This window comes from Bittarella massiliensis (ex Durand et al. 2017), assembly GCF_001486165.1.
In the GTDB taxonomy this organism is placed as follows: domain Bacteria; phylum Bacillota; class Clostridia; order Oscillospirales; family Ruminococcaceae; genus Bittarella; species Bittarella massiliensis.
Genome location: NZ_LN908974.1, coordinates 1 through 57,671, shown reverse-complemented (window position 1 = coordinate 57,671; position 57,671 = coordinate 1). Strand labels below are relative to the sequence as shown.

At 64.6% G+C, this 57,671-nt stretch carries 47 protein-coding genes, 3 tRNA genes and 2 rRNA genes (1 of these 52 running past the window's edge); 34 read left to right on the top strand and 18 right to left on the bottom strand.

Annotated features, from left to right (window positions below):
* Positions 1–207 carry the 5' end (the start) of a hypothetical protein gene (locus BN3266_RS00300; protein WP_059002903.1) on the bottom strand. 420 nt of this gene lie to the left of the window's left edge, so only the first 207 of its 627 coding nucleotides appear in the window; its start codon is at positions 205–207; its stop codon lies off the left edge, out of view.
* 214 nt (positions 208–421) lie between these two features.
* On the opposite strand from BN3266_RS00300, the gene BN3266_RS00295 reads away from it, so the two are divergent.
* The 5 genes from BN3266_RS00295 (at position 422) to BN3266_RS00275 (ending at position 5,627) form a co-directional block, all read left to right on the top strand.
* Positions 422–2,464 (top strand): peptidoglycan-binding domain-containing protein, encoded by a 2,043-nt coding sequence (locus tag BN3266_RS00295; protein ID WP_059002901.1) that lies wholly within the window; start codon positions 422–424, stop codon positions 2,462–2,464.
* A gap of 60 nt (positions 2,465–2,524) precedes the next feature.
* A complete protein-coding gene (locus BN3266_RS00290) occupies positions 2,525–3,049 on the top strand; it encodes a peptidoglycan-binding domain-containing protein (RefSeq protein WP_052537685.1) in 525 nt (174 codons plus the stop codon).
* Positions 3,050–3,220: 171 nt separating this feature from the next.
* Positions 3,221–4,267 (top strand): TRM11 family SAM-dependent methyltransferase, encoded by a 1,047-nt coding sequence (locus BN3266_RS00285; RefSeq protein WP_059002898.1) that lies wholly within the window; start codon positions 3,221–3,223, stop codon positions 4,265–4,267.
* Positions 4,268–4,315: 48 nt separating this feature from the next.
* The gene (locus BN3266_RS00280) at positions 4,316–5,152 is read left to right on the top strand and encodes an MBL fold metallo-hydrolase (RefSeq protein WP_059002896.1); all 837 of its coding nucleotides are present in this window, start codon (positions 4,316–4,318) and stop codon (positions 5,150–5,152) included.
* A gap of 40 nt (positions 5,153–5,192) precedes the next feature.
* On the top strand, positions 5,193–5,627 hold the full coding sequence (locus BN3266_RS00275) for a PPC domain-containing DNA-binding protein (RefSeq protein WP_059002893.1): 435 nt from the start codon (positions 5,193–5,195) through the stop codon (positions 5,625–5,627).
* Between the two features lie 61 nt (positions 5,628–5,688).
* Here the strand turns inward: BN3266_RS00275 and BN3266_RS00270 are convergent, their stop codons facing one another.
* Positions 5,689–6,891 carry an AI-2E family transporter gene (locus BN3266_RS00270; protein WP_059002891.1) on the bottom strand — a complete coding sequence of 401 codons (1,203 nt, stop codon included), beginning with the start codon at positions 6,889–6,891 and terminating at the stop codon, positions 5,689–5,691.
* Positions 6,892–7,118: 227 nt separating this feature from the next.
* On the opposite strand from BN3266_RS00270, the gene BN3266_RS00265 reads away from it, so the two are divergent.
* Positions 7,119–8,405 carry an HlyC/CorC family transporter gene (locus BN3266_RS00265; protein WP_075109618.1) on the top strand — a complete coding sequence of 429 codons (1,287 nt, stop codon included), beginning with the start codon at positions 7,119–7,121 and terminating at the stop codon, positions 8,403–8,405.
* A 68-nt stretch (positions 8,406–8,473) separates the two neighbouring features.
* Here the strand turns inward: BN3266_RS00265 and BN3266_RS00260 are convergent, their stop codons facing one another.
* The 3 genes from BN3266_RS00260 to BN3266_RS00250 form a co-directional block, all read right to left on the bottom strand.
* Positions 8,474–9,082 (bottom strand): hypothetical protein, encoded by a 609-nt coding sequence (locus BN3266_RS00260; RefSeq protein WP_059002887.1) that lies wholly within the window; start codon positions 9,080–9,082, stop codon positions 8,474–8,476.
* Positions 9,083–9,238: 156 nt separating this feature from the next.
* Positions 9,239–10,882 (bottom strand): ABC transporter permease, encoded by a 1,644-nt coding sequence (locus tag BN3266_RS00255; protein ID WP_059002885.1) that lies wholly within the window; start codon positions 10,880–10,882, stop codon positions 9,239–9,241.
* Between the two features lie 14 nt (positions 10,883–10,896).
* Entirely contained in the window at positions 10,897–11,835 is a 939-nt protein-coding gene (locus BN3266_RS00250; RefSeq protein ID WP_059002882.1) for an ABC transporter ATP-binding protein, read from the bottom strand.
* Positions 11,836–11,890: 55 nt separating this feature from the next.
* Here BN3266_RS00250 and BN3266_RS13650 point away from each other — a divergent pair, with 55 nt between their 5' ends.
* The 13 genes from BN3266_RS13650 (at position 11,891) to BN3266_RS00190 (ending at position 21,501) form a co-directional block, all read left to right on the top strand.
* Positions 11,891–12,094 (top strand): hypothetical protein, encoded by a 204-nt coding sequence (locus BN3266_RS13650; protein ID WP_143161670.1) that lies wholly within the window; start codon positions 11,891–11,893, stop codon positions 12,092–12,094.
* A 49-nt stretch (positions 12,095–12,143) separates the two neighbouring features.
* The gene (locus tag BN3266_RS00245; protein WP_195891580.1) at positions 12,144–12,980 is read left to right on the top strand and encodes an epoxyqueuosine reductase; all 837 of its coding nucleotides are present in this window, start codon (positions 12,144–12,146) and stop codon (positions 12,978–12,980) included.
* A 78-nt stretch (positions 12,981–13,058) separates the two neighbouring features.
* Positions 13,059–14,156 carry an alanine racemase gene (locus tag BN3266_RS00240; RefSeq protein ID WP_021661094.1) on the top strand — a complete coding sequence of 366 codons (1,098 nt, stop codon included), beginning with the start codon at positions 13,059–13,061 and terminating at the stop codon, positions 14,154–14,156.
* A 268-nt stretch (positions 14,157–14,424) separates the two neighbouring features.
* On the top strand, positions 14,425–14,748 hold the full coding sequence (locus tag BN3266_RS00235; RefSeq protein ID WP_044993289.1) for a cyclic-di-AMP receptor: 324 nt from the start codon (positions 14,425–14,427) through the stop codon (positions 14,746–14,748).
* A 34-nt stretch (positions 14,749–14,782) separates the two neighbouring features.
* Positions 14,783–15,724 carry a hypothetical protein gene (locus tag BN3266_RS00230; protein ID WP_195891579.1) on the top strand — a complete coding sequence of 314 codons (942 nt, stop codon included), beginning with the start codon at positions 14,783–14,785 and terminating at the stop codon, positions 15,722–15,724.
* A gap of 7 nt (positions 15,725–15,731) precedes the next feature.
* Positions 15,732–16,604, top strand: coding sequence for a PSP1 domain-containing protein (locus BN3266_RS00225; RefSeq protein ID WP_021661088.1), 873 nt, complete (start codon positions 15,732–15,734; stop codon positions 16,602–16,604).
* 60 nt (positions 16,605–16,664) lie between these two features.
* Positions 16,665–16,835 carry a DUF362 domain-containing protein gene (locus tag BN3266_RS00220; RefSeq protein WP_021661087.1) on the top strand — a complete coding sequence of 57 codons (171 nt, stop codon included), beginning with the start codon at positions 16,665–16,667 and terminating at the stop codon, positions 16,833–16,835.
* Between the two features lie 84 nt (positions 16,836–16,919).
* Positions 16,920–17,639, top strand: a complete 720-nt coding sequence (locus BN3266_RS00215) for a tRNA1(Val) (adenine(37)-N6)-methyltransferase (RefSeq protein WP_059002876.1) — start codon at positions 16,920–16,922, stop codon at positions 17,637–17,639.
* Positions 17,640–17,652: 13 nt separating this feature from the next.
* On the top strand, positions 17,653–18,480 hold the full coding sequence (gene rsmI / locus BN3266_RS00210; protein ID WP_044993287.1) for a 16S rRNA (cytidine(1402)-2'-O)-methyltransferase: 828 nt from the start codon (positions 17,653–17,655) through the stop codon (positions 18,478–18,480).
* Positions 18,481–18,650: 170 nt separating this feature from the next.
* Positions 18,651–19,613, top strand: a complete 963-nt coding sequence (locus BN3266_RS00205) for an inorganic phosphate transporter (RefSeq protein WP_021661084.1) — start codon at positions 18,651–18,653, stop codon at positions 19,611–19,613.
* Between the two features lie 105 nt (positions 19,614–19,718).
* Positions 19,719–20,168 carry a hypothetical protein gene (locus BN3266_RS00200; protein ID WP_059002874.1) on the top strand — a complete coding sequence of 150 codons (450 nt, stop codon included), beginning with the start codon at positions 19,719–19,721 and terminating at the stop codon, positions 20,166–20,168.
* A gap of 124 nt (positions 20,169–20,292) precedes the next feature.
* Positions 20,293–20,772, top strand: a complete 480-nt coding sequence (locus tag BN3266_RS00195; protein ID WP_075109621.1) for a metallophosphoesterase family protein — start codon at positions 20,293–20,295, stop codon at positions 20,770–20,772.
* Positions 20,773–20,799: 27 nt separating this feature from the next.
* A complete protein-coding gene (locus tag BN3266_RS00190) occupies positions 20,800–21,501 on the top strand; it encodes a biotin--[acetyl-CoA-carboxylase] ligase (protein WP_075109616.1) in 702 nt (233 codons plus the stop codon).
* Positions 21,502–21,559: 58 nt separating this feature from the next.
* Here the strand turns inward: BN3266_RS00190 and BN3266_RS00185 are convergent, their stop codons facing one another.
* The 4 genes from BN3266_RS00185 to BN3266_RS00170 all read right to left on the bottom strand — a co-directional run bounded on the left by BN3266_RS00185 (position 21,560) and on the right by BN3266_RS00170 (position 25,621).
* Positions 21,560–22,216, bottom strand: coding sequence for a potassium channel family protein (locus tag BN3266_RS00185; RefSeq protein ID WP_021661079.1), 657 nt, complete (start codon positions 22,214–22,216; stop codon positions 21,560–21,562).
* Positions 22,217–22,238: 22 nt separating this feature from the next.
* The gene (locus BN3266_RS00180) at positions 22,239–22,859 is read right to left on the bottom strand and encodes a potassium channel family protein (protein ID WP_059002868.1); all 621 of its coding nucleotides are present in this window, start codon (positions 22,857–22,859) and stop codon (positions 22,239–22,241) included.
* A 412-nt stretch (positions 22,860–23,271) separates the two neighbouring features.
* Entirely contained in the window at positions 23,272–24,114 is an 843-nt protein-coding gene (locus BN3266_RS00175; protein ID WP_059002867.1) for an amidohydrolase family protein, read from the bottom strand.
* 22 nt (positions 24,115–24,136) lie between these two features.
* Positions 24,137–25,621 (bottom strand): alpha-amylase, encoded by a 1,485-nt coding sequence (locus BN3266_RS00170; protein ID WP_242861690.1) that lies wholly within the window; start codon positions 25,619–25,621, stop codon positions 24,137–24,139.
* Between the two features lie 158 nt (positions 25,622–25,779).
* Between BN3266_RS00170 and BN3266_RS00165 the strand changes: the two genes are divergently transcribed.
* Both BN3266_RS00165 and cls read left to right on the top strand, forming a co-directional pair.
* Positions 25,780–26,568: a sirohydrochlorin cobaltochelatase gene (locus tag BN3266_RS00165; RefSeq protein ID WP_059002865.1), complete on the top strand. Its 789-nt coding sequence runs from the start codon at positions 25,780–25,782 to the stop codon at positions 26,566–26,568.
* A gap of 3 nt (positions 26,569–26,571) precedes the next feature.
* Positions 26,572–28,110, top strand: coding sequence for a cardiolipin synthase (gene cls / locus BN3266_RS00160; protein WP_059002863.1), 1,539 nt, complete (start codon positions 26,572–26,574; stop codon positions 28,108–28,110).
* A gap of 72 nt (positions 28,111–28,182) precedes the next feature.
* On the opposite strand, the gene BN3266_RS00155 is transcribed toward cls, so the two are convergent.
* Together BN3266_RS00155 and BN3266_RS00150 are read right to left on the bottom strand one after the other, a co-directional pair.
* Positions 28,183–28,911, bottom strand: coding sequence for a carboxymuconolactone decarboxylase family protein (locus BN3266_RS00155; RefSeq protein WP_059002861.1), 729 nt, complete (start codon positions 28,909–28,911; stop codon positions 28,183–28,185).
* 94 nt (positions 28,912–29,005) lie between these two features.
* Positions 29,006–31,042, bottom strand: coding sequence for a right-handed parallel beta-helix repeat-containing protein (locus BN3266_RS00150; RefSeq protein ID WP_059002859.1), 2,037 nt, complete (start codon positions 31,040–31,042; stop codon positions 29,006–29,008).
* A gap of 220 nt (positions 31,043–31,262) precedes the next feature.
* Between BN3266_RS00150 and BN3266_RS00145 the strand changes: the two genes are divergently transcribed.
* Positions 31,263–31,694 carry a TFIIB-type zinc ribbon-containing protein gene (locus BN3266_RS00145; protein WP_052537718.1) on the top strand — a complete coding sequence of 144 codons (432 nt, stop codon included), beginning with the start codon at positions 31,263–31,265 and terminating at the stop codon, positions 31,692–31,694.
* A 470-nt stretch (positions 31,695–32,164) separates the two neighbouring features.
* Here the strand turns inward: BN3266_RS00145 and BN3266_RS00140 are convergent, their stop codons facing one another.
* Positions 32,165–33,031 carry a DegV family protein gene (locus BN3266_RS00140; protein WP_021661068.1) on the bottom strand — a complete coding sequence of 289 codons (867 nt, stop codon included), beginning with the start codon at positions 33,029–33,031 and terminating at the stop codon, positions 32,165–32,167.
* 1,040 nt (positions 33,032–34,071) lie between these two features.
* Between BN3266_RS00140 and BN3266_RS00135 the strand changes: the two genes are divergently transcribed.
* The 3 genes from BN3266_RS00135 to BN3266_RS00125 all read left to right on the top strand — a co-directional run bounded on the left by BN3266_RS00135 (position 34,072) and on the right by BN3266_RS00125 (position 37,715).
* Complete coding sequence (locus BN3266_RS00135) at positions 34,072–36,315, top strand: ATP-binding cassette domain-containing protein (RefSeq protein WP_059002857.1); 2,244 nt, start codon at positions 34,072–34,074, stop codon at positions 36,313–36,315.
* Between the two features lie 14 nt (positions 36,316–36,329).
* Positions 36,330–37,196: a MerR family transcriptional regulator gene (locus BN3266_RS00130; RefSeq protein ID WP_242861689.1), complete on the top strand. Its 867-nt coding sequence runs from the start codon at positions 36,330–36,332 to the stop codon at positions 37,194–37,196.
* A 177-nt stretch (positions 37,197–37,373) separates the two neighbouring features.
* The gene (locus BN3266_RS00125) at positions 37,374–37,715 is read left to right on the top strand and encodes a DsrE family protein (protein ID WP_059002855.1); all 342 of its coding nucleotides are present in this window, start codon (positions 37,374–37,376) and stop codon (positions 37,713–37,715) included.
* A gap of 77 nt (positions 37,716–37,792) precedes the next feature.
* Here BN3266_RS00125 and BN3266_RS00120 read toward each other — a convergent pair whose 3' ends face one another.
* From BN3266_RS00120 to BN3266_RS00110, 3 genes are all read right to left on the bottom strand, one after another.
* The gene (locus BN3266_RS00120) at positions 37,793–39,913 is read right to left on the bottom strand and encodes a diguanylate cyclase (RefSeq protein ID WP_059002853.1); all 2,121 of its coding nucleotides are present in this window, start codon (positions 39,911–39,913) and stop codon (positions 37,793–37,795) included.
* A 38-nt stretch (positions 39,914–39,951) separates the two neighbouring features.
* Complete coding sequence (locus tag BN3266_RS00115; protein WP_059002851.1) at positions 39,952–40,308, bottom strand: Hpt domain-containing protein; 357 nt, start codon at positions 40,306–40,308, stop codon at positions 39,952–39,954.
* An 80-nt stretch (positions 40,309–40,388) separates the two neighbouring features.
* On the bottom strand, positions 40,389–45,035 hold the full coding sequence (locus BN3266_RS00110) for a PAS domain S-box protein (protein WP_059002849.1): 4,647 nt from the start codon (positions 45,033–45,035) through the stop codon (positions 40,389–40,391).
* Between the two features lie 304 nt (positions 45,036–45,339).
* Between BN3266_RS00110 and BN3266_RS00105 the strand changes: the two genes are divergently transcribed.
* The 3 genes from BN3266_RS00105 to cysK all read left to right on the top strand — a co-directional run bounded on the left by BN3266_RS00105 (position 45,340) and on the right by cysK (position 47,466).
* Positions 45,340–45,897, top strand: coding sequence for a DUF6933 domain-containing protein (locus BN3266_RS00105; protein ID WP_059002847.1), 558 nt, complete (start codon positions 45,340–45,342; stop codon positions 45,895–45,897).
* A complete protein-coding gene (locus BN3266_RS00100; protein WP_059002845.1) occupies positions 45,881–46,303 on the top strand; it encodes an RrF2 family transcriptional regulator in 423 nt (140 codons plus the stop codon). Before BN3266_RS00105 ends, BN3266_RS00100 begins: the two co-directional genes overlap by 17 nt.
* Positions 46,304–46,518: 215 nt before the next feature.
* Positions 46,519–47,466, top strand: a complete 948-nt coding sequence (gene cysK, locus BN3266_RS00095; RefSeq protein WP_059002844.1) for a cysteine synthase A — start codon at positions 46,519–46,521, stop codon at positions 47,464–47,466.
* 103 nt (positions 47,467–47,569) lie between these two features.
* Here the strand turns inward: cysK and BN3266_RS00090 are convergent, their stop codons facing one another.
* Together BN3266_RS00090 and BN3266_RS00085 are read right to left on the bottom strand one after the other, a co-directional pair.
* Positions 47,570–49,498, bottom strand: coding sequence for a sensor domain-containing diguanylate cyclase (locus tag BN3266_RS00090; protein ID WP_075109615.1), 1,929 nt, complete (start codon positions 49,496–49,498; stop codon positions 47,570–47,572).
* A 299-nt stretch (positions 49,499–49,797) separates the two neighbouring features.
* Positions 49,798–49,874 (bottom strand) — tRNA-Arg (locus BN3266_RS00085).
* A 173-nt stretch (positions 49,875–50,047) separates the two neighbouring features.
* Between BN3266_RS00085 and BN3266_RS00080 the strand changes: the two genes are divergently transcribed.
* Both BN3266_RS00080 and BN3266_RS00075 read left to right on the top strand, forming a co-directional pair.
* Positions 50,048–51,052: a nucleoside hydrolase gene (locus BN3266_RS00080; protein ID WP_059002842.1), complete on the top strand. Its 1,005-nt coding sequence runs from the start codon at positions 50,048–50,050 to the stop codon at positions 51,050–51,052.
* Between the two features lie 19 nt (positions 51,053–51,071).
* Entirely contained in the window at positions 51,072–51,434 is a 363-nt protein-coding gene (locus BN3266_RS00075; protein WP_207644000.1) for a VOC family protein, read from the top strand.
* 55 nt (positions 51,435–51,489) lie between these two features.
* Here the strand turns inward: BN3266_RS00075 and BN3266_RS00070 are convergent, their stop codons facing one another.
* On the bottom strand, positions 51,490–52,221 hold the full coding sequence (locus tag BN3266_RS00070) for an MBL fold metallo-hydrolase (RefSeq protein ID WP_059002838.1): 732 nt from the start codon (positions 52,219–52,221) through the stop codon (positions 51,490–51,492).
* Between the two features lie 568 nt (positions 52,222–52,789).
* On the opposite strand from BN3266_RS00070, the gene BN3266_RS00065 reads away from it, so the two are divergent.
* The 4 genes from BN3266_RS00065 to BN3266_RS00050 all read left to right on the top strand — a co-directional run bounded on the left by BN3266_RS00065 (position 52,790) and on the right by BN3266_RS00050 (position 57,644).
* Positions 52,790–54,318 (top strand): 16S ribosomal RNA (locus tag BN3266_RS00065).
* A 94-nt stretch (positions 54,319–54,412) separates the two neighbouring features.
* Positions 54,413–54,488 (top strand) — tRNA-Ala (locus tag BN3266_RS00060).
* An 82-nt stretch (positions 54,489–54,570) separates the two neighbouring features.
* Positions 54,571–54,647, top strand: a tRNA-Ile gene (locus BN3266_RS00055).
* Between the two features lie 159 nt (positions 54,648–54,806).
* Positions 54,807–57,644 (top strand): 23S ribosomal RNA (locus BN3266_RS00050).
* Together the 16S and 23S rRNA genes with 2 tRNA genes alongside form the textbook arrangement of a ribosomal RNA operon.
* Positions 57,645–57,671 lie beyond the last annotated feature (27 nt).

Genomic DNA, 57,671 nt, shown 5'->3' with positions numbered 1-57,671 from the left:
CGAGACAAAAATTTGGCGGATAAACTTGCGGTGGTCGCTGCCCGAGCGGCAGAGCCGCAGCGCCAGGGAGAGGTCGTTCTCCCCCAGCTGGTAGCTCCCGTCCTCGCCGTAGCTGCTGTCGCCGCGCGCCCAGCTGTTCATGGGGTTGCGGGCGCCCCGCATGGCGTTTTCCCAGTTCATCACCGCAGTGCGTTCCAATACAATCATGGCCGTATCCTCTCCGTTTCTCCGCCGCCCTGTCTGGCTGCGCGCTTGTTTCCCCCTATTATACTGTGTTTTCCGCCCCAGCGCAAAGGCGTTTTTTGGAGGGGGGACGGCAGACACCTTTCGCGGGGCGGGGGAATAAGCTGGTGTGCGTGTGAAACCGGCGCAGGCCGCGCGCCCGCTCCCCAAACTTCCACCGCAAAAGGAGGAACCCCATTTGGCTACTGGACAACTGAGCTTTTCCGTCTCAACGGCGCAGCAGGCGCTGCCGGTGGAGGCCGTCCAGGTGGTGATCACCAAGGTGTCCGAGGGACAGGTGGTCTACGACCAGACACTGATCACCGACGAGGACGGAAACACCCCTGCCATCGACCTGGAGGCGCCCGACAAGGCCCTCTCCCTCGACCCCGGCTACGAGGGCTTTCCCTACGAGGTCTACGACGTGCAGTTTCGCAAGGAGGGCTATGTCCCCGCCGAGGTGCGGGACATCCAGATTTTCGCCGACACCCTGGCCGTGCAGGTGATCGAGATGATCCCCGACGCCACCGACAACTACACCGGCCCCCGGCAGGTGAGCACCGTCCCCCAGCACCACCTGACCTGTGAATGCCCCTGCTTCTCCACCGCTCCGGCGGAGAAAAATGTGGAAAACCGCATCCTGCAGGTGCCGGTCATCCCCACCAACATCACCGTCCACCTGGGCCGGCCCAACAACTCCTCAGCCGAAAACCTGACGGTGCCCTTCAAGTACTACATCAAAAACGTGGCCTCCAGCGAGATCTACCCCACCTGGCCGGAAAACGCCCTTCGGGCCAACATCTACTGCCAGATCTCCCTGGCCCTCAACCGGGTCTACACCGAGTGGTACCGCAGCAAGGGCTACAACTTCCAAATCACCAACTCCACCCAGTACGACCAGTACTTTGTGAAAAACCGCAACATCTTCGACAACATCAGCAAAATCGTGGATGAGATCTTCAACGTCTACATCCGCAAAAACAACCGCGAAGAGCCCTTCTACGCCGAGTACTGCGACGGCCGACAGGTCACCAACTGCCCCGGCCTCAAGCAGTGGGGCACCGTGAACCTGGCCAACCAGGGGTACAGCCCCATCCAGATCCTGCGCTACTACTACGGCAGCGGGGTGGCACTTTACGAGTCCAACAACATCCGCGACATCCCCCAGTCCTACCCCGGCACCCCGCTGCGGGTGGGCTCCACCGGCACCAACGTGGCCATCATCCAAAACCAGCTCAACCGCATCCGCCGCAACTTCCCCTCCATTCCCCTGATCAACCCGGTGGACGGGGTCTTTGGCCCCTCCACCGAGGCGGCGGTCAAGGCCTTCCAAAAGAGCTTTAAGCTCACCCAGGACGGGATCGTGGGCAAGGGAACCTGGTATGAGATCTCCTATATCTACGTGGCGGTGAAGAAGCTGGCCGAACTGGGCAGCGAGGGCGAAGATGTGGATGTGCCCGACACCCCGCCCGCCTCGGTCCTCAAAGAGGGGGATACCGGCGTCGGCGTGCAGGCCGTGCAGTATATGCTGCGGGTGGCCTCTCAGTTCTTTGCCGAGATCCCCGATGTGGATATGGACGGCGTCTTCGGGCCCATCACCAAAAACGCGGTGAAGTCCTTCCAGAGCTACTTCGGCCTCATCCCCGACGGGATCGTGGGCCACGCCACCTGGCAGCAGATGATCGACATCTATAAACAGGTGGAGCCCGACGTGCCCAACGGCGGCTGCGGCTGCAAGCCATACCCCGGCACCCCGCTGCGGCAGGGCTCCACCGGCACCAGCGTCAGCGACCTGCAGTTCTACCTCAACGCCATCGGGGTGGTCAACACCCTGATCCCCCAGCTGGCGGTGGACGGCATCTTCGGTTCCGGCACCACCCAGGCCGTGCGGGTCTTTCAGCAACTCTTCGGCCTGAGCGTGGACGGCATCGTCGGCCCCGCCACCTGGGCGGAGGTCTGCAACCAGTTTTGCAACCTGCCAGTCAAACCGCCCTGCCCGCCCTATCCCGGCGGGGTCTACCGCAGGGGCAGCACCGGCAATGCGGTGCGCAACATTCAGTTTATGCTCAACGTCATCGCCCTCAACTACCCCCAGGTGGGCCGCGTGACGGTGGACGGCATCTTCGGCGCCGCCACCGAGGCGTCGGTGCGCACCTTCCAGCAGCTCTTTGGCCTCACCGTCGACGGGGCGGTGGGCCAGGCCACCTGGACGCGCATGTGCCAGGTTTACGCCACCGTGTAGCACCCTGCCCGGCCCTCGGGCCGGCGGGCGCTCTCAATATATAACAGAGGTGAATTGACTATGTCTAGTTGTGTCTGCAAACCCTATCCCGGCTATGTGATCGGCATGGGCTCCTCCGGCAGTGTGGTCAGCAATATCCAGTACTACCTCAATGCCATCAAAACCAGCCTTCCCACCATCCCCGCAGTGACGGTGGACGGGGTCTTCGGCTCCGCCACCGAGCGCTCGGTGGCCGCCTTCCAGCGGGCCGTCGGCCTGGCTGCCGACGGCAAGGTGGGCGCTGCCACCTGGTTCGCCTTCTGCCGCAAGCTCTGCGTCGAGTCGGTCCACCCGGTGGCCAAACCCTGGCCCGGCAGCGTCTACCGCCAGGGCAGTTCCGGCAGCCCGGTGCGGGACATCCAGCTCTATTTGAGCAACATCGCCGAGAAGTTCCCCAACGTCCAGCGCGAGCAGGTAGACGGGGTCTTCGGCACCACCACCGACTACTCGGTGCGCATCTTCCAGCAGGAGTTCGGCCTCAACGTCGACGGCGCGGTCGGCCGCGATACCTGGAACAAACTCGTCGAGATCTACAACACCCTGTAAATTGCCACTTCGCCTGCCGCTAAAAGCGGGCGTGAGCCCCCAAGGCTGCGGTTTTCCGCCCCTCGGGGGCTCTTTTGCGCCCGGCCGCCGGCCATGACAGGGGGGGAAAAACGTGCTATACTGAAAGGCGAAACAAGCGGGCCGTCCCGGCCCGGCAAAAAGGAGACCGCCATGCGCTACCACCTGCTGCGAAACCCCGGCCACAACCGGGTCTATTTAAAGGAGTCCACCGCCCTCTGCCTGGGGGAACTGGCCCTTGCCGTCCGCTCGTTTGCCAGCCCCTGCAGCCCCCCCGAGCCGGAGGAGCTGGGGGGCGCCCCCGCCCTGGTGTTGGAGAGCGAGCACCCCCTCGGGGAAGGGGAGTTGGAGCGGCTCTTTGACCTCTCCTTTTGCTATGCCGTCTTTGCCGGCGAGAACGGGTCCCTGCGGGCCCTTGACCGGCCGTACGCCCCCTATTTTGGGGAGGAGATCAGCACCATCCTCAAGTACCCGGGCAAGACAAACGAGCTCTTTACCCGCTTTCTCATCAACCTGGCCGCCAGTTCCAGCGCCTTTGCCGGGCAGGCGGGGCTGACCCTGCTGGACCCGGTGGCGGGCCGGGGCACCACCCTCTTTGAGGCGCTGCGGCTGGGATACAGCGCCGCCGGGGTGGAGATCTCGCCCAAGTCGGTGCAGGAGTGCGGCGGCTATCTGAAGAAGTACCTGGAACAGGCCCGCTGCAAGCACACCCTGCAAAAAGACCGCCTCTCCGGGCCGAACCGCTCCTTTACCGCCCAGCGCCAGCGATTTGAGCTGGCGCGCAACAAGGAGGAGTACGGCGACCCTGCCGCCCGCCGCTCGGTGACCCTGATTGCCGGGGACTCGGCCTACACCGACCGCTATTTCCCCAAAAACCACTTCCACCTGTTGGTGGGCGACCTGCCCTACGGGGTGGCCCACGGCAACCAGGCCGGCGGCCGCCCGCAGGGGCGGGGAAACCCCACCCGCAACCCCAGCGAACTGCTGCAGGCCTGCCTGCCCGGCTGGCGCCGAGTGCTCAAGCCCGGCGGGGCAATGGCCCTGTCCTGGAACACCTTTGTCCTCCCCCGCCCGCAGCTGGAGGGGTTGGTGGAGGCCGCGGGGTTCACCGTGCTGCGGGACCCGCCCTACGACAGCTTCTGCCACCGGGTGGACCAGGCCATCCGCCGGGATGCTCTGGTGGCCCGCAAAGAGGGGTGAGGGGGAGGCCGAGCGGGGCCGCCCCGCCCCCAAGAGGAGGAGACGCCTGTGTCTGTCAAATTGTCCGTCCTGATCGAAAACCGAACCCTGTCCCCCCAGCTGCAGTGCGAAAACGGCTTTTCTGCCTTTGTGGAGGCAGGAGGGCACCGCATCCTCTTTGACACCGGGGACAGCGGCGCCTTTCTGCAAAACGCCCGCGCCATGGGGGTGGACCTCTCCCAGACCGAGGCGGTGGTGCTCAGCCACGCCCATTTTGACCACTCCCGGGGATTTTTGGCCTGGCGGGAGGACTGTCCGGCGCCCGAGGCGCCCCTCTACATCCACCGCTACTTCTTCACCCCCAAGTACTGGGACCAGGAGGTGTCCTACTACTATGTGGGCAACGCCTTCGGGCAGGAGTGGATCAACGAGAAGAAGGTCCCCTGCGCCATGGTCAGCCGGGCGCTCCACCCCCTCTTTGAGGGCGCGCCCATCTACCTGCTCTCGGGGTTCGAGCGGGTCTGCCCCTTTGAGCAGCCCGACCCCACCGCCCTGATGATGCTCGGCGGGGAGTACCGCACCGACGACTTCCGGGAGGAGATGGCCCTGGCCATAGACGACGGGGAGGGGCTGGTGGTCCTCTCTGGCTGCAGCCACTGCGGGCCGGTAAACATCTGCGAGAGCGCCCGCCGCCGGTTGGGCAAGCCGGTCAGGGCCTTTGTGGGGGGCACCCACCTGGTGGCCTGCGACGAGGAGCGGGCCCGGCAGACGGTCGAGTGGTTCGCCGCCAGCGGCATCTCCTTTGTGGGGGTCTGCCACTGCACCGGGGAGGAGGGGCTGGCCCGGTTTGCCGCGGGCTGCCCCCAGAGCCGGGCCCTGGCCTCGGGTTCGGTGCTCGACCTGTGAGAAGAGATGCGCGCCCTGCGCTGAAAAAGGAGGAATTTCTGTGATTTACAAACTGTATGGAGACACCTATGCCGTCCGCCTGGAGCGGGGTGAAGAGGTGGTGGCGTCCATCGCCGAACTCTGCGAAAAAGAGGGGATCCGGGCCGGCACCGTCCAGGGGCTGGGGGCTGCCGATGACGCCACCGTCGGCCTGTACAGCATTGCCGAGAAGAAGTACTACCCCACCGAGTTGAAGGGGGACATGGAGATCACCGCCCTCATCGGCAACATCTCCCGCCAGGAGGGGGCGGATGCGCCCTATCTCCACCTCCACATCACCCTGGCCAAGGCGGGCGGACAGGCGGTGGGCGGCCACCTGAACCGGGCGGTCATCAGCGCCACCAGCGAACTGTTTGTCCGCAAGCTGCCCGGGGTCATCGGCCGCTTTGCCGACCCGGAGACCGGCCTCAACCTGACCCGGTTCGACTTGGATTGACCCTCTCTCCCATTAAAAAAGCGCCGCGGCCGATGGGCCGGGCGCTCTTTTTTGTGGATTTTTAGGCGGGGCCCTCGTCCTCCTGCGGGGGGAGGGGGGCGATGGGGCCGGGGACCTTGTAGTCGTTGGGGTCCAGGGGCATCCCCTTCTCCTGCAGCCGCCCGCGGATAAAGACCTTGAAGAGGGTGTAGATGACCGAAAAGGCGGGCACCCCGACGATCATCCCCAGGGGACCCATCAGGCCGCCGCCGATGACGATGGCCACCATCACCCAGAAGGCCGAGAGGCCGGTGGACTGGCCGAGGATCTTCGGCCCCAGGAAGTTGCCGTCAAACTGCTGCAGGGCGATGACGAAAATCACGAACCAGATGCACTTGATGGGGTCGGCAATGAGGATGATGAAGGCCGAGGGCACCGCCCCGATAAAGGGCCCGAAGAAGGGGATGATGTTGGTGACCCCGACGATGACGCTTACCAGGGGGGCAAAGGGGATTTTAAGGAGAGAGGTCCCAATAAAGCAGATGAGGCCGATGATGAGGGAGTCGTTGATCTTGCCGATGAGGAAGCCGCCGAAGGTGCGGTGGCTCAAGGCGGTGACATAGACCAACTGGTCGGCGCGCTTGCGGGAGAAGAGGGAGTAGACCACCCGCTTGGTCTGGGAGCAGAACTTCTCCTTTGAAAAGAGCAGGTAGACCGAGGCCACCACCGCCACCAGGGTGTTGATGACAAAGCTGCCGATGGAGATGGAGACGCTCAACAGCTGGGGGAGGGTGGACTTCAAGAAGTCCAGCGCCTGGGACCAGAGCCCCTCCCAGGACTGAAAGAGGTCGGTGATTTTGGAGGGGTCGATGTCGTAGCGCACCAGGGTGTCGCGGACAAAGGTCTCGATGGCGGCGAGGCCGTCGCCGCTCTGGTTGATGAGGGTGCGCACGCTCTCCACGATCTGGGGGATGATAAAGGAGATGAAGAGGGTCACCAGGGCCAGCCCCAGCAGGTAGACGATGGCCACCGCCACCGCCCGGCGGACGTTTTTCTTTTCGATCTTCTGCAGCCAGCGGCGCTCGATCAAATTGAGGGGGGAGGAGGCGATGTAGGCGATGGCAAAGGCCGCGATGAAGGGGGAGATCAGGGAGATCAGCGCCCGAAAGAGGGAGGCGATCTCCTTGAAGTTGGCAAAGAAGGCAAAGAGCAGCACGCCGGAGAGCACCACCAACATGTTGGGCAGCGCCCGGTAGAAGATGTGATAGGCCCGTTTTTTGTTCATGTGTCGGCCGCCTTTCTCGTGGATTTCCCCGGGCAGCGGGCCCGGGGAAGAAGGTCTCTTTTAGTATAAAGGATGGGGCGGCAAAAAACCATCGCATTTTTATGAAGAATTGCCGCCGCCTTTTATTTGGGTGCACTCTCTGCCCTTGCCATCCGGCCTCATTTTTGATATGATACCTCTAACTCAAAACCGATACACAGACAGCAAGCGAAAAGGAGCGTGCAATTTTGGAAGAGGGCAGTATATGGCTCTACATCATCTCGCTGGCGGCGCTGGTGGCGCTGTCGGCCTACTTCTCCGCCTCGGAGACCGCGTTTTCCACCGTCAACCGCATCCGCCTGAAAAAACTCGCCAGAGAGGGGAACAAAAAGGCCTCGCGGGCGCTGAAGATCGCCGACCGGTTTGACAGCGCCATCTCCACCATCCTCATCGGCAACAACATCGTCAACATCGCCGCGGCCTCCATCGGCACCCTGCTCTTCACCGGGCTGATGGGCCCCAGCGGCGCCGGTGTCTCCACCCTGGTGATGACGGTGGTGGTCCTCATCTTCGGCGAGGTGATGCCCAAATCGGTGGCCAACGAGTACTCCGAGAGCTTCGCCATGTTTTCCGCCAGCGCCCTCTCGGTGCTGATGAAGGTCTTTTCCCCCTTTGTCTGGTGCTTTGCCAAGCTGAAAAAGGCCCTATCCAAAAAGCTGGCCGGCCCCATGGGGGAGGCGGCCAGCCAACCCTCGGTGACCGAGGAGGAGCTGAAGGTCATCATCGACGAGATCCAGGACGAGGGGGTTTTGGAGGAGCAGGAGAGCGACCTGGTGCAGAGCGCCTTGGAATTTGATGAGATCTGCGTCAACGAGGTGCTCACCCCCCGGGTGGATGTGGTGGGGGTGGAGCTGGGCGACAGCATCGAGTCCATCCGCGACCTCTTCTTTGCCGAGCGGTACTCCCGCCTGCCGGTGTACGAGAAGAACATCGACAACATCGTGGGCATCCTCAACCAGCAGGAGTTCATCATGCGCCTGGTCAAGGGCCAGCGCTTCCAGGTGGCCGACATCCTGCAGCGGGCCCTCTACGTTCCCCCCACCAAAAAGATTTCGGTGCTACTGGGCGAACTGCAGCGGGAGAAGCTGCACATGGCGGTGGTTACCGACCAGTACGGCGGCACCCTGGGCATCGTCACCATCGAGGACCTGCTGGAAGAGCTGGTGGGCGACATCTGGGACGAGCACGAGGAGATCACCTATGCCGTCATCCCCTTGGGGGAGCACACCTACGAGGTGGACGGCGACCTGAACGTCTACGACATGCTGGATAAACTGGGCTTTGACAGCAGCCGCTTCGACTTTGAGTCGGGCAGCGTCAGCGGTTGGGTGCTGGAGCGGTTGGAGCACATCCCTACACAGGGGGAGCAGTTCTCCTTTGAAAATCTCGACGTCACCGTCACCCAGCTGGACGAACAGCGCATCAACAAGATCACCGTTCACGTCAACCCCCTCCCCGAGGGGGAAGAGGAGTAGCGGTCGAATAAAAGGAAGAGAGCCGGGGGCCAATCGGCCCCCGGCTCTCTCTCTTTTTTTGCCCCCTGTCAGCGGGTGGGGTAGGTGGTGTAGATCTCCAGGCTCTCGATGCTGCCGTCCATCCCGAAGGAGAACTGGTAGGTGAAGCTGCCGTCCTGCAGGGCCAGGGAGCCGCCCTGGTCCCGCACCACCTCCATCTCCGAGAGGGTCTGGCGCACGTCCTCAGCGGCCAGGCCCTGAAAGTCCAGCCCGTTGATGAGCAGTTTGCCGGGCAGCGGTTCGCCGCCCACCGCCAGCTGCCAGTAGACCGAGCAGAGGGTGCAGGCCTCGGTGGCCTGGGTGCTGCCGGTGGTGTTGCAGAGGCCCCACCCGGCGTACTCCACCAGCTGGCCGTCCTCCCCGGCGCGGGCCAGGTAGTACAGGTCGCTGCTGAAGGTGTAGGGGGGGATGGTCTCATCCTCAAAGCCCAGCCGCTCCACCTTCTCAAAACCGGCGTCCAACACCTCTTGCAGGGTGGTCTGGCTGAGTGTCAGGGTGTAGCCGTCCAGCTCGATTTGGGGCGGGGTGCCCTCCAGGGCGGGGGGCTCTCCGCCCTTGCCGCAGCCGGTAAAGGCCCCCAGGACCAGCGCCGCCGCCAGTGCCAGCGGCAAAAACCGGCTGTTCAGTGATCTCTTCAAAGCCATTCGCTCCTTTTTGCGGGGTAAAATCGGGTCCCGGCCGCAGCCGGGAGAATACCAGTATAGCATTTCCCCCGCCCGGCGGGAAGGGGGGTCTCTTTAGGGGGACGGGGAAAGGGGACCCGCACTCGGCAGGTCCCCTTTTTTATACGCCGGTCAGTTGGTCACGTCCCGTTTGGCAAAGGCCCACAGCCCCAGCAGGTAGAAGAGGGCGACAAAGGCCATCATCATGATCCCGCCGTAGAGGGGATCCAGTTGGAACCCGTAGTTTTGCAGCAGCATCTTGTTCTGGTAGGCGGCGTTTGGCCCCATCAAACTGCCCATGTCCATGTAGGGCACCGGGGTGAAGCGCACAAAGTAGAGCCGCAGGGCCAGGCAGAGCTGAAAGACCAGGGAGTACCCCATGTTGGCGGCGATGGGCAGGGCCACCGACACGGCGGTGTTGCGGGTGAGGGCCGACAGGCAGAAGGCCAGGCTCCCGGTGAAGAGGATGCCGATGAAGGCGTAGGCCATCCGCGGCAGGCAGTAGGCCCAGAAGTTGTAGCTCACCACCCGGCCGCCGGCAAAGGCCAACACCGGGGAGGCAAAGCCCCCAAAGCCCAGTTGGAGACCGGAGGAGAGCACCATGGCCAGGAACATGGCCAGGTAGAGGCCGGCGCTCACCAGCACCATGGTCAGGTACTTGCCCAGGTAGACCTTCCAGCGGCGCACCGGCCGGGTCAGCAGCAGGCGGATGGAGCCGGAGGAGAACTCCCGGGCGATGGAGCTGCCCCCCAGGATGACCGCCACGATGGACACCAGCATCCCCAGGTTGAGGATGTTCATGGCCGCGGTGCGGGGGTCCTTTTGCGACTGGTAGAGGGGCGGGACCCCGTTGTCCAGCCCGTACTGGAGCACCTGGTTTTCCTCGGCGGACTCCTGGGCGGCCTTCTCCAGGTTCTCCAGGTACTGCTGATAGCTCATGTTGGCGGCAAACTGCCCGCCTTTTTGGGAGGAGAGGAACTGCTGTTCATCCAGGGGGATCTCGTACTGCAGAGAGAGGTTTTGCTCCATCTGCTGCAAGCTGGCGGAGCGGTAGTCGTCCTCGCCGTAGCCGATCTTGTGGTCCACCCGGTACTGGTAGAGGGCGACCCGGGCCCGCTGCATCTCGGCGGTCTTTTTGGCCGCCTCCGCCTCGCGGGCCAGAAATTCGTCTTTGGGGTCTGCCTTGGCGGCCGCCTCGGCCGCTTTTTGCTGGTCGAGATCGCTCTGGAGGGCGACCTGCTGGGCTTCCAGGTTGTAGCCGGCCACCTGCATGGGGTCGCCGCTGCGCAGCACGGTGAGCAGCCGCTGCACCTTGGCGCCCATCTGCCCGGCCAGGCCCTTGAGCCCCTCCCTGTCCAGTCCGGCTGCCTCGGGGGGCAGTTGCAGGTAGCTGTCGCTTCCCAGGGAGCCCTGGCTGGCCATCTCCACCGCCTTTTGGCTCTGCAGGAGGGCGCTGTACTGGTTGATGAGGTCCATCCGGTAGTCGGAGTAGCGGGTGACCCCCAGCTCCTTTTGGATCAGCAGGGCGTCCCGCTCGGCCTCAAAGTAGGCGAGCATGGACTTGTCGCCGGTCTTCTTGGCCGTGTCGATGCTCTCCTCGTTCCAGCTCAACTGCCGCTCCAGGTATTCCGAGTCGTCCCCGCCGCCCCAGCTGCGGCTGGAGAGGAAGGGGAAGGCTGCCGCCAGCGCCAGCACCAGGGCCAGGATCACCAGCAGGCTCTTTTTGGAAAATTCTTTGATGAACTCGTTGCGGACGAGTGCCGTTATCTTTTTCATCTCTCGCGTCCCCCTTATTGGATCTGGCCCTTGGAGCCGGTGGTGGTTTCCAAAAACAGCTCCTCAAGGGAGGTGCGGTGGGGGATGACCGAGTAGACCTCGACCCCGCTCTCGCAGAGCTGGCGGACAGCCGCGGCCCGCTGTTTGCGGCTGCAGCTGAGCTGTACCCCACCGGCGGTGGGGGTGATCTCCCCCTGGGGGAAGAGGGCGGCCAGCAGTTCGGCGGCCCGCTGAGGGTCGCTCACCTCCCAGAGGGTGGGCACCGACTGGTCGCTCTGCCCTGCCGAGGCGCGCTCGGCCCGCAGGTCCCGCACCGCGACGATCTGCCCGGCGTCCACGATGCAGACCCGGTCGCACATCAGCTCCATCTCGGCGAGCTGGTGGCTGGAAATGAGCACCCCCACCTCCTCCTCGTCGGCCAGCTGGCGCAGGGTGTCCCGCAGTTCCTTGATGCCCACGGGGTCCAGGCCGTTGGTGGGCTCGTCTAAAATCAACAGCTTGGGCCGGTGGAGGATGGCCTGGGCCACCCCCAGCCGCTGCCGCATCCCCAGGGAGTAGCGGCGCACCTTGTCGCCGATGCGGTTTTCCAGTTTGACCTGCCGCACCACCTCGTCGATGCGCTCCCGGCTCACCCCCTGACACATGTTGGCGTAGACTTGCAGGTTCTGCCGGCCGGTCAGGTGGCCGTACATCTCGGGGTTTTCGATGATGCCGCCCACCAGTGAGCGGGCGCGCTCGGGGTCTTTGACCCCGTCGTAGGGGCCGATCTGGATGGAGCCGCTGTCCACCTTGAGCAGCCCGAGGATCATCTTGATGGTGGTGGTCTTGCCGGCCCCGTTGGGCCCCAAAAAGCCCATGATCTCCCCGGGCATCACCGCAAAGCTGGCGTCCCGGATGATGGCTTTCTTGCCGATTTTCTTGTGGAGGTTTTGCACCTGTAAAATGGGTTCCACTTTTTCACTCTCCCGTTCCGGCCCCACACGGCAGCGCGCCGTGGGGGGCGGCAAAATGGATCTGCTGATCCCGCGCTGTGACCAGTATACCCAATCCCCCGCCGGGGGAGAAGGGGAATCAACGCAAAGTAATAACTTCTTCATCAAATGTTCAGAAACGCCCCTTTTCCCAACTTCTGTGGAAAACTGTGTGGAAAATGTGGAAAACTGGTGGGGTGGGGATTGGGTTTGCGACCATCAATGTGGAGAAAGCGGTTGAAACGGTGGAATTACCCGATGTATAATTGTGGAGAAAGGGGGGAACGGTGTTGGAAACGGCAATTTCTTGGCTTTTAGAGGAAGCCGGGCTGGAGCGGCTGCCCTGGGGCGTGCTGCCCTACCGCCCCGAACTGGTGCGCCCGGAACTGCCCTGCCGCCGGGCCTCCCTCATCCCTGAGGAGGCCGACGCTCTGGCGATCTTCGCCTTCCCCTACAAGGTGGAGGCCGCCTTTGGGGGCAACCTCTCCTGTTACGCGGCGGTGGCCGACTATCACAGGGTCTGCTTCTCCCTTCTCCAGGCGCTCTGCGACCGCCTCACCGCGCGCTGGGGGGGCGTCTCCCTCCCCTTTGTGGACGCCTCCCCCTTTGACGAGGTGGGGCTGGCTGCCGGCTGCGGCCTGGGGGTGCGGGGGGACAACGGCCTGCTCATCACCCCCCGCTGGGGCAGCTATGTCTTTTTGGGGGAGATCGTCACCACCCTCCCCCTGCCGCCCCGCAGCGGCCCCGAGGGGGGCGGCTGCCTCCACTGCGGGCGCTGCAGCCGCGCCTGCCCCGGCGGCTGTCTGGCGGGCGGCCGGGTGGAGGCGGCAAACTGCCTGTCGGCGATCAGCCAGAAAAAGGGGGAGTTGACCCCGGCGGAAGCGGCGCTGGTGAAGGAGAGCCCCCTCCTATGGGGGTGCGACCAGTGCCAGCTGTCCTGCCCCCTCAACGCCCGGGCGGAGGAGACCTTTCTCGCCCCCTTTTTGGAGGACTGCCTCCCCCGTGTGAGCCGGGAGGAGATCCGCCCCCTCTGCAAGGGGCGGGCCTTTGGCTTTCGCGGTCCCCGCCCGCTGGAGCGCAACTGGGACCTGCAGCACGGAAGGGGAGAGGGCGGACCGTCGAATTGACGGGGTTTGGGTCGGGTGGTATAATCGCCTTGAACGGAATGCGGCCCGCGGCGGGCCGACAGAAGGGGGAAACGGGCCATGACGACGCTGATGGTGCAGACCGACCGGGTGCTGCACAACCTGCACACCTTTCAAAAAGCGGTGGGGCGCGCGGCGGTGATCCCGGTGCTCTCGGGCAACGCCTACGGCGCAGGGGACACCCAGATGGCCAAGCTCCTCTTTGCCGAGGGGATCCGGCTGGTGGCCGTCTCCCGGCTGGAGGAGGCGGTGCGGGTGAAAAATGCCATCGCCGGGCTGGATGTGCTGCTGCTCACTCCCTATTCCACCGAGGCCGCGGCCGAGGAGATCGTCCGCCACGACATCGTGGCCACCGTCGGCTCCTACGACAGCGCCGTGGTCCTCTCGGGGATTGCCGGCAAGGCAGGCAAAAAGGTGCGCATCCACTTCAAGTTCGACACCGGCAACGGCCGCTTCGGCTTTTTGCCCGAAGAGGTGAGCAAGGCGGTGCAGGCCGCCAAGTACCTGGACAACCTGGTACTCACCGGGGTCTACGCACACATCTCCGGCAGCGAGTGCAAAAAGGAAAAGCAGGTGCGGCGGCAGTACGAGACCCTCAAGGAGATGCTCACCGCCTTGCGGCGGGAGGGGATCTCCTACGGGGTGGTGCACGCCGCTGGCACCCTGCCCGCCCTGCTCTACCCCTGGCTGCGGCTGGATGCGGTGCGCTGTGGCAGCGCCCTCATGGGGCGGCTGAGCGGGGTGAAGGACCGCTGGGGCTTTAAAAAGGTGGGGCGGCTGTGCAGCGAGGTCTGCGACGTGCGCTGGGTGCCCGCCGGCTACCACGTGGGCTATGGCCGCACCTACCGCACCAAGCGGCCCACCAAGATCGCCCTGGTGCCCGCCGGTCTGGCCGACGGACTCACCGCCGAAAACGCCCGCACCCTCCTCACCGGGCGGGGCTTCTTCTCGGCTCTGCGGGCGGCCATCCGCCGGGTCTCCCGCCAGAAGCGGCTCACCTGTGACGTCAAGGGCCGCCCCGCCCGCATCCTGGGCTATGTGGATTACGAGTCCACCATGGTGGATGTCACCAAGGTGGAGTGCGCGCCCGGGGACATCGTCTCCTTCGACACCGTCCCCTCCTCGGTGGACGGGTCAGTCCGCCGTTCCTACGTCTGATGAAAGCGGCCAAAAGGCCGGCAGAGAGTTCCCCTCTCTGCCGGCCTTTTTTGCGCGCAAATGGAATTTTACCCCTTTCAAGAGGAGATGGCTTCCTTCCCCGCCCCTGTCAAGGTGGGCGCGCACCGACCCGGCAAAAAGAGGGGCCGTACGGGCGAAGAATTTTTGCATTTCTGACAAAAACCTATGGCCTTTTGCAGCGGATGATGGTAGAATGGAGATACCAAAGGAAGCACCTTTTATCACCCAGTTAAAGGAGGGCCATATCGTGAAACTGATATTTGCTATCGTAAACAAAGACGATTCCAGCGCGGTCCAAAGCGCATTGACCAAGGAGAAGTTCTCGGTCACCAAACTCGCCACCACCGGCGGCTTCCTGCTGGCGGGCAACACCACCTTCATCATCGGTACAGACGACGAAAAGGTCGAGCAGGTGCTGGGCATCATCGAGGAGAACAGCAAGCGCCGCACCCAGATCGTCCCCTCTTCCATCGCCTATGGCGCGGGGCTGTCCTCTGCCTACCCCATCGAGGTGACCGTCGGCGGCGCCACCATCTTTGTGACCGATGTCTCCAGATTTGAAAAGTACTGATTTTACATCCGAATTTAAGGGCAATCCCCTGGTTTTGCAAACGCTGCGCGCCATGATCGACGCGCGGCGTTTGCCCCATGCCATGCTTTTTGAGGGCCAGCAAGGGTGCGGTACATACACCCTTGCTGTTTTGTTTGCCGCCCAGGTCCTCTGCCAGGGCCAACCGGCCGAACAGGCGGAACGGATCCGCCGCCAGGTGGAGGAGGGGAGCCACCCCGACCTGCGGGTGGTCACCTCGGGGGAGCGCAGCAGCATCTCGGTGGACGAGGTGCGCGCCATCATCGAGGACATCTACCTCCGCCCCAACGAGGGGGAGAAGAAGATCATCCTCATCGGGGGCGCGGGGGAGATGACCCCCCAGGCCCAGAACGCCCTGCTCAAGGTGCTGGAAGAGCCGCCGGAACACGCCCTCTTCCTCCTCACCGCCGAGAGCCGGCAGACCCTGCTGCCCACCGTCCTCTCCCGGGTGATTTGTTTCTCCATCCTCCCCCCCTCGCCCGAGGAGTGCATCGAGCACTTTGCCGGGCTGGGCCAGGGCGGCGGGGGGACCGCCTTTGCCGCCCACCTCTTCGGCGGGGCCATCGGCTCGGTCGCCCGCTATTTGAGCGAGGAGGAGGGGCCGGCCCTGCAGGCAAAGGTGCAGGCGGCCCTCGATCTGCTGGGGGCGCTGGCCCAGCGCCGCCTGTCGGCGGTGGCGGCCGCCCTTTACCGCCCCAAAAACCGGGACGAGATGGGCGCCCTGCTCGAAGAGCTGACCCAGCTGCTGCCCTACTGTCAGCGCTTGGCTTTGGGCAAAGTCCCCCCCTTCCCCCTGCGGATGAAGGCGGACGGGGAGATCGTTCACCTGAACACCGAGGCCCTCTACCGGGAAATCGCCCGGGGCAGGGTCTCCTTACAGCGAAACTGCAACTTGTCGCTTCTGCAGGCCAGTCTCAGCGACCGGCTGGCCCGGGCGGCACACGAAGGAGGGCAGTGATTGCAAGATGGCAGAAGTAATTGGCGTGCGTTTTAAAAACGTGGGCAAAGTATACTATTTCGACCCCGACGGGGTGCAGATGCCCAAGGGCTCCCGGGTGATCGTGGAGACCGCCCGCGGCGTCGAGTGCGGGCAGGTGGCCATGGCCAACCGACAGGTGGCCGACGGCACCATCGTCAAACCCCTGAAAAAGGTGGTGCGCGCCGCCACCCAGGAGGACCTGGACAAGCTCGAGCGCAACCGGAAAAAGGAAAAAGAGGCCTATGCGGTCTGTCTGAAAAAAATCGAGAAGTTCCACCTGGACATGAAGCTCATCGACGTGGAGTACACCTTTGACGGCAGCAAGATCCTCTTTTACTTCACCGCCGACGGCCGGGTCGACTTCCGCGAGTTGGTCAAGGACCTGGCCTCGGTCTTTCGCACCCGCATCGAGCTGCGGCAGATCGGGGTGCGCGACGAGAGCAAGATGCTGGGGGGCCTGGGGGTCTGCGGGCGGCCGTTTTGCTGCTCCACCTTCCTGGGCGAGTTCCAGCCGGTCTCCATCAAGATGGCGAAGGAACAGGGCCTTTCCCTCAACCCCACCAAGATTTCCGGCACCTGCGGGCGGCTGATGTGCTGCCTCAAGTACGAGCAGAAGGGGTATGAGGAGTTTGGCCGCCTCACCCCCCGCCCCGGCTCCCTGGTCAAGACCGCCGAGGGCCCCGGCGTGGTCACCGAGGCAAACGTCATCACCGGGCGGCTGAAGGTCAGCCTGCAGAAGGATGAAGCCGCGCCCCCCAAGGTTTTCCAGAGGGAGGACGTCACCGTCATCCGCGCCGGAAAGGCCCGGGATGGGGGCCGCCAGGGCGGCCATAAAGGCGACAAAAAAGTTGCCGAATAATTCTTGTAATTTCGCGAAAGTATGTTAGAATAGGGGTAACATGAGGGAGGTGGAATTCCAATGGCTTACAAGATCAATGACGATTGCATCAGCTGTGGCGCTTGCGAGGCGGCCTGCCCCGTAAACGCGATTTCCGAGGGCGACGGCAAGTACGTGATCGACGCAGACACCTGCATCGACTGCGGCTCCTGCGCCGGCGTCTGCCCGGTGGGCGCTCCCCAGGCGGAGTAGGAAACAGCACATCATGCATATCAGCGGGCGGCGGGCAGTGATGTCTGCCGCCCGCTTCTCTATGCCCGAAAAGGGGGCGAAAAGATGGCGAAAACACAGGGGGAAGAGGCGCTGGGCGGGGGCCTATTCCTGTCGGTGGACGGCGAACACCGCTTTGGCCTCGACGCCTTTTTGCTGGCCCGCTTTGCCGCCCCCCGCCGGGGCGACCGGGTGGCCGACCTGGGCTGTGGCTGCGGCATCGTCCCCTTTCTCCTCTGGCGGGACTTCCGCCCCGCCCGGGTGGACGGGGTCGAACTGCAGCCGGCGGCCGTTCGGCTCTTCGCCCGCTCGGTGGCCCGCTCGGGAAACCCGCCCCTCTACCCGCTGGAGGCCGACCTGCGCCGGCTGGAGGGCCTTCTCCCCGCCGGGGCCTTTGACCTGGTCACCTGCAATCCGCCCTATTTCCGGGCGGGCTCCGGTCCGGCCGGGGCCTCTGCCAGCGCCCGCCTGGCCCGGCAGGAGGGGAGTTGTACCCTGGAGGAGGTCTGCCGGAGCGCGGCCCGGCTGCTGCGCAGCGGTGGCCGGTTCTGTCTCTGTCAGCGGCCCCAGCGGCTGGCGGAGGTCCTTGCCGCCCTGCGCGGCGCGGGGTTGGAGCCCAAGCGGCTGCGGCTGGTGGGGGGCCGCCCCGGCAGCGCCCCCTGGCTCGTTTTGGCGGAGGGGCGCAAGGGGGGCCGCCCCTCCCTGCAGGTGGAGGGCTGCCTGTACACCCAGGGGGCAGACGGCGCCCCCAACCCCGCCCTAAACAGCCTTTACAAACCCCTGTGAGGAGGAGAGCAACGTGTCAAAATTATATGTGGTGGGCACCCCCATCGGCAACCTGGGAGATTTTTCGCCCCGGGCGCTGGAGGTGCTGCAAACCTGCGATTTCATCGCCGCCGAGGACACCCGGGTCACTCTCAAGCTCCTCAACCGCTTCGGGGTGAAAAAGCCGATGGTCAGCTACTACGAGCACAACATCCGCGCCCGGGGGGAGGAGATCGTGGGCCGGATCCTCGCCGGGGAGAGCTGCGCCGTGGTCACCGACGCGGGGATGCCCTGTATCTCCGACCCGGGGGAGGACCTGGTGCGCCTCTGCCGGGAGCGGGAGGTGGAGATCGAGGTGGTGCCCGGGCCCAGTGCAGTCATCGCCGCCCTGGCCGTCAGCGGGCTGCCCACCAGCCGCTTCTCCTTTGAGGGGTTTCTCTCCACCACCCGCAAAAACCGGCTGGCCCACCTGGAGGAGATCCGTCAGATGCGCCACACCCTCGTCTTTTACGAGGCGCCCCACAAACTCCTCACCACCCTGCAGGACCTGAAGGAGGGGCTGGGGGACCGCCGGGTCGCCCTCTGCCGGGAGCTGACCAAGCTCCACGAAGAGGTGGTGAGGACCACCTTCAGTGGCGCGTTGGAGCACTATGCCGACCACTCCCCCAAGGGGGAATACGTGCTGGTGGTGGAGGGATACACCCCGCCCCGCCCCGTCCAGGTCGCCCTGGAAGAGGCCGTCGCCCTGGCCCGCCGCCTGGTGGAGGAGGGACAGGCCCCCACCGCCGCCTGCAAGGAGGCCGCCCGCCAGACCGGCCACCGCAAATCGCAGATCTACACCGCCCTGCAAGAGGGGCGGTAGCGCCCCCGGCAAAGGGGGGAAAGAGCGGGCAGACAAAAGACCGTCTGCCCGCTCTCTTTGCGCCTTCTGCCTCCTCTGCCCCCGGTTCTGGCCCCGCCGGGGGCGACATATAAGTAGGGGGAGCGGCGCCGTGCCGGTGCGCCGCCGCCTTTTGGCGAGAGGGGGATGGGATGGAACTGCTCTGTTTTTTGGGGATCGCCGCCGCCGTCTTTATCAACGGCTTTACCGACGCGCCCAACGCCATGGCCACCGCGGTCTGCACCCGGGCCCTCCGCCCCGTCACCGCGGCGGCCCTGGGCGGGGTCTGCAACTTTCTGGGGGTGCTGGTGATGTACCGGCTCAATTCCAGCGTGGCCGACACCATCTCCTCCCTGGTGCGCATCCCCGCCGGGGCGGGGCAGGCGGTGGTGCTGGCCGCCCTCCTCACCATCGCCCTCTGGGGCTTTTTCGGCTGGACGCTGGGGGTCCCCACCTCCGAGAGCCACGGCCTCATCGCCGGTCTCACCGGCGGGGCCCTGGCGGTCAACTGGTCGCTGCAGTCGGTGGATCTTGCCCAGTGGGCCAAGGTGCTCAAGGGCTTTGTCATCTCGGTGGCCTTCGGCTTCATCGCCGGGTATCTGGTGGCCGCCATCCTCGCCCTGCTGGCAGACGGCCGGGGGCGCTTTCGCACCGAGCGGGCCATCGACCGGGGGCAGGTTGCCTTTCTGTGCTGCACCGCCTTCCTCCACGGCGCCCAGGACGGCCTCAAATTCCTGGGCGCCTACCGTTATGCGGTGGGGGAGATCGGCGCCCTGGCCCTGGTCACCGTCTCGGCGGTGATGACGGTGGGCACCCTGATGGGGGGATTCAAGATCATCAAAAAGGTGGGGATGGACATGGTGCGGATGGAGAAGTACCAGGGCCTCGCCTCCGATGTGGCCTCCTCGGTGGGGCTGCTCACCGCCAGCCTCACCGGGGTGCCGGTGAGCACCAGCCACATCAAGACCACCGCCATTGTCGGCGCCTGCGCCCGCCAGTCGGTGAAAAAGGTCAACGTCTCGGTGGTCATGGACATCTTCAAGGGCTGGCTCTACACCTTTCCCGTCTGCGGGGTGCTGGGCTTCTTCCTCACCAAATTTCTCATCCGGCTGTGAGCATTCCCCGTCATATCCCGCCGGCAGAGGGCATAGAGATAGAGGGTATGCGGGCGGGAAGGCGCTTCTCTGCCCGCCCAAATCGTTTTGGGAGAGGAAAAAACAATGCATCTGAAAAGTGAGAACAGGCTCTTTTCCTGCGTGGAGCAGGTGTTGGAGGAGCTGGCGGCCCTCTGCCGGGGCAAACCCGCCCCCCGGGAGGACGGGCAGGGCTACCTGATGATCCAGCGGGCGTTCATCCTGCCGGTGGACAGGGAGGACCTCTGTGCCCTCTACAGCCAGCTGCGCCAGAGCGCGGCCCTGGCCCGCGCTCTGGGGGGGCGACTGTCCCCCTTGGCCCAGCCCCTGTTGGACTGGCAGGGAGCCGCCGTGCAGGCGCTGGAATGCGCCCGCCAAAACGGCCGGGGCGGCGACATCCTCGCCCACCTGCCGAAGATGGAGCGGGACCTGGAGGCCCTCTACGCCCTGGCCGAGGGCCCGCAGGAGGCCCTGTTGGCCGCCGCGACCGCCCAGGCCACCGAGACCCTGGCCCGCATGGGGGTCAAGAAGAGCTGAGCACAGGGCGGAGCGAACACGCCCCGGTGAAAGGAAGCCTCCCTTTTCACCGGGGCGTTTTTGTGTTAGAGTAGGGGTCAGAAAGAGTGTGCCGGGCGCTGCCCGGCAGATGGGGGGCAGGGGTTTGAAGTTCATCGTCTTTTCGGACAACCACGGCAAGCTCGGCGGGATGGAGCGGGTCATCCGCAACCACCCCGAGTGCGCCGTCTACATCCACCTGGGGGACAGCGAGGGCACCTTGCAGACCCTGCGGCAAAACCACCCGCAGCTGCAGTTCTGGGCGGTGCGGGGCAACTGCGATCTCAGCAGCGAGGAGCCGGCGGAACAGACCCGGCAGGTGGAGGGACACACCCTCTTTTTTACCCACGGGCACCACTACGGGGCCAAGTTCAGCACCGACCACCTCTGGGACAAGGCCCGGCAGCTGGGGGCGGACGTAGTCCTCTTCGGCCACAGCCACACCCCCTGCCAGGAGTACAGAGAGGGGATCTATCTCCTCAACCCCGGCAGCATCGCCCACCCGAAGGAGGGGCCGCCCACCTACGGGGTGCTGGATGTGCGGGAGAGCGGCGTCCTCTTCAGCGTGGCGGAGGTGCGCGGGTGAGCCGGCTGGAGCGGGCCCCCCGGGTCTTTGCCGAACTGGGCTCCACCAACACCCACTGCAAGACCCACCTGGCCGACCTGCCCGACGGGGCGGCGGTGCTGGCGCTGCGGCCGCCGCGGCAAGAGCTGGGCCGACACCGCCGACAGCGGGATGGCCCTCTCCTTCGTCCTCAAGGGCATCGAGCTGCGGCAGGTGGCGGCCCTGCCCCTCTGCGTCGGCCTGGCGGTGTCCGAGGCGCTGGAGGAGGCCGCCGGTTGCCGGGCGGAGATCAAGTGGCCCAACGACCTGGTGGTGGGGGGAAAGAAGGTCTGTGGCATCCTCTGCGAGGGGGTCGTGGGGGAGGAGACGGCCGCCGTCTGCGGCATCGGAATCAACCTGACCCAGACGGCGGAGGACTTTGCCCGCCGGCAGCTGCCCCACGGGGGATCCCTCTTGAGCGAGTGCGGCGTCCGCCTCGCCCCCCGGGAGTTGGCCGTGCAGGTGCTGGCCCACTGCGACCGGCGCATCGAGCAGTTTTTCGCCCGGGGGCTCCCCTCCCTCCTCCCCGCCTACCGGGCCCGCAGCGCCACCCTGGATCGCACCGTGCGGGTCCTCTGGGAGGGGCGCGAGGCGGTGGGCTGGGCGGTGGACGTGGGGGAGGACGGCTCGCTCCTGGTGGAGATCGACGGGCGGGTCGTGCCGGTCTGCAGCGGCGAGGCCTCGGTGCGGGGCCTCTACGGCTACCGGTAAAAAGAGAGAGAGCGAAGCGGCTTTTGCGGCCGCTCCGCCCTCTTTTTTCATTTTTATCTCATCTGCCGAAAAGCTCGTTGATGTCGTGGAGGGAGTGGTTTTTGGCGATGACCATCACCTTGTCGCCGCTCTCCAGGGTGGTCTCGCCGCGGGGGATGAGCATCTCCTCCCCCCGGGTGATGGTGACCACCACCACGTCCTTGCTCAGGCCGATCTCGGCCAGGGTCTGCCCGGCCTTGGGGAAGTGGTCGGGGATGACGATCTCGTTGAGGGAGGCCGCCCCGGCGTTGAGGCTCATGAGCAGCTTGATCTGGGCGTTGTCCGCCTCGTGCTCGATGACCCGCACGATGTTGTTGGTGGTGCAGACTGGCACGTCCACCCCCAACTTTTTCATCACCCGCAGGTTGCGAGGGTTGTTGACCCGGGCGACCGTCTTTTTGACCCCGAACTTCATCTTCGCCAGCTGGCAGGAGATGAGGTTGTCCTCGTCCCGCCCGGAGACGCTGATGAGGGCGTCGGCCGTCCCCACGTCGGCGCTCTCCAGCGCCTCGATGGTGGTGCCGTCCCCGCAGATGATGGGGATGTCCAGGGCGTCGGCCAGGTGGGCGCAGGTGCGCTTGTCGATTTCCACCACATGGGGCCGGTGGCCGTGGTTGAGCAGTGTTTCGGCGAGATAGAGGCCAATTTTTCCCCCGCCAACGATAACGACGTTCATCTTGTTCCCTCTTCTCTCACATTCAGTCGACGATTTTTACGGCGATCAGGGTGTCCCCCGGGCGCAGGGCGATGGGGTTGCGGCAGCACAGCTCCATGGTGGTGTCGCCGTGCAAAACCCCCAGCAGCTGCAGCCCCGCCTCCAGCGACAGGCAGTCGGTCTGCCGCCCCACCTGGCCTGGTTCCACCGGCAGGTAGACGTAGGAGAGGGTGGTGGAGCCGAAGGTGGCGTACTGCCGCGCCGCGCCGGTGGTCAGCGACTGGGTGATGGCGTCCACCGTCAGGTTGGTGGGGCAGACGGTGTGCAGCCCGAAGTGGACGAACACGTCCTTGCGGGCGGGGTCGTAGATGCGGGTGATGACGGTGGGCACCGAAAAGAGCTCTCTGGCCACCTGGCCCACCATGATGTTGATGTTGTCGTCCTGGGTGACGGCGGCCAGGGCGTCGCACCCCTCGATGCCGGCGGCCTTGAGGACCTCCTCGTCAAAGGGCACCCCGGCCACGGTGATGCCGTCGAAACTGTCGCCCAGGCGCTCGAAGCGCTCCTCCACCTCGTCCACAACGGCCACGTCGTGCCCGTCGCGCTGCAGCTTTCTGGCCAGGCTCGAACCGACCTTGCCACAGCCGACCACTACGATATTCATCGCTCAAAGACCCTCTTTCTCATATTGCGCAGTCCCTGCCTTGTCTGCAAGTATCCCAATTATAGCACAGCCCTCAGGGGAAGGAAAGCGGCCTTTTTTCCCGAAAAAGGGCAATTTCTCCCCTGGACAGCGGCTTCTTTTGCCCAAGATGTGCAAAATGCGGGGACACTTCTCCTCTCTCCACATATACTGAGTCAGAGGGGCCGTCCGGCGGCCCGCCGAAGGGGGGAAGGAAAAAGTGACGATCTGGATCGGGGTGCTCTGCGCCTGGGGCGGATTTTTGGTAGGGTTTGTCTGCTGCGCGCTCTTTTGCGGCAGCAAGGAGCGGGGCCGGGGCAAGCGGTCCCGATAGAGCGGCAGACCGGGCGGCACGGTGGGGCCGCCGTCTTTTTGGCCGCCGGGGGGACAGGCCCTAGCGGGGCTGGGGATGGGTGCGGTAGTAGTCTTCCAGCCGGGAGACCGGCACCGAAAAGAGGCGGCAGAAATTCTGCCAGAAGATCTTGTCCAACGTCTCCTGGGGCAGCCGCAGGGCGTAGAGGCGATCGAGCTCGGCGGCGCAGTCCCACATGGGAAAGTCGGTGCCGAAAAAGATCTTGTCGGGGCCAAAGCGGTCGATGAGGGCCAGCGCTTCCTCCCGCCCGAGGGCGAAGAGACTGCTGGAACAGTCCACGTAGACGTTGGGCAGGCAGAGGGTCTGGGCCGCCTCCTCCCAGCGCTGGTAGCCGCCGAAGTGGGCGCCGATGCAGGTGAGCTCGGGCACCGCCCGCGCCACCCGGGCCAACTTCTCCGGGCGGGAGTAGTCGTAGCGGGCGTCCCCGGTGTGAAAGAGGACGGGCAGTCCCCGCTCGGCCAGCCGCCGGTAGACCGGCATCATCCGCTCATCGTCGATGTCAAAGCACTGAAAGTCCGAGTGGAGCTTGATCCCCCGCAGCCCCAGGGCGATGATCCGCTCGATTTCGGCATAGGGGTCCTCCATCTCCGGGTGCAGGGCCCCCAGGCCGATGAGCCGGTCGGGGTGCAGGTTTACCTTGGAGGCGACAAAGTCGTTGATGGAGGACACCTGTTCGGCCTTGGTGGCCACCGAACAGACCAGAAAGAGGGCCACGCCGCAGCGGTCGCCCTCCTCCAGCAGCTCGTGGGTCATCCCGTCAAACTGCATGTCCAGGCTGTAAAATTCCCCGATGGAAGAGGCCGCCTTGGCGGCGATTTTTCGGGGGAAGATGTGGGTGTGGGCGTCGATGATGTACTGGGGCACAGAAAAAACCTCCTTTGATTGCTCAGCGCAGGGCGCCGGGGGTCTGGGGCCGGGCCAGCCAGGTCTCCTTTTGCACCCAGACCGAGCAGGAGCCGCCGCCGACCGGCAGGGTGACCCAGCCGTCGGCCCCCACGGCGATCTCCTCCCCCCGGCCGCCCAGGCAGTCCACCAGGGTCTTGCCCGCCAGGTTCGGCCCGGCAAAGAGCCGCTTTTGCCCGCCGGGGCCGTCGGTCAGGACCGCGCAGAGGCCGGAGCCGGGGTGGCGGGGGTCGCCCTGGCGGCTCCACCCCACCACGTCCCGGTCGTCAAAGGCGTCGATCTGGGGGCCCCAGGCGCAGGTCTGCCGGGCCCAGAGGAGGGCGGAGAGGGGCTGGCCCACCGGGGCGATCCCGTCGTGGGGGATGCCGTAGTAGTCGCCGTAAAAGACACAGGGCAGCCCCTCGCTGCGCAGGAGGATGTAGGCGTAGGCCAGGGGTTTGAACCACCCGTCCACCCAGGATTCCAGCGCCTGGCCGGGCTGGGTGTCGTGGTTGTCCACAAAGGTGACCGCCAACTGGGGCGCCCGCTGCACCAGGGCGTTTTGCCCCAGGGAGCTCATGTCGAAATCCCCCCCGCTGTGGGAGGCCTGACAGAACTGTTGGTGCAGCGGCACGTCAAAGAGGGAGAGGGAGCCGCCGGTGACCCCGATGTAGTGGCAGAGGGCGTCGGCGCTCTGGTTCCAGTACTCCCCCACGGCAAAGACCGGCTTGCCGGTGAGGCGGCGCAGGGCGTGCAGCCAATCGCGGAAAAAGGTGAAGCGGATGTGCTTGGCCGCGTCGATGCGAAAGCCGTCCACCCCGGTCTCGCTTAGGTACCACAGCCCCCAGCGGGTCAGCTCCTCCACCACCTGGGGGTTGCCCAGGTCAACGTCGGCCCCCATCAGGTAGTCGTAGTTGCCGTTTTCCGAATCGACCTCGCTGTCCCATTCCTTGCCTTGAAACTTGAAGATGGCCTTTTCGCCGGTGGCGTCGTCCCAGTCGATGCCGTCAAAGTGCTCCCAGTTCCAGCAGAAGTCGGAATAGCGCCCGCCCCGGCCGGGGAAGGTGAAGGAGGTCCAGGCCGAGATGGTGCGGGTCGGACCGGTCTGGCGGTAGCGGTCCACCCAGTCGTAGGGGGTGGCGGGCACCTGTTCGGTGCCGTCGGCGCCCATGCGGTGGTCCAGCACGGCGTCGGCCCAGACGGCGATCCCCTCCCGCTGCAGGGCCTTGATTGCCGCCAGGTACTCGGCCTTGGTGCCGTACTTGGTGGCCACTGTCCCCTGCTGGTCAAACTCCCCCAGGTCGTAGAGGTCGTAGACGCCGTAGCCCACGTCCTCCCTGCCGGCAGCCCCCTTGTAGGCAGGAGGGAGCCAGAGGGCGGTGATCCCGTCGGCCGCCAGCCGGGCGGCCTCGGCCTCGGCCTGCCGCCAAAGCTGGCCGTCGGCGGGGAGATACCACTCAAAATACTGCATGGCAGTGGGGTTTTTCACAGGGCAACCTTCCTCTCTCACCGGGGCGTGCGCTCCGGGAAACAATGAAGATATCATACCCCTATTCCCCGCAAAAGGCAACCGCCCGCCCGTTGACAACCGGGCCGCCCGCCCGTACACTAGAGGCAGTGATCGGTCGAGAGAGGGGAGGGGCACAGGTGAAAAAGACCATTCTGCTGGCGGGGTTTGGCACCGCCCGCTGGGCGGATTACGCCCCCGCCGCCGGCGCGCTAGAAGGGGAGCTGGCGGCCGCCTTCCCCGGCTGGTCGGTGCGGCGGGCCTTTGCCAGCAGCCGCTTGGCGGCAGCCCTCACCGAGCAGGGGCACCCCACCCCCCACCTCCCCGCCGCCCTCGCGGAGTTGGCGGCGGAAGGGGGGGCACTGGCCGTCCTCCCCACCCACCTGGCCGCCGGGGGGGAGTACGACGACCTCGCCGCCCAGTTGTCCGCCCTGCGCCCCCGGCTGCCGGCCCTGGCGGTGGCCCGCCCCCTCCTCTCCAGCGGGGAGGACTGTACCCAGGTGGCGCAGGCCCTGCTCGAGGGGATTTTGTTGGAGGAGGGCGAGGGCCTGGTGCTGATGGCCCACGGCAGCCGTGCGGCGGGGATGGGCCCCTACCGGCCCCTGGCGGCGGCCCTGCCCCAGCGGGTGGCGCTGGGCGCCATGGTAAACGGCGGCCCCGAGGCGGCGGGGCGGCAGTTGCTGCGGGCCGGGTATCGCCGCTGCGCCCTGGCCCCCCTGCTGGGGGCCCGACAGCTGGCTCTCCCGCCTGCGGGGGATGGGGTTGGCCGTCCACCCGGTCTGCCGGGGGCTGGCCGAGCTGCCCGCCCTGCGCGCCCTCTATTGCCGCCACCTGGCAAAAGCCCTGGCCGCCGCCGGGCTCGACGCGGTTTGACAGAGATCGCCGCTGGGTGGTATGCTGGCCCTATATTCCGTGAAAAGGGGTTTTGAGAGATGAAGAAGATGGTGCGGATGCTCTTTCACCGGGTGGTGCTGGTGGGGGCGGCCATCCTCCTGCAACTGGCGCTGCTGGTGGTGATGTTGGTCCGGTTCGAGCGGTACTTCGTCTATTTTTACGCCGTCTGTTTTCTGCTCAGCCTGCTGGTGGTGCTGGCCATCATCAACGGCCGCAGCAACCCCGGCTACAAGATCGCCTGGCTCATCCCCATCCTCCTCTTCCCCATCTTCGGCGGGCTCTTCTACCTGATGTTCGGGCAAAACCACCTCTCCCGCCGGGAGAGAAAGAAGATGGCCCCCCTGCGGGAGGAGGTGCACCAGCTCCTCCCCGCTGAAAACCCGGTGCTGCGCCAGCTGGAGAGGGAGAGCCCCGAGGCGGCCAACCAGGCCAGATACATTGAAAAGCGGGCCTATGCCCCCCTCACCAAGGACAGTTACAGCGAATTCCTCCCCTCGGGCGAGAGCAAGTTCGAGCGGATGAAGGCCGAGCTGGAGCGGGCCGAGCGCTTTATCTTTTTGGAGTACTTCATCATCGAGCCGGGGGTGATGTGGGACAGCATCCTCGAGATTTTGGTGCGCAAGGCCGCCCAGGGGGTGGACGTGCGGGTGATGTACGACGACCTGGGCAGCATCATGACCCTGCCCTACCGCTATGACCGCCAGCTGGAACAGCTGGGCATCAAGAGCTGTGTCTTCAACCCCTTTGTGCCGGTGCTCAGCAGCCGCTTCAACAACCGCGACCACCGCAAGATCTGCGTCATCGACGGCCACACCGGCTTTACCGGCGGCATCAACCTGGCCGACGAGTACATCAATGCCTACGAGAAGCACGGCCGCTGGAAGGACTCGGCCATCCTCCTGCGGGGGCGGGCGGTGGACAACCTGACGGTGATGTTCCTCACCGTCTGGGATTTTACCCGGGGCGAGACCGAGGACTTTGCCCCCTACCTCTACGACGCCGAGCGGGACGGCCATCTGTCCGCCGGGGACGGCTATGTGCAGACCTTCTGCGACAGCCCCCTGGACGACGAGGCGGTGGGGGAGACGGTCTATCTAAACCTCATCAACAAGGCAAAGCGCTACGTCTACATCACCACCCCCTACCTCATCATCGACAACGAGATGGTCACCGCCCTCTGCATTGCCGCCAAGAGCGGGGTGGACGTGCGGATCATCACCCCCCACATCGCCGACAAGTGGTATGTCCACGCCGTCACCAGGGCCTACTACGAGTCGCTGGTGGAGTGCGGGGTCCGCATCTACGAGTACACCCCGGGCTTCATCCACTCCAAGACCTTTTCGGTGGACGACGAGTACGGGGTGGTGGGGACCATCAACATGGACTACCGCAGCCTCTACCTCCACTTCGAGTGCGCGGCCTGGCTCTACCGCACCCGCAGCGTCCTGCAAATCAAGGAGGAATTCCTCCGCACCCTGCTGGAGTGCCAGGAGATCACCCTGGACGACTGCCGCAACGTGCCCTGGCCCAAAAAGTTGGGGCGGGCCTGTCTGCGGGCCTTTGCCCCGCTGATGTGACAGAATGGCCCAACGGAAGAAGGAAGGCCGGACGACTCGTAGGTCGTCCGGCCTTCTCTCTTTGGCGGGCAGCTATTTTGGGGGGTCCGCCGCCTCCTGTATGCAGCGCAGGGCGTTCAGGCTGCGGGGATAACCGATATAGGGCAGGGTCGTCGAGAGGGCGGCAATCAGGGTGTGCCGCCCGGTCCCCAGCCGCAGGTTAGCGGCGATATGGCTTTTTAGCTGGGGCTCGCAGCCGCCCTGGGCGGCCAGGAAGCAGAAGGTGATCAGTTCCCGCTGGCGCAGGTCGAGCCCTGTTCGGGTGTAGTAGTCGCCAAAGCAGTTGGCCGCCAGCCAGCGGTTGATGTGGCGGCTCTCCTCCGGCCCCGAGCGCCAGAAGTCGGCCATCCCCTCGCCGAAGATGGCCACCTGGGCCGCGGTCCCGGCCTCCCGCCGGGTTTCGGCCGCGGTGGTGGACTGGCCGGGCAGGGGGAGGGGGACCCCCTCTTTGAGGAGCGCTTCATTGAGGGCGCGCAGAAAGGGGAGGGTCCGCCCCAACCCCAGATAGGCCGTGGCCTGGTAGGCGACCTCCTTCAGCTGTACCGGGGTGAGCCCGGCGTCCAGGGCGGTGGGGACGAGGGCCGCAAAGCAGTCGTGGCCCCCGCAGCCCAGAAGGGCGGCCAGCACCGCCAGCATCCGGGTGGCGCCGTCCAGCTCTCCCTGGCGGGCCGCCTCGTCAAAGGCGAAGTTTGCAAAGAGGGCGGCGAATTCCGGGTCGCGTTCCCCCAGCGAAAAGGGGTCGGAAAATTCCCTGTGAGACATGGCGTCTCCTCCTTCCGGCGGCTGTGTCGCCGCCGCTTTCACCATAGCACCTGGAGTGCGCTCCAAGTCAAGGGGAAAGGGGGAGAAGTCCCCTCTATTTTCGGCAGCCGCAATGCTGCTGCGGCCGGCGGCAGCACAGCAGGATGGCAAGCAGGGTGAAGAGGAGGACCAGCCCGCCGAGGATCAGCCAGATGCTGTCGATGCCCGGCCCCGGGGGGACGGTGGCGGCCCAGACCGCCTTGACGCCGTAGGCGTCCACCGCACCGTCCTCGGCAAACCCGCCGGTGAGGGAGGAGAGTTCCTCCCCGGTGCGGTTGAGGGGGGAGCTGTCGGGGGCCAGGGCGGTGTCCCCCGCGGTGTAGCGGTGGCCGGGGTCGTCGGCAAACCAGCCGGCAAAGGGCAGGCCCTGGCTGTCGGGGCCGTAGCTCCTGCGCAGCACCATCACCCCGTTGTCGTTCCAAGCGTCGTCCCCGCCGCTGCCCGCCGTGTTGCCGTAGAGCAGGGCCGCGTCGGACATGGTGAAGGCCATCCGCCCGACCGAAGTCTGGCTGTCGTTGGGGTTGGCAGGGGTGCGGCCCCGGGCGTTGTAGACCCCGCCCCCCAGACCGCCGGCGCTGTTCTGGTGGATGGAGCCCCCTTCAAAGTCAAACTGCACCTGCACCTTGTCGCCGGTGGGGCGGGAGGCGTAGGGCATCTCGGCGTTGTAGACGCCGCCCCCGTCGGCGGTGGCGGTGTTCTCCTCCACCCGGCCCCCTGTCATCCGCAGGACGGTGTCGTTTTGGGAGGAGGCCCGCCCGGCATTGGCGATCCCCCCGCCGTACTTGGCGCTGTTTTGCAGAATGTCGGTCCCTGCCAGCAGGGGCGGGGCGTCGGTCTCGTTGCTGCCCCAGCAGAAAAGCCCCCCGCCGTAGCAGTTTTCAGCGCTGTTTTGGCGGATGGTGCCGCCGGTGAGCTCCACCTGGCCCACCCCGCCAAAGCCGGTGGCGGTCTCGGCCGAGATGCCGCCGCCCCCGTAGAAGGTGCCGGAAGCGGTGGTCTCCGCGGTGGTCAGCACCCGGTTTTCGGCGACCAGGCCGCCGCTCATCCGCAGCAGCCCCTCCCGGCTGGAGATGCCGCCGCCCCAGTAGAGGGCGGTGTTTTTCTGCACCGCCCCCTGTTTGAGGGAGAGGATCCCCTCGGGATAGGGGGAGGTGGGGTAGTAGGTCAGATAGAGGCCGCCCCCCTCTCTGGCGGCGGTGTTCTCCTCCACCACCGCCTCGGGAGAGTCGATGACCAGGTTGCCCCCGGCCTGATAGACGCCCCCGCCGTAGCCGACTTCCGTCCCGCCGGTGGTGGCGGCGCTGTTGCCCGTGATGCGGGCGCTGCCGGTCAGGGAGAGCTGGGCCCTGCCGGCAGCGGGGTCGACGGCGCTGCCAAAGAGGGCCACTCCGCCCCCGCTGGCGGCGCTGTTGCCGGTCAGTTCGCCCCCGCTCATGGAGAAGCCCGCGTCCAACAGATAGATCCCGCCCCCGTAGTTGGCGGCGCTGTTCTGGGAGACGCTGCCCCCGCTCATGGTCAGAACGGCGCCCTGGGTCAGGGCAAGGCCGCCCCCGCCCCGGCCGGTGCAGCTGCAGTTTTGCACCACAGCCCCCTCCTGTACCGCGACGCTGGCCCCGGCCCCGGTGGCAAAGACCCCGCCGCCGCTGGCCCCGGCGCCCTGCACCAGGCTGTTTTGCAGGGTGCAGCCGCTGCCCAGGGTCAGGGTGGCCGGGGCGCCGACCTGCACCAGGGCGGCGTTCGCCGCTCCGGCCGCTCGGTTGCCGTCGATTTGCAGATTTTCCAGGGTGAGGGAGGCCCCCGGCTGCACCGCCAGCAGCCCGCCGGTGGCTCCGGCGGCCCGGGTCAGCCCGCCCCCCTGGGCCGAGAGGGTCTTTTCCCCGTTCACCGGCAGCAGCTCGGTCACCTGAATGGCTGCCGTCAGCACAATGTCGTCGCTGCCGGGGGCCGCCAGAGCGGCCTTTAACTCCTCCAAGGTGCCCACCGCCCGCGCTGCCGCCGGCAGGGGTCCCTCGGCGGCCAGGGCGGTCCCCCCCGCGCCGAGACAGAGCCCCACAGCTGCCAGAACGGCCAGGGCCCGCAGTCTTATCTTCATCGCTTCATCCCGCCTTTCCGCCGCCCCTGCCCGCAGGCCGGGCGGCCCGATGGTTCACAGTATGTAAGGCGGGGGAGAACGGTGCGCCCCCCTGCAGGCGGGGTGCGGGGGGAGAACACAGTTTGGTCACAATTTTTTCGCAGGCAGGTCAAAATTATCCCCTATACTAAACAATCAGTTGGCCGGCCTGCTGGACCGGCGAGAGAAGGGGGAAACGGCGATGCCGATGGGCGGTCTTTGGGGGCGGATCCGCCAGTTTATGGCTGGGCGGCGAGGGGTGGACGGCCTCTCTCTCTTTTTGGTGGCGGTGGGGGCCCTGCTCTCCTTTGTGGGGCAGCTGTTGGGGCAGCGCTGGGTCCTCTGGATCTGCTGGGCGCTCTGGCTCTTTGCCTTCTGGCGGATGCTCTCCAAAAACACCGAGGCCAGGGAGCGGGAGGACCGGTGGTTTCTCGGCTGGTTTTCCCCGGCGGCGAGGAGGGCGGCCCTCCATGCCGCCGAAGCCCCTCAGCGCCGCGCCGAAAAGGAGGCCCGCCGCGCCTACCGCATCTTTAAGTGCCCCGGCTGCGGACAGAAGCTGCGGGTCCCCCGCGGGCGGGGGAAGATCCAGATCCACTGTTCTCGCTGCGGCAGGGATTTTGTCAAAAAGAGCTGAGATCCAAACTGCCGCTGAAACGGGTGGGCCGTACCGGCGTTAAAAACACACGGTGCAGATGTGACCTTTTGAGGGACATCGGAATTTTGTGGCCGCAGGACACCCCATTGCCCCCGGTGAAGCGGGGCAAGGGGGCAGGGGGCAAAAAATGAAAGAGAGAGCCGGACAGACTGCCTGTCCGGCTCTCTCTTTTTTTCGGTTCAGGGAGGCTGTCACGCCAGCGGCCAAAGCCCACCCCTCCCCCGGGCCTCGGGGGAAATGGCGTCCCTTTCCCGCCGCAGCAGGGGGAATGCAGTGGCCCTGGGGGGGCTTTTGTCTCGGCAGCCTGCAAGCGCTGCCCGCCCCTCCCCGCCGCAGGGGGAGGAGGAAGATCCGGCCGCCGTTTTCAGACATCCTGCCCTGCAGGCAGGGCAGGTCCCCGACAGGGCGATCGGGCTGCTTTTCGGCCGCCTCGCCCCCGTCTTGGCGCGTTACATGTCGTCGTCCAGCAGCTGAATACCGGCGCCGATGAGGTGGGGCCCGGTGTGGGAGCCCAGGGTGCAGTCCACGATCCCCTCGAAGTGGCGCTGGTAGGCGGGCACCTTCTGCCGCAGCAGTTTGGCCGCCTTTGCCCCGTCCTCGGGCGCGTCCCCGTGGGCGGTGGCGATGTTGCAGCGCCGCCCGGCCTGGTAGCAGTCGGCCGCCAGTTGGGTCACCCGCTCGATGGACTGGGCCCGCCCCCGCACCTTGGCCACGCTGATGAGTTCCCCCGCCGGGGTGAAGGAGATGATGGGCTTGATCTGCAGCATGGTGCCGGCGATGGCGGTGATCTTGCCGATCCGCCCGCCCTTTTGCAGGTACTCCAGGGTGTCCACACAGAAAAAGACGGTGGTGTTGGCGATGAGCCGGGGGATCAGGGCGCAGATCTCGTTCCAGGTGCGCCCTTCTTCCACAAAGCGGGCCGCCTCCAACACGGTGAGACCGGTGCCCAGGCTGCCGCTGCGGGTGTCAAAGGCCGCTACCTCCAACCCGGGGAAGCCCTCGCCCATCAGCTTGACGGCCTGGTAGGTGCCGCTGAGACCGCTGGAAAAGAGGATGGCCAGCACCTTTTCGTACCCCTGTTCCCGCATCTGGGCAAAGAGGCCGAGGATGGTCTCGCCCGAGGGGAGGGAGGTCTTGGGCAGCTCCTCCGCCATCCGCCGGTAGACCTGGGCGGGGGTGATGTCCACCCCGTCGCGGAAGTGCTCCTCCCCAAAGGAGATGGTCAGGGGGAGGGTGAAAATTTGGTGTTGGGCCGCCAGTTCGGCGGGGATATCGGCGCAGGTGTCGGTGAGTATGGCAATTTTTTGGGGGTTCAAAGGAGACACATCCTTCTTTCGCCGCGCCCTGCGGCGCGGTGTAAAATCGTTTTGAGGGAGCGCGGAAAAAGGGCCGCCCAGCCTGGACAGCCGCCCGCAGCGCCGCCTCTTGGCGATACCGCGGTAAGTTATCTTATATGATAACAGGATTTTTAAAAAAATCGAGAAAAATCGTAAATTTTTTGCCCGGCGGCCCAATTATTTGCTTTTTGCCCGCTGTCGCGGCCGTTGGCCCCTGCGCGCCGGTGCGGTTGGGCCGCGGCAAAGGGCCTCGCAGCGGCGGCGAGGCGGGCGGTCAAGGGCCGACCCTGTTTGGGGACGGGTGGATCTTTGCGCTGATGCAGCGGGCGAGAAGGTGTCCCCCGTGGCTGTGGCCCCCTGTTCAGCCGGGGCGACTGCACAGTTTGGCCCGTTCCCTGTGGCAAAAGCGGCGGCCGCGCTCTGGGGTGGAGGCGGTGCGCTCTGTCGGCCCGACGATGTTTGCCAGTTGCCTGCAGCGCCCCTTGAGGGCCGAACACTTCCCGCAAAGGGCGCCGGCCGGTCGCCCGTTTCTGGGGATGAATGGTCACCCCCTTCTTCCAGGGCTTCACAAAGGAGAGTGACTGCCGCCGAGAGAGGGGGTATCGTGTGGCAGGGCGCGTCCGCCCCCACCGCTGCCGGGGGAAAAGGGCCCCTTTTGCCGGCAAATGGTGCATGGCCGGTCGGCGGGGCGGCCCTGCCGGAGGGGAGGGGGTGGCCGCAGCGCCCCTTTTTTGCCTGTTTAAAGCGGCCATCCCGGAGCATTCGGGCGGAGATAGGCGCTGCCGCTCACCGGCTGTTCCCCCCTTCTCGGAGGGGAGAAAGGCGGCCCTTCCGGGCGGGGGCTTTTCGCAGGGCGCCGCAGGGGCGTGTGCGGGGGAGGTCCGCCCTCTGCACCCCGGGGGCAGCGCCCCAAAAGGGGGGACGGTTGCCCTTGCCCTCGGGGTAAAAAATTGGTATCCTGAAGGGCGATACAGGGCCCGCTGCTGGCGGGCCGGTACGGAGAAAGGCGGAGAGGGACAATGGAGCGGGAGTACATTCACCTGGAAAATCTGCGGGAGCACAACCTGAAGGGGGTCTGTCTGGACATCCCCAAACGGGCAATCACCGTTTTTACCGGGGTGTCGGGGTCGGGCAAGTCCTCTCTGGTGTTCGACACCCTGGGGGCCGAGGCCCAGCGCCAGTTGGGGGAGACCTACTCGGCCTATGTGCAGAACCGGCTGCCCAAATTCCCCCGGCCCAAGGCCGGGGTCATCTCCCACCTCTCCCCGGCAATCGTGGTGGGGCAGAGCCGCTTGGGGGGCAGTTCCCGCTCCACCGTGGGCACCGCCACCGACTTACAGCCCCTGCTGCGCCTCCTCTTCTCCCGGGTGGGCCGCCCTCGCGCCGGGAGCGCGGGCTCCTTCTCCTTCAACGACCCCGAGGGGGCCTGTCCCGACTGCAACGGCCTGGGGGTCAAGACCGCCCTGCGGGAGGAGTTGCTGCTGGACTTCGACCGCTCCCTCAACGAGGGGGCCATCCTCTTTCCCGTCTTCCCGGCCGGTTCCTGGTACTGGAAGACCTATGTCCTCTCGGGCCTCTTCGACTGCGACAAGCCCCTGCGCGACTACACCCCCGAGGAGCTGCAGACCCTCCTCCACGGCAAGCCGGGGGCCAAGGTGGAACTGCCCTCTAAGTCGGGCCCCTTTGTCTTTGATTACGAGGGACTGGTGGAGAAGATCACCCGCCTCTTCATCCTCCGCAAGCAGGAGAACCTCTCCCAGCGGGTGAAGGAACAGATCGCCCCCTTCCTCCGCAGCAGCCCCTGCCCCACCTGCCACGGCGACCGCTACTGCCAGCGGGTGCTCGCCTGCAAGATCGACGGGCGCAACCTGGCCGACTGGTGCCGGATGGAGGTGGACGAGCTCCTCCCCCTGGTGCGCTCCCTCACCGGCGAGGTGGAGGCCCCCATCGCCGCCGCCATTGCCGAGAAGCTGCAGCAGCTGCAGGACGTGGGGCTGGGCTACCTCAACCTGGGGCGGGAGACCGCCACCCTCTCGGGCGGGGAGAGCCAGCGGGTGAAGATGGTGCGCCACCTGGGCAGCACCCTCTCCGACCTGCTCTACATCTTCGACGAGCCCAGCATCGGCCTTCACCCCCGGGACCTGCCCTTTCTCGGCCGCCTCTTTGCCGGGCTGCGCGACCGGGGGAACACCGTGCTGGTGGTGGAGCACAGCCGCGAGGTGATGGTCATGGCCGACTGGGCGGTAGACATCGGCCCCGGCGCGGGGGAACAGGGGGGCGAGGTGGTCTACCAGGGCCCCCCCAATGGCCTGGCGGGCTGCGAGAGCCGCGCCCTGCGCCGCCCCCTGCGGCTGGCACAGCCCCGCCCGCTGGGGGAGTGGCTGCCCCTGGAGGCGGGGCGGGAAAACAACCTGACCGGCTTTTCCACCGCCTTCCCCAAGGGGGCGGTCACCGCCCTCTGCGGCCCGGCGGGCTCGGGAAAGAGCACCCTGGCGCTCGCCTCCTGCCGCCAGTACCCCGAGGCGGTGCTCATCGACCAGGGGGGGATCGGCGCCTCCCCCCGCTCCACCCCCGCCACCTACACCAAGCTCTTCGACGAGATCCGCACCCTCTTCGCTGCCGCAAATGAGGTGCCCGCCGCCCGCTTCTCCTTCAACTCCAAAGGCGCCTGCCCCGACTGCAAGGGCGCGGGTTATGTCTACACCGACCTGGCCTTTTTGGAGCCGGTGCGCACCACCTGCAAGACCTGCCAGGGCCGCCGCTTTGGGGAGGAGGTGCTCGCCTACACCCTGCGAGGCAAGAACATCGCCCAGGTGCTGGAACTCTCGGTAGAGGAGGCGCTGGACTTCTTTACCGAGCCCAAGGTGATCCGCTCTCTGCGGCTGCTGCAGGAGGTGGGGTTGGGCTACCTCTCCCTGGGGCAGCCGGTGAGCACCCTCTCGGGGGGCGAGTGCCAGCGCCTCAAGCTGGCCGCCCAACTGCGCAAAAAAAGCCCCCTCTACCTCTTCGACGAGCCCACCGCCGGGCTGCACATCTCCGAGGTGGAGCGGCTGCTGGCCATCTTCCGCCGGCTGACCGGGCAGGGGAGCACGGTGCTGGTCATCGAGCACGACCTGCAGGTGGTCGCCCAGGCCGACTGGGTGCTGGAACTGGGCCCCGGCAGCGGCAGGCGGGGGGGCGAATTGGTCTTTGCCGGCACCCCCGCCCAGTTGGCCGAAGAGAAGACCGCCACCGGTCTCTGCCTGGGGCAGGCCCTCCTGTAAAAAAGGGGTTGACCTTGCCACAGTGGCAAGGTGTATGCTGGTTTCACGGTTCGAACCAGTACGACGATCGACAGGAGGATGCCATGTACACCATCGGCGAATTTTCCAGGCTGACCCGGGTCTCGGCCCGCATGCTACGCCACTACGACCAGTTGGGGCTGCTCCGCCCTGCCCGGGTGGGGGCGGACAACGGCTACCGCTACTACGAGGCGGCCCAACTGCGGGACCTGCTGGCCATCAGGAAGCTGCAGGGTTTCGGCTTTTCCCTGGCGCAGATCCCCGACCTGCTGCAGCTGTCCCCGCAGGAGCTGGCCGGCCGGGTGCGGGCGCGGTATGCCCAGGCCCTTGCCGAGCTGCGGGAGCTGCAGCACTCCCTTCGCCTGATGGAGGCGTGCATCCGCAACGCGGAGGGAACCAATATGAGCCAATCGGACAGCAAGGTCATTGTAATGGAGACGCCGGCCCAGCGGGTGCTGAGCCTGCGCCGCAAAATTTCCATCGGCGAGGTGCACCAGCTCTTTGCCGACCTCCACCGCCAGGCGGCAGAAAAGGGGCTGCGCCGCTGCGGCGTCACCCAGCTGCTCTTCCACGGGGAGGAGTTTTGCTGCGACGAGATGGACGCCGAGGCCCAGGTGGAGGTCTCGGGCGAGGCCGAAGGGGTGTCGCTGCGACCGGCCATGCGCTGTGTGGCGGCGACCTACACCGGCCCCTACGAGGGGATCCACACCGCCTATGACGCGGTCTGCAGCTACCTGGCCGCCCACCCCGAGTGGCGGGTCTGCGGCCCCTCGGTCGAGCGCTACATCCGCGACGAGGGGATGGTCTCCGACCCGGCGGAGCTGGTGAGCGCCGTCCTCTTCCCGGTGGAGCGGGCGGAGTAGCGCGACAGGCGAAAATAGGGAATGGGCGGCTCGGCGGTCTGCGCCGGGCCGCCCATTTTTGTCTTCCGCAAAAAAAGCCCCCAAAAACCAGTGTGGGCTGTGGCCGCGCCAGGGCTGTGGGGGTATACTGAAAAAAAGACCGCCCGGTGGGGCGGCGAGAGGGGAAGGGGTATCACAATGAAGGTATTGTACCACGTGGACCAGGTGGAAGCTTGGCAGTTGGCGGCGGGGAACGCCCTGAATATGGAGGAGTACTGCCGGCGGGAGGGGGTCCCCTGCCAGATGGAGATCGTGGCCAACGGCCCGGCGGTGAAGGGGTTGGTGGAACCGGCGGCGCCCTATCTCTCCGCCCTGGCGGAGCTGGCCCAGGGGGGAACGGTGGTGGCCGCCTGCCAAAACGCCCTGCGGGCCAACCAGATCGACCCCCAGCGACTGCCCGGCTTTGTGCGGGTGGTCCCCGCCGGGGTGGTGGAGATCGCCCAAAGGCAGGAGGAGGGCTTCTCCTACATCAAGCCCTGACAGGGGGGTTCGGGCAAAAGCGCCCCCACAGCGGTTCAAAGAGCTGTGGGGGCGCTTTTCTTTTTGTCTAAAGGGGGTCAGTCCTCGGTGGGGAAGAGGAGGGAGGGGCGGTACTGCTCCCCCTCCATCTCGCCGTCGTAGAGGGCAAACTGGTTTTTGCCCCGGCTCTTGGCGGTGTAGAGGGCGCGGTCGGCCCGCTGCAGCAGGGCTTTATAGCTCTGCCCGTCGGCGGGATAGCGCACGCAGCCCACGCTGGCCGAGAGGCCCAGTCCCTGCTCGCCCAACTCCTCGCGGAAGAAGTGGCAGACCTCGCCGGCCTTTTTGGCCAGCAGGGCCTCTTTGCCCAGCCCCTCCAAAAAGACGGCGAATTCGTCGCCGCCGATGCGGGCGACCATGTCGGTGGCCCGCATCTTTTGGGGCAGCTTTTCGGCGATCTCCCGCAGCAGTTGATCCCCCGCCAGGTGGCCCTTGGTGTCGTTGACCGCCTTGAAGTTGTCCAGGTCCACAAAGAGGAGGGAGAAGGGGCTGCCCGCCGGGTCGCGGATGGCCTCGGACACCCGGGTCTCCAGGGCCTGGCGGTTGTAGAGGCCGGTCAGGTAGTCGTGCATGGCCCGCTGCCGCCAGCGCGCCGACTCCCGCTTGAGCTCGTCGATGCTCGAGAGCTTGCCCATGTACCCGGTGCAGACCTGGCCGCTCTCCCCCTCCCAGAGGGAGCGCATGTAGAGTTCAAACCAGACCCGCCGCCCGCCCCGCACGGTCAGCTGCACCTCGGTGCGGTAGAGGGCGCTTTCCGGGGTGAGGGCCTTCAGCTCCCCCTCGATGCGCTGCAGGTCCTCGGGGGCGATCTGCCCGGCGCGGTGGATGTGGTCGCTGGCGTGGAGGGTGCGCAGGTTGTCGCCAAACACCTCCTGGTACTTCTCGGTGAACTCCACCGAGTCGCTCTGCCGGTCGTAGTCAAAGAGGATCTCCCCCGACATCTCCGAGAGCCAGTGGTACTTCTGCCGCTCCCTCTCCAGCAGGGCCAGGGTGCGGTCGCTGAGCCGCTGCTCCTCGGGCGGGTGGTAGCCGGCGGCCCGGCCGAGGCCGACGGGCGGCGAGTAGGGGGCCGCCCCGGTTTCGTCCTGCAGGTAGAGGGCCTGGTGCAGTTCGTCTGCACAGCGCAGAAAGAGGCCCAGAAGCAGGGGGTTAAAAGCGCCGCACTCCCCGCTGCGGATCATCTCCACTGCCACCGGGTGGGGATAGGGCTTTTTGTAGACCCGCTCGCTCACCAGGGCGTCGTAGACGTCGGCCAGGGAGACCACCTGGGACCAGAGGGGGATGTCGCCGCCGGACAGCCCGTCGGGGTAGCCCAGGCCGTCCCACCGCTCGTGGTGGTGGCGGCAGATGTCGTAGCAGTAGCGAAAGAGTTCCTGCTCCTGAAAGAAGGGGATGCTCTCGAGGATCTCACAGCCGTAGACGGTGTGATTTTTCATCTCCTCAAACTCCTCGGCGGTGAGGCGGCCGGGCTTGTTGAGGATGTAGTCGGGGATCAGGATCTTGCCGATGTCGTGCATGGCGGCGGCGCTGGCCACCATCTCGATCTCCTCGGGGCTGAGGCGGTAGGCCGGGTACTCGGCGGCCAGCAGCTGCAGGAGCATCCGGGTGGCCTGGCGGATGCGGCGCACGTGCTGGCCCGACTCGCCGCTGCGAAACTCGATGACCGAGCTGAGCATGTCGATGATGGAGGCGTTGGCGGTGCGCAGTTTTTCCGACTGGGCCTTGATGGTCTGCACCTGCTCCTCCACCAGCTGGGCCAACTGGTTGCGCCCGCGAAAGAGCTCCACCGCATTGCCCACCCGCTTGCGCACGATGGAGGGGTCGGTGATGGGCTTGCTGATGACGTCCATCACCCCGTTTTCATACCCCTGCAGGGCGATGTCGGCCGAGGTCTCGGCGGTGATGAGGAAGACGGGGATGCTCTCCAACAGCCCCTGGCGGGAAAGTTCCTCCAGCACCCCGAAGCCGTCGAGTTCGGGCATCACCAGATCCAGCAGCAGGGCGGCCAGCCGGTCTTGCTGGCGGGCGACGACCTCTAGGGCCCGGCGGCCGTTCTCCGCCTCTTCGATCCGGTATTCCCGGTAGAAGATCTCCCGCAGGATGGCGCGGTTGAGCTCGGAGTCATCGACGATCAACAGGGTGTCGCGGCAGGGTGTCTGCACAGGCGATCCCTCCTCTTCAGGCAAATTTGGAGGCAGTTTTAGCAGTCGCAGCGGGCGATGGCCGCCAGGACTTCGCGGTGGCGGGCGCGCACCTCGGCCAGCAGGGGGGAGAGGGCCGCCCCCTCCGCCCCCTGGCGCAGGGCGGTGACCAGTTCGGCGGCGGCCTGCGCCAGTTCGGCAAACCCCAGGTTGGCGGCGACCCCTTTCAGGGTGTGGGCAAAGCGCTCGGCTGCCGGCCAGTCCCCCGCGGCCGCCGCCTCTTCGAGAAGGGACATATTTTCGTCCTGGGGAAATTTGAGGGCGAATTTCCGGTAGAGGGCGAGATTGCCCATGAACCGGCGCAGAGTCTGTTCCTCGTCCGCCACCACGGGGCGCAGGGCCTCCATCAACTCCATTTGAGCCACTTCCTTTTGCCGCCGGCGTCTGGACGGCGGCAGTTTGTCATCATTATACACCTGATTGTGGTGGGTTTCATCTATTTCTTTTTCTTTTGCTCTTCCTGCCCGGGGTGGGGCCGCAGGGCGCGAAAGAGGGCGCCAAAGAGGACGGGCGGGTCCACCGGTTTGGTCAGGTAGTCGCTCATCCCCGCCAATCTGGCCCGCTCCACCTCTTCTCGAAAGGCGTTGGCGGTCATGGCGATGATGGGGACGGTGGCCGCATCCGGCCGGGGCAGGGCGCGAATGCGCTCGGTGGCCTCCAACCCGTCCATCACCGGCATGCGGATGTCCATCAGCACCGCCCGGTAAAAGCCGGGCTCGCTCTGGGAAAAGCGGTCCACCGCCTCGGCCCCGTCGGCGGCGGTATCCACCTTCAGCCCCCGGCTGTGCAGCAGGGCCAGGGCGATCTCCCGGTTGATCTCGTTGTCCTCCACCAGGAGGAGGCGCTCCCCGGCGAAGGCCGGCTCCTCCTCGCGGAGGGGGCGGGTGTCTTTTCTGCGGGGGGTTGCCGGCGCCAGGGGCAGGGTGACGGTGAAGGTGGTGCCCTGTCCCAGTTCGCTCTCCACCGAGATCTGGCCGTCCATCAGGTGGGTCAGGTTGCGGGCGATGGTCAGCCCCAGACCGCTGCTCTCCAGGTTGCGTCCGCCGCCCGAGGTCTCCTGTTCAAAGGGCTCGTACATCCGCTTGAGAAAGGCCTTGGACATCCCCTGTCCGCTGTCGGCCACCCGAAAGCAAACCGCCGCTTTGCCGCCGGGCCCCTCGACCGGGGCGGCCTCCAGGGAGATGTCGCCCCCCTCGGGGGTATACTTGAGGGCGTTGGAGAGCAGGTTCATCAAAATTTGATTGAGCCGCAGGGCGTCCCCCAGGTAGGCCGGGGCCAGCCCCGCAGCCGAGATGGAGAAGTGCTGCCCCCGCTCCCGGGCCTGGGGGGCGCAGACGGCCTCGATCCCCTGCAGGAAGGGGGCGGTGTCGAAGGGCTCCCTCGCGATGTGCATCTTTCCGCTCTCGATTTGGGACATGTCCAGCACGTCGTTGATGAGGGTGAGGAGGAATTTGGCCGAGACGTCGATTTTTTCCAGGCAGCCGGCCACCTTTTCATCCTCTCCCAGGCTCTCCCTGGCGATGCGGGTCATCCCGATGATGGCGTTCATCGGGGTGCGGATGTCGTGGCTCATCCGCGAGAGGAACTCGGTCTTTGCCTGGTTGGCCCGCTCGGCCAGTTCCAGCGCGTCCATCAGGGCGGTGCGGCGGCGCTCCTCCTGCCGCTTGGCCTCGTCCATGTCTTTGAGGTAGAACATCACCCGGCAGCTTCCGGGCTCCCGGCTGAGCTCCTGGGCCTGCATCGAGTACCAGCGGTAGTCCTCACCCGGCGAGGGGCGGCGCAGGGCCTCCAGATAGACCTCCTTCCGGCCGCGGGCAAAGGCCCGCTTGAGGGCATCGGGGGCAAAGGACTGCCGATAGGCCTCCCGGTCGTTGGGGTGCACCAGGTGTTCCACCGTCCAGTGAAAATTCTCCTCCAGGCGGTGGGGCAGGGGCGACTGGGTCAGGCTGCCGTTTTGCCGGCTCCACAAAAAGACCTGGTCGGTCTCCAGATCCCCCTCTAAGACGGCGTCGTAAAAGGCGCTCACCGCCGAGGAGAAGCGCAGGTCGGCCTCCCGCTGCTGTTCCTGCGCGGTTTTCAGCTGGTGTACGTCCCGGTAGACCAGCAGCACCTTTTGGTCGTCGTCGATGCGGTTTTCCAAGCGGATCATGGTCATCTCCACCCAGCGGTATCCGCCGTCGCGTCCCTTGCGCCGCAGGGTGCGCATCACCCGCTGGGCCCCCTCCGCCAGTTGGCGGCGGATGCTTGCCAGCGAGAAGGCGGCCAGGAAGAGGGGCTGGTCGTCGGGGTGGATCACCTGTCGGCAATAGAGCGAGTTGGACGCCTCAAAGGCCCCCTCGGGGGGGATGGGCCCCCAGCTGGGGTTTGACTTGCGGAGCAGATAGTGGTCCTGGGTGACGTTGAGGGTGACGCACTCCTCAAAGAGGGCGGTGACCCCGGTGGTGAACTCCTCCCTGGCCTGTTCCATCTGCTTGCGCGCGTCGATGGTGGAGGTGAGCAGCAGGGTCATCACCTCGCCGCCGGCCTGGCGCGACAGCTGCACCGCCGTTATGGCCACCCAGTGGTAGTTCCCGTCGGTCCCCTTGCGGCGGAATTCGCCCCCGACGGAGGTCTGCCCGGCGGCAAAGGCCGCCAGCAGGCTCTCAGGCCCCAGGGCGCGGGCAAAGGCGGCCTGTTCGGACGGGTGGATGTTGGCCAGCACCTGCTGGTAGGCCGTCTCCGCCCCGCGGGCGATCGGGGGGTAGGTGCCCCGGCTCTTGGCGTAGACCATCTGTCGGCGGGAGATGTTGGTGCAGAGCACCTCGTCGTAGATCTGGTTGAGGGCCACCTCCAGGCTCCCGTCGGCGATCCGCCCCCGGGCTTCGGCCGCCCGCACCTCCTCCACGTCCTGCAGGGCCATCAGCAGGGTGTCTTTTTGCCCCCTGAAATGGGAGAAAGAGAGCTCCTTCCAGCGCAGGGAGCCATCTCTTTCCAGGGCCTGCAGGTAGAGGGCGTGCGTCCCCTGTCCCGCGAGCCCTGTTAAAATCGCCTCCGGCTGCAGCGCCGCCGCCATCCGCTCCCGGTCACAGGGGCAGACCGAGTGGGCGACAAAGGCGCGGGCGGCCGCCGGAAAGCGGTCCCTGTTCAGGGGGAAGAGGCCGCTGTCGTCCCGGTAGACGCAGTGGCACTGCCAGCCGGGCAGGTCGATGACCGCCAGCAACTGGTAGTCCCGGCTGCCCACAAAGTTGCAGACCTCCTGCAACAGGGTGCGCCGGGCCTCCTCCTCTTTCAGGCGGCCGATGTCCTGCAGGGTGCCCACCACCTGCATCACCCGGCCGCCCTGGCGCACGGCGTCCCCCTGGTACAAAAACCAGGAGAAGGCGTCCTCGCCGGGCCGGCGCACCCGCACCTCGGCCCGCCCCAGCCGGCCGGCCATCATTGCCCGCACCTTCTCAAAGTCGTCGGGGTGGACGATCCCCGACTCCTCCAGGGTCTCCAGGTAGCGGGGCAGCGCCTGTCGGGCCCCCTCCGGCCCCCCCTCGCGGGAGGTGAAGAGGTCGCTCTCCAAATCGTAGACAAAGAGGACGTCCGCCGAGCTCTCCACCGCCAGCTGATACCGGGCCTGTTCTCGCTCCCTCTCCTGTTGGGCCTCCCGGCGCAGGGTCACATCCAGCAAAACCGCCAGGTAGATGGGGGCTCCGTCCTCGCCGCCCACCCGGCGCCCCTCCAGGTGCACCCAGAAGGGCTGCCCGTCCTCCCTCGCCATCCGGCACTCGGCGCGCAGGGGAAGGCCCTGCCGGTGCTGTGTCTCCAGGGTTTGGCGCAGGGCCTCCCGCTCCTCGGGCAGGGCCAGTGCAAGGAGCCCCCGCCCCGCCGCGTCGGCCGGCAGCCCCAACAGGGTGTGAAAGGCGCGGTTGCTCTCCAGCAGGGGCAGCTCCCCCGCCAGCGCGAACTTGGCGATCCCGCCGGGCAGGCTGTTGTAGGTGGCCTCCCGGTCTCGCTCCAACTGGCGGCGCTCGGTCACATCCACCGCGGTGCCGAAATAGATGGGGCGGCCCTCCTTGCCCCCCACACAGGAGGCCTGGCCGTGGTACCACCGAGTCTTGCCCCCCCGGCTCACCGGGATCTCCACGTCCACCGTGGCCCGCTGGGCGGCGGCCCGGCAGACCTGTGCGGTGAGCTCGCCCCGCAGGGGCTCGGGCAGTTGGGAGAACATCCCCTCCCGGCACTCCCGCTCCCCGACGCCGAAGAGTTCGCGGTAGCGGCGGCTGGCCTCCAACAGAAGCACCTGTCCGCCCTCCACCAGAAATTTGGCGGTGAGACCGCCGGCGTTTTCGGTGGCCACCGCGAAGGAGCTCTCCAACTCCTCCTGGGCCTGCTTTTCCGAGTCGATGTTGCGGCAGAGGGTGATCTGCCACCGGTCCTCCCCCTCGGCGCAGGGGAGGGGGAGGACCCGGGTCTCGGTCCAGTGGTAGACCCCGTCGTCCCCCAGCTGCAGGTGCTGCATATAGCGCTCCTGCACCCCCTCGGCAAAGGCCTTGAGCAGATTTTCCCGGGAAAAGGTGTGGCGGAATTCCTCCCGATAGAGGGGGTGCATGGTGGAGGCCCCCACCTCGATGAGCTGGTCGAAGCAGCCCTCCTCGGCGGCCTGGCGGGTGTCAAAGTGCTCATAGGCCACCATGGCATAGCGGTTTTGGGTCAAGTTCACCGAGATCACCATGGGGTAGACCTTGGCCATGGCCGCCGTCAGCCGCTCCCGCTCGGCCGCCGCCTCCCGCTGGGCCGGAGTGGGGATCGGGGGAGAGGCGCAGATCAGGCAGGCGGGCTCCTCCCCCCAGAGTAGGGGGGAGAAACATACCTCCATCCCCGGCCCAAAGGGGGTGTCGGCGACGAGGGAGCCGGGCTCTGTCCGCTGCCAGCCGGCGGGCCGGCAGTCGGCCAGTGCGGGCCAGAGAGCGGCCAATGCCCCGCCCTCCTCGGCGGCGGGAAGGGCCTTTTGAAACCGGTCGTTGAAATAGAGAAGGCGTCCGTCCTCCCGGGCGGCGACGCAGGCGAACAGGCCTGCCAGGTGGTCGAGCAGCGCTGCTGCAGACTGTCGTTCCAAAGAAAGCACCCCTTTGCTCCGCCCCTGTGGGCGGCGGTCTGTCCGGCGCGTGCGCCCCGGCTGGTTGGCGGATGAGTGGCAAGTCTGCTGGGAGAGGGCCGCTCGGCGGCGGCAGATACCCCGAAAAGGGCCTCACAGTCTTCTGTTCCCATTGTACTTCCCCGCCGCATACACTGTCAATTGACCGCCGCGGTTTCCCCGCCCGGCAAAGAGATGGTTGCAGCCCCGCCCCCGCCGGTGCTATACTGGGGCAAAACCGGCCCCCGGCCCGCGGCGGCGGGGGGGAGAAAGGGGAGAAGAGCAGATGCAGTTTGGCCACACCATCCCGCTTCAGCGCCGGCTGGGCATACGGGGCCTCCCTCCCCCGGGGGCGCAGGACCCGGCTTTTTGCTGGGACCTGCACCGGGTCCCCTTGGCCGGGCGGGAGGGGCTTCTGGGGGTCAACGCCTCCAGCCGCCTGGCCTTTTTCTGCTGGGGGTTGGGCCCCCAGCAGTGGGGCGATCTCCCCGCCTTTGCCCTGGGGCAGGTGGGGCGCCTCCTGCCAACCATCGGCATCCCGCCTGCGGCGGCGGAGCGCTACCTGGCCCTGGCGGGGCCGCCGGTCTGTACCCGCACCCACGGCCGCCGGCCGGTGGCCTTTTTGAACCGGGCGGTGGACGCCCTCTTTGCCACGGGGGCCCAGCCCGACCCCGCCGCTCTGCCCCAACCCCTGCTGGAAGAGGCCCTCAACAGCGGGTGTTGTCGGGCGGCTGGCTTTCCCGGACAGGGGCGTCCCCGCGACCTTTTTCGCGCCGACCTGGACCGGCTGTTGGGCGGTGCGGCGGGCAGAGGAGAGGAGGAGAGAGATGCTGGTATCGACTAGAGGGCGGTACGCCCTGCGGGTGATGATCGACCTGGCCGAGCAGGGCAGGGCGGGATACACCCCCCTGAAAGAGATCGCCGCCCGACAGGGGATTTCGGAAAAGTACCTGGAAAATATCGTCAAGCGCCTCGCTGCAAACGGCCTGCTGCGCGGCCAGCGGGGGAAGGGGGGCGGCTATCGGCTGGCCCGCCCCCCGGAGGAGATCTCGGTGGGCAGCATCCTCCGCCTCACCGAGGAGAGCTTGGCCTCGGTGGCCTGCTTGGCCCCCGGCCAGCAGCCCTGCCCCCGCGCCGCCGGCTGCCGTACCCTCCCCCTCTGGCAGGCCCTCGACGAACTGATTGCCGGCTACCTCGACGGGGTCTCGGTGGCTGACCTGGCGGCGGCCGAGGGGGCAGAGACACCCTGAAATACCCATTGACAAAGGGCGGTTTCAGCAGGTATACTGACACCATCCAATAAACATACCAAGAAAGTAGGTTGATCTTATGGTTCGATTCGCCCGGTTTGCCACAGCCCCCTCTGCCCGCTGCGCAGGGCGCTGTTGTCGCTGCTGTCGATAGCCCCGCCGGGGCAGAGCGAACGCAGGCTGCAAACGACGAACGGACACAGGAGGTCTACAAGATGAAAAAAATATACCGATCCCTTGACCAGTTGGTGGGGCGCACCCCTCTGCTGGAACTCACCCAGATCGAGCGGGAATACAAGTTGGAGGCAAAGCTGGTCGCCAAGCTCGAGGGCTTCAACCCCGCGGGCTCGGTCAAAGACCGCATTGCCAAGGCCATGATCGAGGACGCCGAGGCCCGCGGCCTGCTGGGGCCCGGCTCGGTCATCATCGAGCCCACCTCGGGCAACACCGGCATCGGCCTCGCCTCGGTGGCCGCCGCCAAGGGCTACCGGGTCATCATTGTCATGCCCGAGACCATGTCGGTGGAGCGCCGCCAGCTCATGGCCGCCTACGGGGCCGAGCTGGTCCTCACCGAGGGCGCGGGGGGGATGAAGGCGGCCATCGCCAAGGCCAGGGAGCTGGCCGCCCAGATCGAGGGCAGCTTCCTCCCCGGCCAGTTTGAAAACCCCGCCAACCCGGCCGCCCACCGGGCCACCACCGGCCCTGAAATTTGGGAGGACACCGACGGCCAGGTGGACATCTTCGTCGCCGGGGTGGGGACCGGCGGCACCATTACCGGGGTGGGCGGATACTTGAAGGAGAAAAATCCCGCCCTGCAGGTGGTAGCGGTGGAGCCCGCCTCTTCCCCCGTGCTGGCGGGGGGGAGCGCCGCCCCCCACAAGATCCAGGGCATCGGCGCGGGCTTTGTCCCCCCGGTGCTGGACACCGCCGTCTACGACGAGATCATCCCGGTGCAGGACGCCGACGCCTTTGCCGCCGGGCGGGCGGTGGGCCGCCGGGAGGGGCTGCTGGTGGGCATCTCCTCCGGCGCTGCCGTCTGGGCGGCCATCCTCCTGGCCAAGCGGGCGGAGAACCGGGGCAAGACCATCGTCGCATTGCTCCCCGATACCGGCGACCGCTACCTCTCCACCTCCCTCTTTGGCGGGGAGACAGCACCCCAATAAATCGCGCCAACAAAAAAGAGCGCCGCCCCCTTTATAAAGGGGTGCGACGCTCTTTGCCTTTTGACGGTGGCCGTCTTGATTTCAAAGCGGCGGCCTATGGCGGTCAGTGCGGGGAAGTCTCCCCGCCGTACAGGGCAAAGCCGCCCTTCCCCTGCTGTTTGACGGTGTAGAGGGCCGTGTCGGCATGGCGGTAGAGGCTGCCGAAGTCCCGGCCGTCTGCCGGGGCCAGGGCAATGCCGATGCTGGCCGAGAGGGGGCAGACCCCTTCGTCCAGGGACAGGGGCCGGTTGAGCGTTTTTAAGATCTCGCGGGCCTTCTGCTCCGCGGTCGCCCGGTCGGGCAGGGCCAGGAAGACGGCAAACTCATCTCCGCCGATCCGCCCCACCACGTCCTCCTCCCGGAAGGCGCCCTTCAAGCTCTGGGCGAAATGGAGGATCACCCGGTCCCCCACAGCGTGGCCAAAGCGGTCGTTGACCTGCTTGAAATTGTCGATGTCCACGATGAAGAAGGCGCGCAGCTGCTGCCCTCCGCCCTCCAGCAACTGCTGGATCTGCGCCTGGGTGGCGGTCTTGTTGAGCAGGCCCGTCATCGGGTCTCGCTGGATCTGGTCGAGCACCTGTTTTTCCTGCCGCTTCATGGTGTCGATGTTTTGCCGGTAGGTGAACATGTGGATGGACTGGTCTTCTTTCCAGAGGACGATCTGGGCGACGATCCGCATCCAGTAGTAGTGCTCCCCGTCGGTGGAGATCATGAAGTCGTACTGCAGGCTCTCCTCCCCCCGGCGGTAGGTGTCGATCACGTGTTCAGGGGCGAAGGTGTCGATATATCCCTGGCGGAAATCCTTCCGGATCTGCTTCTCCGCCACGATCTTCAGCGCCTCGTTGTAGGGGGTGCCAGGGGGAACGCCCAGGCTCTCAAAATACCGCTGGGTCTCCAGATTGGCCGCCCGGTTGTGGGTGATGTCCAGCTCGTAGATGTTTTCAAACAGCTGCTCGGTAGCCTCCTGAAAGATGGAGCGGCGCGACTGCTCGCTGGAGCGGGTCAGCTCCACGATCCGCCGGTTGTAGGTGTGGATGATGTAGCTGATGGCCAGGGTCACCCCCAGCACAACCAGCGCCACGATCAGCGCCCCCTCCGCCAACTTGCGCTGCATCTGCTGGGTCTGGGGCGAGGTGTCGTTTTCCACCAGCAGGTACCAGGAGAGGCTGGGGATGTAGTGGCTGCCCAGATAGACGCGGCCTTCTTTCCCGTCGTGCCAAAAGGCGGTGGCGTTTTCCCGGTCGGCGAGCAGGCTCTCCCGCAAGCCGGCGTAAGGGGGCGACGCGAACAGGTCGGTGCGCTCATAGCCGGTGTGGTCGGTGGCGACCTGAATGATACCGTCCCTGTCCACCAGACAGGCGCGCAGGGAGAAGCGCTCCTCGTATTCCCGCAACAGCGACTGCAGGGTGGAGATGTCAAAGCCCACCCCCACCACCCCCAGGGGGACGCCGTCGTCGCCGGAAATCAAGCAGTTGATAAAGACGGTGATGGTGTTCCCCGCCGCCTGGTCGTTGTCCACATTGAGGGAGTAGGACTCGCCGGCCTGCAGAAAATCGTAATACCAGGCGTCCTCCCCGTTTTCGGGGGAGAGGGTGCGGTCGATCCCGTCAAAGTGATAGTAGCGCCCGGTGCGCGCCGAGACCAGAAAGACCGAGTCGTAGCCGTACTTTTCCCGGTAGCTGTCGAGATAGGCCGTCAGGGTGGCGACGTAGTCCCCGTCGTTCAGGTGCGCCCCCTCCTGGCGCAAAAGGTCTTGCAGCAGGGTGTCGCCCGCCATGGTCAAAGACACCCCCATGGGCTTCATGAAAATCGACTCGATCTGGCGGTAGATGCCCTCGGCGGTCAGGACGGTCACCTTTTCGGTGTCCTCCTCAAATACCCCCAAATTGGAGCGGTAGCTGACAATCGAAGTGGCCAAAAATCCCAAGAGGATGATGGCGCAGACAAAGAGGTTGGTCTTTAACAGCGCGCGGTCCGACTTTTTCCGCTTCACCGATCCCGCCTCCTCTCTGCCTATTTTTCTTCATTATACACCCAAATAGGGGGAGGGGAGAACGGGAAGGGCAAAGAAAAGAAAAATCTTGAAAAATCAGAAGCGAACGCCCGCAAAAGAGATGAAAAAGCGGGATAAAAATCTGCCTTTTTTGCTTCTGTATTTATGAAAGAGTCTATTTTCGGAGTTTGGGGACCACTTGTAGGACATTTTGTAGGACAGATAAGGGCTTTTGGTATCTCGTGCAAAATTTTTAAAAAAGAAAACCGCACCACAAATCATTTGTGGTGCGGTTTTTCTGGTGCGCCCGACAGGAGTCGAACCTGCGGCCTTTGGAGTCGGAGTCCAACGCTCTATCCAGCTGAGCTACGGACGCACATCAATGCGACGTGAATTATTATAACACAAAGTTTTCGCTTTGCAAAGCCCATACAAAACTTTTTTTCAAATGTTTAGCAGATTGCTTTCTTGTGGCCCCCGCCCAAAGGGGGTATACTGGTAGCAGCACACCAGAACACGCCCGCCGGGCGCACAAGGGGGAATCACCAAATGAACGAACACCGCAAAAAAGTTATCCTCGATGTCGATACGGGCACCGACGACGCCCTGGCCATCCTCATGGCCCTCACCGACCCGGGATTAGAGATCATCGGCATCACCGTCACCCAGGGCAACCAACCCCTGGAAAACTGCGTCGACAACACCCTGCGGGTGGTCGATCTGCTGGGGGCCGACGTGCCGGTGTACGCCGGCTGCTCAGCGCCCATGGTCCGCTCCCTCTCCAAAGGGCGGATGGCCCAAAACCCTGAAAACGTCGTCTCCGCCGAGGTGGACGGCAAACCGGTCATCCTCCACCCACCCCACCTGGATCTGCCCGCTCCCCACTCCAAGCCGCAACAGATGCACGCCTGCTCCTACCTGGTCGAGACCCTCCGCCGCAGTGAGGAGAAGGTGACCATCATCCCCGTGGGCCCGCCCACCAACGTGGGGATGGCCTTTCGCATGGCCCCCGACCTAAAGGACCACGTCGAAGAGGTGGTCTTTATGGGCGGCGCGGTGGACCGGGGCAACATCACCCCCGTGGGCGAGGCCAACTTTGTCCACGACCCCGAGGCGGCCAAAATCGTCCTCGACAGCGGCGTCAACTGCCGGGTGATCACCCTCAACGCCACCCACAGCGCCGAGATGACCCGGGCCGACGCCGACAAGATCCTCGCCCTGGGCACCCCTGCCGCCAAGTTTGTCGGCGAGCTGATGAAGGGCCGCATCCTGGTGGGGGAGACCCTGGGCTGGACGGAAAAGGGCGAAAAGGCCGGCGACGCCCTCCACGACGCCCTGGCCGTGGCCGCCGTCATCGACCCCGGCGTCATCACCGACCTGCGCCGGCAGAAGTGCGACATGGACATTGCCGGCGGCGCCGCCGACGGCCAGTTGGTGGTGGAACACCGCAATGAAAACGACGAGTCGGTCAACACCTGGGTCGCCTACCGGGCCGACAAACCCAAGTTCTTCGAGATGCTCTACCGGCATGTCGAGGCGGCGGGCCGCCTGTAAATAGGGAAGGAGGATTTTTGTGAAATCTCGCTTTTTGCACACCAACTTGAACGTCACCGATTTGGAGCGCAGCATCGCCTTCTATGAAAAGGCCCTCGGCCTACGCGAGGAAAAGCGCAAAGAGGCCGCCGACGGCAGCTTCACCCTGGCCTTTCTCGGCGACGGCGAAACCGATTACCAGTTGGAGCTCACCTGTCTGAAAGACCACCCCCAGCCCTATGAGCTGGGGGAGAACGAAAGTCACATCGCCTTTCGGGTCGCCGACCGGGCCGCCGCCCACGCCCTCCACCAGGAGATGGGCTGCATCTGCTTTGAAAATGAGGCCATGGGTCTCTACTTCATCGAAGACCCCGACGGCTACTGGCTCGAAATCCTCGATTAGGCTCATCCCCAAAAGAGGGGGCGGGAATCATCCCCGCCCCCTCTTTTTTGTACATTTACAGCTCCAGCGAGAAGGACTGCCCCCGCTGCTCGATGCGGACCACCCGATCCCGGTACGCCGCCGCCCGGGGGTCGCGCTCCAGCCAGTCAAACACCCGGCCGTCGTCCCCAAAGTGCATGGGCAGCACCCGCCCTACCTCGACATGGCGCAGGAAGTAGTCCATCCCGAGGAGATAGGCCGGCTGTTCCAGCCGCGGGTCCAGGGGCAAAAAGGCCAGGTCGATGTGCTCCCCTGCCAAACTGTCGATTTCCTTCTTATATAAAAAGGCCATTTCGCGGTTGTCCCCTTCCGGCTCCCCCTCCCAGTGCCACCAGTTCAGGTCGCCCCCGTGGTAGAGGGTCAACCCTTCGGTCTTGATGAGAAAGGCCACCCCCAAGTCGGTGGAGCGCAGCGCCCGCAGGGTGAAGTCGCCAAAATCCCGCTCCTCTCCCGGGGCGATGGCCGCGGCGATCCCCGGCCGGTGGGGGATGTCGCTTGAAAGGATGTAGCGCACCCCGGGGATGGCCCCTCGCCAGCCAAAGATCACCCGGTTAAAGTGGTCAAAGTGCCCGTGGGAGACCAGCACCACCGTCTCTTTCCCCAGTGCCGCGATCTCCCGCGGATTGATGACCCCGTGACGCAGCCCCCCCGAGGGCGGGTCGTCCAGGTAATAGTCAAAGATAAACAGGTGTTTTTCGGTCTCCAGGGCAAAGCCGCTGTTGTAGAGATAGTGCACCGTCGCCTGCATGGCTCTCGGCCTCCTTTGACGGCAGAAGCCTGCCGTCCATTCTTTTTATGATAGGATCCCCATTTGCCTATTAGCATACCACCCCATAAGAGCCAAGGCAATGAAAATACAAACTGTATTCCAGCGAGGGACAAACCGGGTGTTCCACCAGGTAAAAAATACCTAAAGTATAGGAAAAGAGAAGTTCATCAAAAAAGTGATTTTTCTTTTCAAAAAAAGCGAAATAATCTATTGACAGCAAGAGGCGGCCATGGTATTATACAAAAGCTGTCCGCGAGGGAAGCGCACGGGAGTGCGGTTTCCGAGGAGTGGGCCCTGGGATTCGAGCCAAGAGGCGAGAAAAAAGGGGTTGACAAAAAGAAGGCAGCGAGATATAATAAAAGGCACGGCGAGATGCCGAACGGACCTTGAAAATTGAACAATACTGAAGCTTGAACGGACCTAAAAATCCGGTCTATCACGGACTGGATGCGTCTCTTTGAGAGACAACACCAAGCGAAGTAATTTTAAACGTCAAGTTTGAAATGAGCTTAGGTTTGAACGGTGGGAACACTGTTTAGATACAACTTTGATAAAGAGTTTGATCCTGGCTCAGGACGAACGCTGGCGGCGCGCCTAACACATGCAAGTCGAACGGACACATCCGACGGAATAGCTTGCTAGGAAGATGGATGTTGTTAGTGGCGGACGGGTGAGTAACACGTGAGCAACCTGCCTCGGAGTGGGGGACAACAGTTGGAAACGACTGCTAATACCGCATACGGTGGTCGGGGGACATCCCCTGGCTAAGAAAGGATCTATGATCCGCTCTGAGATGGGCTCGCGTCTGATTAGCTAGTTGGCGGGGTAACGGCCCACCAAGGCAACGATCAGTAGCCGGACTGAGAGGTTGAACGGCCACATTGGGACTGAGACACGGCCCAGACTCCTACGGGAGGCAGCAGTGGGGAATATTGCACAATGGGGGGAACCCTGATGCAGCGACGCCGCGTGAGGGAAGAAGGTTTTCGGATTGTAAACCTCTGTCTTGTGGGACGATAATGACGGTACCACAGGAGGAAGCCATGGCTAACTACGTGCCAGCAGCCGCGGTAATACGTAGATGGCGAGCGTTGTCCGGAATTACTGGGTGTAAAGGGAGTGTAGGCGGGATCATAAGTTGCGTGTGAAATGCAGGGGCTCAACCCCTGAACTGCGCGCAAAACTGTGGTTCTTGAGTGAAGTAGAGGCAGGCGGAATTCCCGGTGTAGCGGTGGAATGCGTAGATATCGGGAGGAACACCAGTGGCGAAGGCGGCCTGCTGGGCTTTTACTGACGCTGAGGCTCGAAAGCATGGGGAGCAAACAGGATTAGATACCCTGGTAGTCCATGCCGTAAACGATGATTACTAGGTGTGGGGGGATAACCCCCTCCGTGCCGGAGTTAACACAATAAGTAATCCACCTGGGGAGTACGACCGCAAGGTTGAAACTCAAAGGAATTGACGGGGGCCCGCACAAGCAGTGGAGTATGTGGTTTAATTCGAAGCAACGCGAAAAACCTTACCAGGTCTTGACATCTATCGCTATCCCAAGAGATTGGGAGTTCCCTTCGGGGACGGTAAGACAGGTGGTGCATGGTTGTCGTCAGCTCGTGTCGTGAGATGTTGGGTTAAGTCCCGCAACGAGCGCAACCCTTACTGTTAGTTGCTACGCAAGAGCACTCTAACGGGACTGCCGTTGACAAAACGGAGGAAGGTGGGGATGACGTCAAATCATCATGCCCTTTATGACCTGGGCTACACACGTACTACAATGGCCGCAAACAACGAGCAGCGAAACCGCGAGGTGGAGCGAATCTATAAAAGCGGTCTCAGTTCGGATTGCAGGCTGCAACTCGCCTGCATGAAGTCGGAATTGCTAGTAATCGCGGATCAGCATGCCGCGGTGAATACGTTCCCGGGCCTTGTACACACCGCCCGTCACACCATGAGAGCCGGTAACACCCGAAGTCAGTAGTCTAACCGCAAGGGGGACGCTGCCGAAGGTGGGGCTGGTGATTGGGGTGAAGTCGTAACAAGGTAGCCGTATCGGAAGGTGCGGCTGGATCACCTCCTTTCTAAGGAAGAGAGGGACGTTCGAGCTTCAAGTATTGTTCAATTTTGAAGGTCTGTGAAGACAGACTTTCAGGCAAGAGGAACCTTGTTGAAGACGGGGGTGTAGCTCAGCTGGGAGAGCACCTGCCTTGCACGCAGGGGGTCAGGAGTTCGAGCCTCCTCATCTCCACCATTGGTGGACGCGAGAGCCGAGAGGTGATCGTGGGAGGGACAAGGAGTACTGACTTCTAGGAAAGCGGAGCGCCCTTGAGTATGGGCTCATAGCTCAGGTGGTTAGAGCGCACGCCTGATAAGCGTGAGGTCGGTGGTTCGAGTCCACTTGAGCCCACCACGGCCTGGGAAACCGGGCAAAGACAAGGAAGACTCAAGCAAAAATGCACCTTGAAAACTGAATAAAGCAATAGACTGCGATAGAAATCTAAAGGGTAACTAAAGGCGAAAGTTTTTAGGTACACTACAATTTATGTCGAGAGAACAGCCGAAGAAAAAAGGTCAAGCTAAGAAGGGCGCAGGGCGAATGCCTTGGCACCAGGAGACGATGAAGGACGCGATAAGCTGCGAAAAGCCGCGGGGAGCTGCAAATAAGTATTGATCCGCGGATGTCCGAATGGGGCAACCCACCTAGAGTCATGTCTAGGTATCCTGTACTGAATACATAGGTGCAGGAGGTGAACCGCCTGAACTGAAACATCTAAGTAGGGCGAGGAAGAGAAATCAAACGAGATTCCGAAAGTAGTGGCGAGCGAAATCGGAAGAGGCCAAACCAGGGGTAGAAATACCCTTGGGGTTGTGGACTGCATTTAGGATTGTGTGAGTTTAAGAGAACGGCATGGGAAGGCCGGCCAGAGAGGGTGAGAGCCCCGTATCTGAAAAGCGAGCACACCGAGCAGGATCCAGAGTACCGCGGGACACGAGGAATCCCGTGGGAAGCCGGGGGGACCACCCTCCAAGCCTAAATACTACCTGGTGACCGATAGCGTATAGTACTGTGAAGGAAAGGTGAAAAGAACCCCGGGAGGGGAGTGAAATAGAACCTGAAACCCTGTGCCTACAAGCACATAGAGCACGTCAAAGTGTGATATGGTACTTTTTGTAGAACGGTCCGGCGAGTGTATGTATGCAGCGAGGTTAAGGGCTTAAGGCCTGAAGCCGCAGGGAAACCGAGTCTGAATAGGGCGAATTAGTTGCATGTATATGACCCGAAACCGGGTGACCTATCCATGTCCAGGTTGAAGTTGGGGTAAGACCCAATGGAGGACCGAACCGAACCCTGTTGAAAAAGTGGCGGATGAGGTGTGGATAGCGGAGAAATTCTAATCGAACCCGGATATAGCTGGTTCTCCCCGAAATAGCTTTAGGGCTAGCCTTGCGTTAGATTTCCGGAGGTAAAGCACTGAATGGGCTAGGGGCCGAGAGGTTACTGAACCCTATCAAACTAAGAATGCCGGAAAATCGATGCGCAGGAGTCAGACTATGGGAGATAAGTTTCATAGTCAAGAGGGAAACAGCCCAGACCCACAGCTAAGGTCCCCAAACAGGTTTAAGTGGAAAAGGATGTGGGGGTGCACAGACAACTAGGATGTTGGCTTAGAAGCAGCCATACATTAAAAGAGTGCGTAATAGCTCACTAGTCGAGTGCCCCTGCGCCGAAAATGTAACGGGGCTAAAACCTGTACCGAAGCTTGGGCATCGTCTTAGACGATGGGTAGGGGAGCGTCGCATGCGGGGTGAAGCCATAGCGGAAGCGGTGGTGGACTGCATGGGAGTGAGAATGCCGGAATGAGTAGCGCGAATCATGTGAGAATCATGATGGCCGAAAGCCTAAGGTTTTTGGAGGAAGGTTCGTCCGCTCCAAGTTAGTCGGGAGCTAAGGTGAGGCCGAAAGGCGTAGCCGATGCACATACGGTAGAGATTCCGTAACCACCGAAAGTTTTAAGCAGAGGGACACTCTGAAAGGGCATGACCCGGGCGATGGTAGACCCGGGCGTAAGGGACTGAAATTTAGTAGGGAAGCATGCTTGGACGGAGGCGAGAAAAGCTCTGGGAACAACTGAGGTGCCCGTACCGCAAACCGACACAGGTAGGTAGGAAGAAGATTCTAAGGCCAACGGGAGAAGGGTTGTTAAGGAACTCGGCAAATTGACCCCGTAACTTAGGGATAAGGGGTGCTCATGGAAACATGAGCCGCAGAGAATAGAGCCAGGCGACTGTTTAGCAAAAACACAGGTCTCTGCTAAATCGAAAGATGAAGTATAGGGGCTGACACCTGCCCGGTGCTGGAAGGTTAAGGAGATGAGTGCAAGCTTTGACCCGAAGCCCCAGTGAACGGCGGCCGTAACTATAACGGTCCTAAGGTAGCGAAATTCCTTGTCGGGTAAGTTCCGACCCGCACGAATGGTGTAACGATCTGGTTACTGTCTCAACAACCCGCCCGGCGAAATTGTAGTACCGGTGAAGATGCCGGTTACCCGCGACAAGACGGAAAGACCCCATGGAGCTTTACTGCAGCCTGATATTGGATTTCGGTATTACATGTACAGGATAGGTGGGAGACTGGGAAGCCAAGGCGTCAGCTTTGGTGGAGTCGACCTTGGGATACCACTCTTGTAGTGCTGGAATTCTAACTTGCGGCCGTGAAACCGGCCGGAGGACATTGTCAGGTGGGCAGTTTGACTGGGGCGGTCGCCTCCTAAAAGGTATCGGAGGCGCTCAAAGGTTGGCTCAGCATGGACGGAAACCATGCCAGAGAGTGTAAACGCACAAGCCAGCCTGACTGCGAGACTGACAAGTCGAGCAGGAACGAAAGTTGGAGTTAGTGATCCGGCGGTATGTGAGTGGAAATGCCGTCGCTCAACGGATAAAAGCTACCCTGGGGATAACAGGCTGATCTCCCCCAAGAGTCCACATCGACGGGGAGGTTTGGCACCTCGATGTCGGCTCATCGCATCCTGGGGCTGAATTCGGTCCCAAGGGTTTGGCTGTTCGCCAATTAAAGCGGTACGCGAGCTGGGTTCAGAACGTCGTGAGACAGTTCGGTCCCTATCTGTCGTGGGCGCAGGATATTTGAGAGGAGCTGTCCCTAGTACGAGAGGACCGGGATGGACGCACCTCTGGTGCACCAGTTGTCACGCCAGTGGCACAGCTGGGCAGCTAAGTGCGGAACGGATAAACGCTGAAAGCATCTAAGCGTGAAGCCGACCTCAAGATAAGATATCCCACTGAGTCAATCAGGTAAGACCCCTTGAAGACTACGAGGTAGATAGGCTGCAGGTGTACGCACGGTGACGTGTTGAGCTGGGCAGTACTAATCGGTCGAGGGCTTGACCTTGTGAAGCGGTTCTCATTCAGTCTATTC

Coding starts and splice junctions, on each gene's coding strand:
- BN3266_RS00200 (WP_059002874.1), top strand. CDS start 19,719: ATGCATCTGAAAAGTGAGAACAGGCTCTTTTCCTGCGTGGAGCAGGTG.
- BN3266_RS00240 (WP_021661094.1), top strand. CDS start 13,059: ATGACGACGCTGATGGTGCAGACCGACCGGGTGCTGCACAACCTGCAC.
- BN3266_RS00290 (WP_052537685.1), top strand. CDS start 2,525: ATGTCTAGTTGTGTCTGCAAACCCTATCCCGGCTATGTGATCGGCATG.
- BN3266_RS00285 (WP_059002898.1), top strand. CDS start 3,221: ATGCGCTACCACCTGCTGCGAAACCCCGGCCACAACCGGGTCTATTTA.
- BN3266_RS00115 (WP_059002851.1), bottom strand. CDS start 40,308: ATGGAGTTGATGGAGGCCCTGCGCCCCGTGGTGGCGGACGAGGAACAG.
- cysK (WP_059002844.1), top strand. CDS start 46,519: ATGAAAAAAATATACCGATCCCTTGACCAGTTGGTGGGGCGCACCCCT.
- BN3266_RS13650 (WP_143161670.1), top strand. CDS start 11,891: ATGGATCTGCTGATCCCGCGCTGTGACCAGTATACCCAATCCCCCGCC.
- BN3266_RS00255 (WP_059002885.1), bottom strand. CDS start 10,882: ATGAAAAAGATAACGGCACTCGTCCGCAACGAGTTCATCAAAGAATTT.
- BN3266_RS00070 (WP_059002838.1), bottom strand. CDS start 52,221: ATGCAGGCGACGGTGCACTATCTCTACAACAGCGGCTTTGCCCTGGAG.
- BN3266_RS00145 (WP_052537718.1), top strand. CDS start 31,263: ATGCCGATGGGCGGTCTTTGGGGGCGGATCCGCCAGTTTATGGCTGGG.
- BN3266_RS00215 (WP_059002876.1), top strand. CDS start 16,920: ATGGCGAAAACACAGGGGGAAGAGGCGCTGGGCGGGGGCCTATTCCTG.
- cls (WP_059002863.1), top strand. CDS start 26,572: ATGAAGAAGATGGTGCGGATGCTCTTTCACCGGGTGGTGCTGGTGGGG.
- BN3266_RS00270 (WP_059002891.1), bottom strand. CDS start 6,891: ATGAACAAAAAACGGGCCTATCACATCTTCTACCGGGCGCTGCCCAAC.
- BN3266_RS00205 (WP_021661084.1), top strand. CDS start 18,651: ATGGAACTGCTCTGTTTTTTGGGGATCGCCGCCGCCGTCTTTATCAAC.
- BN3266_RS00180 (WP_059002868.1), bottom strand. CDS start 22,859: ATGAATATCGTAGTGGTCGGCTGTGGCAAGGTCGGTTCGAGCCTGGCC.
- BN3266_RS00100 (WP_059002845.1), top strand. CDS start 45,881: ATGCTGGTATCGACTAGAGGGCGGTACGCCCTGCGGGTGATGATCGAC.
- BN3266_RS00135 (WP_059002857.1), top strand. CDS start 34,072: ATGGAGCGGGAGTACATTCACCTGGAAAATCTGCGGGAGCACAACCTG.
- BN3266_RS00105 (WP_059002847.1), top strand. CDS start 45,340: ATGCAGTTTGGCCACACCATCCCGCTTCAGCGCCGGCTGGGCATACGG.
- BN3266_RS00155 (WP_059002861.1), bottom strand. CDS start 28,911: ATGTCTCACAGGGAATTTTCCGACCCCTTTTCGCTGGGGGAACGCGAC.
- BN3266_RS00125 (WP_059002855.1), top strand. CDS start 37,374: ATGAAGGTATTGTACCACGTGGACCAGGTGGAAGCTTGGCAGTTGGCG.
- BN3266_RS00150 (WP_059002859.1), bottom strand. CDS start 31,042: ATGAAGATAAGACTGCGGGCCCTGGCCGTTCTGGCAGCTGTGGGGCTC.
- BN3266_RS00225 (WP_021661088.1), top strand. CDS start 15,732: ATGGCAGAAGTAATTGGCGTGCGTTTTAAAAACGTGGGCAAAGTATAC.
- BN3266_RS00185 (WP_021661079.1), bottom strand. CDS start 22,216: ATGAACGTCGTTATCGTTGGCGGGGGAAAAATTGGCCTCTATCTCGCC.
- BN3266_RS00220 (WP_021661087.1), top strand. CDS start 16,665: ATGGCTTACAAGATCAATGACGATTGCATCAGCTGTGGCGCTTGCGAG.
- BN3266_RS00080 (WP_059002842.1), top strand. CDS start 50,048: ATGAACGAACACCGCAAAAAAGTTATCCTCGATGTCGATACGGGCACC.